Genomic DNA, 57,671 nt, shown 5'->3' on the forward strand with positions numbered 1-57,671 from the left:
TTTCCCACTCGCCGCTGGTGGGTTACGTCGACCCGGCGCAGGCCGTGCTCGACGAGGTTAACGGTGTGATCGCCAGCGCCCGGGCACGTATTGCGGCGTTCGACCCTGAACTGGTGGTGCTGTTTGCCCCCGATCACTACAACGGATTTTTCTACGACGTGATGCCGCCGTTCTGTTTAGGCGTAGGCGCTACGGCGATCGGCGATTTCGGTAGCGCGGCGGGGGAACTGCCGGTGCCGACAGATCTCGCTGAAGCCTGCGCCCACGCGGTAATGAAAAGCGGCATCGATCTCGCCGTGTCCTACAACATGCAGGTCGATCACGGCTTCGCGCAGCCGCTGGAGTTTTTGCTCGGCGGTCTGGATAACGTGCCGGTGCTGCCGGTGTTTATTAACGGCGTCGCCACGCCGCTGCCGGGCTTTCAGCGTACCCGCATGCTCGGTGAAGCGATTGGCCGATTCGCCAGCTCGCTGAATCAGCGTGTGCTGTTTTTAGGCTCCGGCGGCCTGTCGCATCAGCCGCCGGTCCCGGAGCTGGCGAAGGCTGATGCCCATATGCGCGACCGCCTGCTCGGCAGCGGCAAACAACTACCTGAAAACGAGCGCGAGCTGCGCCAGCAGCGGGTGATCAGCGCCGCCGAGAAGTTTGTGGCCGATCAACACACGCTGCATCCGCTTAACCCTGTCTGGGATAACCGCTTTATGACGCTGCTTGAACAGGGGCGTTTGCAGGAGCTGGACGCGGTCAGTAACGAAGAACTGTCCGCGATGGCGGGCAAATCAACGCACGAAGTTAAAACCTGGGTTGCTGCCTTCGCCGCTATTTCTGCCTTTGGCAACTGGCGCAGCGAAGGCCGTTATTACCGCCCGATCCCAGAGTGGATCGCTGGATTCGGCTCCCTGAGCGCCACCACACAGAACTGAAACAGAACTGAATATGCAGGAGAACATCATGACTTACCAACCGCAAACCGAAGCCGCAACCAGTCGTTTTCTGCAGGTGCAGGAAGCAGGCGAAACGCTGCGCGTGCATTTCAATGACTGTGGGCAGGGCGAAGAGACCGTCGTGCTGTTGCATGGATCTGGTCCGGGTGCGACGGGCTGGGCGAACTTCAGCCGCAATATCGATCCGCTGGTGGAGGCTGGATACCGGGTGATCCTGCTGGATTGTCCTGGCTGGGGCAAAAGCGATGGCATCGTTAACCGCGGTTCGCGATCCGATCTTAATGCTCGCATCCTGAAAAGCGTGGTCGATCAGTTGGATATTCAGAAAATCCATCTGTTGGGCAACTCGATGGGGGGCCACAGTGCCGTGGCGTTCACCCTGAGCTGGCCGGAGCGTGTGGGCAAGCTGGTGCTGATGGGCGGCGGGACGGGGGGTATGAGCCTGTTTACCCCGATGCCGACCGAAGGCATCAAGCGCCTGAATCAGCTGTACCGCGAACCGACCATCGAGAACCTGAAACTGATGATGGAGATCTTTGTCTTCGACACCAGCGACCTGACCGAGGCGCTGTTTGAGGCGCGTCTGAATAACATGCTGTCGCGTCGCGATCACCTGGAAAACTTTGTCCACAGCCTTGAAGCCAACCCGAAACAGTTTCCGGATTTCAGCCCGCGCCTGGGGGAAATCAAAGCCCAGACCCTGATTGTCTGGGGACGCAACGACCGCTTCGTGCCGATGGACGCCGGCCTGCGCCTGCTCTCCGGGATTGCCGGGTCTGAGCTGCACATCTACCGCGACTGCGGGCACTGGGCACAGTGGGAACATGCGGATGCTTTTAACCAGTTGGTGCTGAACTTCCTCGCACGCCCTTAAGGAACGGACATGACGAATCTTAATCTTGAGCAGTTAGCCGCCGATTTACGTCAGGCTGAGGAAAAAGGGGACGCTATCGCCCCGCTGCGTGAACTGATCGGCGTGGATAACGCCGAAGCGGCCTACGCCATTCAGCGTATCAATGTGCAGTATGACGTGGCGCGAGGGCGTCGCGTCGTCGGGCGCAAAGTGGGGCTGACGCACCCGAAAGTGCAACAGCAGCTGGGCGTCGATCAGCCTGACTTCGGCACGCTGTTCGCCGACATGTGCTACGGCGACAACGACACCATTGCGTTTGCCCGCGTGCTACAACCGCGTATTGAAGCGGAGATTGCGCTGGTGCTGAACCGCGATCTGCCCAATGTCGATACCACCTTTGACGAGCTGTACAACGCCATCGAGTGGGTGCTACCTGCGCTGGAAGTGGTCGGCAGCCGTATTCGCGACTGGTCGATCAAGTTTGTTGATACCGTGGCGGATAACGCCTCCTGTGGCGTGTATGTGGTCGGCGGCCCGGCACAACATCCGGCAGGATTAGATCTGAAAAACTGCGCGATGAAAATGACGCGCAATAACGAAGAGGTTTCCAGCGGGCGCGGTAGCGAATGTCTGGGACATCCGATCAACGCCGCCGTGTGGCTGGCGCGCAAAATGGCCAGCCTCGGCGAGCCGCTGCGTGCCGGGGACATTATTCTCACCGGGGCGTTAGGCCCGATGGTGGCGGTGAATGCGGGCGATCGTTTCGAAGCCCATATCGACGGTATTGGTTCAGTTGCCGCCACCTTTTCAGCGGCGGTTACAAAAGGAAGTCAGTCATGAGTAAGCGTAAAGTCGCCATTATCGGCTCTGGCAACATCGGCACCGATTTGATGATTAAAATTCTGCGTCACGGCGTACGTCTGGAGATGGCGGTGATGGTGGGGATTGATCCGCAATCCGACGGTCTGGCACGCGCCCGGCGTATGGGCGTTGCCACCACCCATGAAGGGGTGACGGGGCTTCTTGCGATGCCAGAATTCGCTGACATTGACATCGTGTTTGATGCCACCAGCGCGGGCGCGCACGTGAAAAATGACGCCGCGCTGCGCGCCGTAAAACCGGGGATCCGTCTGATCGACCTGACGCCCGCAGCGATCGGCCCGTACTGCGTCCCGGTGGTGAACCTGGAGGCTAACGTTGACCAACAGAACGTCAATATGGTGACCTGCGGCGGGCAGGCGACCATCCCGATGGTGGCGGCGGTTTCTCGCGTGGCAAAAGTCCATTACGCCGAAATTATCGCCTCGATCGCCAGTAAATCTGCGGGACCGGGCACCCGCGCCAATATCGACGAGTTTACCGAAACCACCTCGAAGGCGATTGAAGTGGTGGGGGGCGCGGCTAAAGGCAAAGCCATTATCGTACTTAACCCGGCTGAGCCGCCGCTGATGATGCGCGACACGGTGTATGTGTTGAGCGAAGCGGCCTCCCAGCTTGAAGTTGAAGCGTCGATTAATGACATGGCGGCGGCGGTGCAGGCGTATGTGCCAGGCTATCGCCTGAAACAGCGCGTCCAGTTTGAAGTCATCCCGCAGGATAAACCGGTGAATCTGCCGGGTATTGGTCAGTTTTCCGGGCTGAAAACCGCGGTGTATCTGGAAGTGGAAGGTGCGGCGCACTATTTACCCGCCTATGCGGGCAACCTCGACATTATGACTTCCAGCGCGCTGGCGACCGCTGAGCAGATGGCGCAGTCACTCACCCGTCAGGCAGGAGAAGCAGCATGAACGGTAAAAAACTCTATATCTCTGACGTGACTCTGCGCGACGGCATGCATGCGATTCGTCACCAGTATTCGCTGGAAAACGTGCGCCAGATTGCCAAAGCGCTGGACGACGCGCGGGTTGATTCCATTGAGGTGGCCCACGGCGACGGTTTACAAGGTTCCAGCTTTAACTACGGCTTTGGCGCGCACAGCGATCTCGAGTGGATTGAAGCGGCAGCAGACGTGGTCAAACACGCAAAGATCGCCACGCTGTTGCTGCCGGGCATCGGCACTCTTCATGACCTGAAAAACGCGTATCAGGCCGGCGCGCGAGTGGTGCGCGTGGCGACCCACTGCACCGAAGCGGACGTGTCGGCCCAGCATATTCAGTACGCGCGTGAGCTCGGCATGGATACCGTCGGCTTTCTGATGATGAGCCATATGACCACGCCGGAGAATCTGGCGCAGCAGGCGAAGCTGATGGAAAACTACGGTGCGACTTGTATCTACGTGGTCGATTCCGGCGGGGCGATGAATATGAGCGATATTCGCGCCCGCTTCCGCGCCCTGAAAGCGGTGCTGAAGCCAGAGACAGAAACCGGAATGCATGCGCATCACAACCTGAGCCTCGGCGTGGCGAACTCGATTGCCGCGGTGGAAGAGGGCTGCGACCGTATCGACGCCAGCCTGGCGGGTATGGGCGCTGGCGCGGGCAACGCGCCGCTGGAAGTGTTTATCGCCGCTGCGGATAAGCTCGGCTGGCAGCACGGCACCGATCTGTATGCGCTGATGGACGCCGCCGACGATCTGGTGCGTCCACTGCAGGACCGTCCGGTGCGGGTGGATCGCGAAACGCTGGCACTGGGCTATGCCGGGGTGTACTCCAGCTTCCTGCGTCACTGCGAAGTGGCGGCGGCGCGTTATGGCCTGAGCGCGGTCGATATTCTGGTTGAACTGGGCAAACGCCGAATGGTGGGCGGCCAGGAAGATATGATCGTCGACGTGGCGCTGGATCTGCGCAATAGCAAATAAAAATGATTACGCGGCTGGCAACGTATCAGCCGCGACTCACCTGCATCGTGACCTCAGAGGTACATCTTATGACTACCCGTACCCCCACATCTTACCGCCTGACGTTGACCGTCGGGCTTTGCTTTTTAGTTGCCCTGATGGAAGGGCTGGATCTACAGGCCGCCGGGATCGCTGCCGTCGGTATCGCCCAGGCATTTTCGCTGGATAAAATGCAGATGGGCTGGATCTTCAGTGCGGGCATTCTCGGGCTGCTGCCCGGCGCGCTGGTGGGCGGCATGCTGGCCGATCGCTATGGGCGCAAGCGCATTCTTATTGCCTCGGTGGCGCTGTTCGGCCTGTTCTCGCTGGCGACGGCGATTTCCTGGGATTTCTCGTCGCTGGTGTTTGCCCGTCTGATGACCGGCGTCGGGTTGGGCGCGGCGTTGCCGAATCTGATCGCGCTGACCTCCGAAGCGGCGGGCCCGCGTTTTCGCGGTACGGCGGTGAGCCTGATGTACTGTGGCGTGCCGATTGGCGCGGCGTTAGCGGCGGCGCTCGGGTTTAGCGGTCTGGCCGCCGCCTGGCAAACGGTGTTCTGGGTTGGCGGAGTGATCCCGCTGCTGCTGGTGCCGTTGTTGATGCGCTGGCTGCCGGAATCACAGGTTTATGCCCAGCAAACGCAGGTGGCCGCCGCGCCGTTGCGCGCCCTGTTCGCACCTGCTACAGCCACAGCCACGCTGCTGCTGTGGCTGTGCTATTTCTTCACCCTGCTGGTGGTGTATATGCTGATCAACTGGCTGCCGATGCTGCTGGTGGAGCAGGGCTTTCAGCCCTCGCAGGCGGCTGGCGTGATGTTTGCTCTGCAAATCGGTGCGGCCAGCGGCACGTTAATTCTCGGGGCGTTAATGGACAAACTGCGCCCGGTGGTCATGTCGCTTCTGATCTACACCGGGATGTTGGCTTCGTTGCTGGCGCTGGGGACGGTGTCGTCATTGAGCGGTATGCTGATGGCCGGATTTGTGGCGGGGATGTTTGCCACTGGAGGACAAAGCGTGCTGTATGCGCTGGCTCCGCTGTTTTACAGTACGCAGATCCGCGCGACAGGCGTGGGTACCGCCGTCGCCGTTGGGCGTCTGGGGGCGATGAGCGGCCCGCTGCTGGCAGGAAAAATGTTAGCGCTCGGCACTGGAACGGTAGGCGTGATGGCAGCTTCTGCGCCGGGCATTTTACTGGCAGGGCTGGCGGTATTTTTCCTGATGAGCCGTAAATCGCAGATGCCGATCCCGACCAGTGGCTCATAAACAATCGTTCGGTTGTATGAGAGGGGAGATACGGTTCCCACTTCCGGGTGAACGCCAGCCGGCGATGACGTTGCCAGAGTTTATGTAAAGCCTGGCAACGGAGGCGTTATGAGCTGGCGGCCCTTTTTATATTTGATAATTAACCCCCACCCGATATTAAGCGCCCGGCGCGGTCATCTGCGTCTGGTGCAGGGTTGATTTTGCATTGTGTTAACAAACGCGGTATAACACACCTTCTTTGGATGTTTAGATGTCCATACGTTTGGAAGGTTATATGCAAACAACACAACAAAATGCGCCACTGAAGCGCACGATGAAAACGCGTCACCTGATTATGCTCTCCTTAGGCGGCGTGATTGGCACAGGGTTATTCTTCAATACCGGCTACATCATCTCCACTACCGGGGCCGCGGGAACGCTGCTGGCCTATCTGATTGGCGCGCTGGTGGTCTGGCTGGTTATGCAGTGTCTGGGCGAGCTGTCGGTCGCGATGCCGGAGACCGGGGCGTTTCACGTCTATGCCGCGCGCTATCTCGGCCCGGCGACGGGGTATACCGTGGCCTGGCTCTACTGGCTGACCTGGACCGTGGCGCTTGGTTCGAGTTTTACCGCTGCCGGATTCTGTATGCAGTACTGGTTTCCGCTGGTGCCGGTATGGGTCTGGTGCGTGGTGTTCTGTGTGATTATTTTTGGCCTTAACGTTATCTCCACGCGCTTTTTTGCCGAAGGGGAGTTCTGGTTCTCGCTGGTGAAAGTTGTCACTATCATCGCCTTTATTATCCTCGGCGGGGCGGCGATTTTTGGCTTTATCCCGATGCAGGATGGCTCGCCCGCGCCGGGGCTGAGTAATATCACGGCGGAAGGTTGGTTCCCGCATGGCGGCTTACCGATCCTGATGACTATGGTGGCGGTGAACTTTGCTTTTTCGGGAACTGAGCTTATCGGTATTGCCGCCGGTGAAACGGAAAATCCGCGCAAGGTGATCCCGGTGGCGATTCGTACCACCATCGCGCGACTGATTATTTTCTTTATCGGCACCGTGTTTGTGCTGGCGGCGCTGATCCCGATGCAGCAGGCGGGCGTGGAGAAAAGCCCGTTTGTGCTGGTGTTTGAGAAGGTAGGTATTCCGTACGCCGCCGATATTTTTAACTTCGTGATCCTGACAGCCATTCTTTCTGCGGCGAACTCCGGGCTGTATGCCTCCGGGCGCATGCTCTGGTCGCTGTCGAATGAACGTACGCTGCCAGCCTGTTTTGCGCGAGTAACGAAAAACGGCGTGCCGCTGACGGCGCTGTCGATCAGTATGCTCGGCGGCGTACTGGCGCTGTTTTCCAGCGTGGTGGCCCCGGATACGGTATTTGTCGCGCTGTCGGCAATCTCCGGGTTTGCGGTGGTGGCGGTGTGGCTGAGCATCTGCGCCTCGCACTTTGTTTTTCGCCGCCGTCATTTGCAACAGGGTAAGGCATTGAGTGCATTACATTATCGTGCGCCGTGGTATCCGCTGGTGCCGGTATTGGGATTTGTGCTGTGCCTGGTGGCTTGTGTGGGGCTGGCATTCGATCCAGCGCAGAGAATTGCGTTGTGGTGCGGGTTACCGTTTGTTGCGTTGTGCTATGGTGCATATTTCCTTACTCAACCCCGTAACGCAAAACAGGAGCCAGAACATGTCGCAGAATAATCCGTTACGCGCTCTCCTTGAGAAACAGGATGTCCTGTTACTGGATGGCGCGATGGCGACGGAGCTGGAAGCGCGAGGGTGTAACTTAGCCGACAGCCTGTGGTCAGCCAAAGTGCTGGTAGAAAACCCGGAACTTATCCGCGAAGTGCATCTTGATTATTACCGGGCGGGGGCGCAATGCGCGATCACCGCCAGCTATCAGGCGACACCGGCGGGCTTTGTCGCGCGTTGCCTGGATGAAGCGCAGTCGAAAGCGCTGATTGGCAAAAGCGTGGAGCTGGCGCGTAAAGCGCGTGAAGCGTATCTGGCAGAGAACCCGCAAGCGGGCACGCTGTTGGTGGCGGGATCTGTCGGACCTTACGGCGCGTATCTGGCGGACGGCTCTGAATACCGTGGCGATTACCAGCGCAGCGCCGAGGCGTTCCAGGCGTTTCATCGCCCGCGCGTGGAAGCATTGCTGGATGCCGGGGCCGATCTGCTGGCCTGCGAAACTCTGCCGAATTTTGTCGAGATTGGCGCACTGGCTGAGCTGTTGACCGCGTACCCGCGTGCGCGTGCCTGGTTCTCATTTACTCTGCGTGACAGCGAGCACCTGAGCGACGGTACGCCGCTGCGTGACGTGGTCGCGTTGCTGGCGGATTATCCGCAGGTGGTGGCGTTAGGCATTAACTGCATTGCGCTGGAAAACACCACCGCTGCGTTGCAGCATTTACACGGCTTAACGGCGCTGCCGCTGGTGGTGTATCCGAATTCGGGCGAGCAGTACGATGCCGCGAGCAAAACCTGGCATCATCACGGTGAGTCTTGTGCGCAACTGGCGGATTATCTGCCACAGTGGCAGGCCGCTGGCGCACGATTGATTGGCGGGTGCTGTCGCACCACGCCTGCGGATATTGCCGCGTTAAAAGTTCAAGTTCAGGCCCGATAAGACGTAAGCCGCCATCGGGCATTTTTTGCCGGATGGCGATACGGTATGAACCGGAAACATGGGTAACACTTTATGCCGCATCCGCCAGCACAAACATGCCGTACGGATGGATTTCGAGATAATACTGCTCGCCGACGTCCGGCTGCAGACGCGTAGCGTTGACCTGCAATAAAATCTCCTGTCCGTGCCACTCCACCGTGACCTCATATTGGGGTCCCATATACGCGACATGGCTGATTACGCAGCGTTGGCTCTCTTCGCCGCGGTCGCTGAGCGTGATCGCTTCCGGGCGCACGCCTACCATGCCCTCGCCTTGATCGCTAAAGTGCAGTGGGCGCGGCAGATGATAGCCGTAGATATCAACGTATCTGTCGCTGAAGGTGGCCGGGAACAGGTTGGCATCGCCCATAAAGCTCGCCATAAAGCGGGAGGCGGGCTGGCGATAGAGATCCTGCGGCGAGCCGATCTGCATGATGTGTCCCTTGTTCATCACCAGTACGGTATCGGAAACCGCAAAGGCTTCGCTTTGATCGTGGGTGACGTACAGCGAGGTGATATCAAACTGCTTTTGCAGCTCGCGGATCTTGTCGCGCATGCTGCGACGCAGGTTGGCGTCCAGGTTACTTAACGGTTCATCAAACAGAAGCACTTTCGGTTTGAGGATCAACGCACGGGCCAGCGCCACGCGCTGCTGCTGACCGCCGGAGATCTGATCGACAAAGCGGTCTTCAAATCCTTCCAGATCCACCATCGCCAGCGCCTCTTTGACGCGGGTTTTCACCTCCGCGCGCGACACGCCGAGCATCTTCAGGCCATAACCGACGTTCTCCCCTAACGACATATGCGGGAACAGGGCATATGACTGAAACACCATACAGATATCGCGCTGCTGAATAGAACGATGAGTAACGTCTTCGCCATCAATGAAAATTTGTCCTTCGCTCGGTTTTTCCAGCCCGGCAACCAGACGCAAGATGGTAGTTTTACCGCAGCCGGACGGGCCGAGCAGCGTTACCATTTGCCCCTGCGGAATGGTGAGATTGATATTGTCGATAACCGTGTTGCTGCCAAATCGTTTAGTGACGTTGCGCAGTTCAACGAAATTTTTCTGAGTCATAGTGCGCTCCATTACGCCTGGTTTTTGGCTTTTGAACGGGAGGTACGTGATTCACCGATCAGCCAGTCAAAGATGAAAATAATCGCCAGCATCACCACGATTAAAATGGAACCGTAGGCAATCGCCACGCCGTATTCGCCGTCTTCTACGCGGTTCAGGATGTAGGCCGTGGCCACGCGGGTATCCGGCGTGACGAGGAACACAATGGCGCTGACGGTGGTAATGGCGCGCACAAAGCTGTAGATCAGCGCTGAGAGGATCGCCGGGCGCAGCAGCGGCAACAGGATGTGCGTAATGGTGCGCAGGGAACCGGCGCGCAGACTGAGCGAGGCTTCATCCAGCGATTTATCGATTTGGCCTAAGCCCGCAATGCCCGCCCGGATACCGACCGGGACGTTACGCATTACCATTGAGATAATCACGATGGCGGCGGTGCCGGTGAGGTATACCGGGGCGCTGTTAAAGGCCAGAATGTACGACACGCCCGCTACGGTGCCCGGAACGGCAAAGCACAGCATTGTGGTGAACTCGATGGTCTTTTTGCCTTTAAACTGCTGACGCACCACAACCCATGCGATCAGCAGGCCGAAGATAGCGGTGATCGGCGCGGCAATCCCGGCGTAGAGCAGGGTGTCGAGCAGTGAAGGCCACGCGCCGTCGCTCATTCCCTGACCGAACAGTTTGGTAAAGTTCGCCAGCGTCAGGGTGTAGTCCACGCCCCAGTTTACGGTGAAACTTCCGTAGAAAATGCTGCCGTAGAGCAGGGCGTTAAAGGCAATCCACACCGCCAGGAGCGCGACCACGCTCCATACCAGCGTTACCGGCAGCGGCTGCACGTCGCCCCGATAGGATTTACCAGAAACGGTGACGTACGAGCGTTTACCAATCCACATGTACTGCACGCAGAACACCAGCAGCGAGAACAGCAACAGGAAGGCACCCAGCGTACTGGCGGCCTGGTAGTCGAGCTGGGAACCGGTGATGTAGAAGTAGATTTGCGTTGCCAGCACATCGAAGTTACCGCCAAGCACCAGCGGGTTACTGAAGTCGGCCAGCGACTGCACCACCACAATTAAAAAGGCGTTTGCCAGTGCCGGTTTTAGCAGCGGGACAAACACGCCGTTAAAGGTTTGCCAGCGGCTGGCGCGCAGGGTGTATGACGCCTCCTCCAGCGACGGATGAATGGTTTTGATCGCCCCGTCGAGGATCATAAACGCCATCGGAGTGAAGGCCAGCACCTGCGCCAGCCAGATGCCGGTAAAACCGTACAGCCAGTTGGTGTTGGTCAAACCAAACCATTCGACCATAAATTCGGTGATGTAACCGGAGCGTCCCATCATCAGTGTTACGCCTAAACCCACAACAAACGGCGGGGTGACGATTGGCAGAATCGAGAAAATTCGTCCGATAATGGCGCTGCGTTTCGCGATACGGGTGGTGTAGATAGCCAGCACCAGGCCAAAGAAGGTACAGCCGACGCCGACGGCAATCGACAGCATAATCGAGTTGAGGATCACCTGAATGATATGCGCCTGCGACAGCACATTCATAAACGCCAGCGGAGCAAATTCCCCGGCGTCGTTGGTGAACATCGGAATGAAAATAGCGATACTTGGCCAGACGATAAAAATACCGATCAGCGCGACAATCGCGGTGAGCGAGCCGATGACGAAACGGTCGCCGCCCAGCCATTCCAGACGGGTGAGCGCCAGGGTCATGATCGCGCCTAGTGCCACAAACAGCACGATGGTGGCATAGCCTAAGCCGCGTCCCTCAATAGTCGCGCAGGCGACGATAAACGCCATACAGAAAAACGCCCAGCCCGCGTCAAAATAATGGCGGCTGCGCTGTTCGCGTCTGGCTTCATGGAACGGGCGCACCAGCAGCAGGCTTGGCAGCAGATACCAGAGCCAACTGATATTGAACTGTGACCAGCCGTAGGCGGCGAGAATTTCTTCGCGCGTCGATTCCAGCAGACCGTAGTCCAGGCTCCAGCTCGGCAGCAGGGCAAACGCCAGCCAGCCGAGTAAAATCCAAAGAAATATCGCATCCCGTTTTTTCACGGGATGGAGTGCAAGTGTGTGTGACATAGCGGTTCCGGTATTTCAGGCCGGATATGGCGTTGAGGCCGTATCCGGCAAATGAACGCAAATCTGGGGTTATTTACCCATCTTCACTTCGCTGACCCACTTATTGATCAGGGCTTTACGCACGTCGGTCGAGCCGTACTTATCCATGTCGTAATTGATAAGCTTCAGGTCGTCGAGCTTCAGCGAGTTAGGGGACGTCTCGGCGGTGGTGTTGGTCAGGATCTGATAGGATTTACCTTTCTTCCACGCCAGCTCCTGCGCGTCTTTCGACAGTACCCAGTCAACGAACAGTTTGGCGTTATCGAGGTTGCGCGCGCCTTTCAGGATGCTGACACCGCCGATTTCATAACCGGTACCTTCGCACGGTGAGACAAGTTCCAGCGGTGCGCCCTGTTCTTTTTCCAGTGAGTAGTCGTGCAAGAAACCGATGCCGATAGCCGTTTCGCCACGGGCGGCGTTACGCGCCGGGGCAATGCCGGATTTGGTGTACTGGGAGACGTTGGCGTTGAGCTGTTTCAGGTAGTCAAAGGCCTGATCTTCCCCCCACAGTTGGGCAAAGGTCGCCAGTGCGGTATAGGCGGTACCGGAGCTTTGCGGATCAGCAATCTGGATTTCGCCTTTGTATTCCGGTTTGGTCAGATCCTTCCAGCATTTTGGCACTGGTAGGTTTTTCTCTTTCAGGCGCTGGGTATTGACGCCAAAGCCCAGAATACCGACATAAACCGCCGAGGAGAGGTTGCCCTTCACTTTTGCCGGATCGCGAAACTTCTCCATGATTTGTTCGAGGTTTGGTGATTTATACGGCTGCAGCAAGCCCATTTCACCGGCCTGAGACTGTGGATCCAGCGTACCGCCATACCAGACATCCGCTTGCGGGTTTTTCTTCTCGGCATCCACTTTCGCCAGCGTACTGCCTGAGCCGTTGCGAATGAATGAAGTCTTCACATCATATTTTTCACCGAAGGCTTTGGTTTCGGTTTCGCACATTTCGTTGGTGGCGCTGCAATACACCACCAGACGACCCTGCGCCTGAGCTACACTGCTGAAGGCTGCCAGCGTCAGAGCGGAGGCAATTAGGGTAGAGGTAAGCGTCAGTTTCATTGTTTTATCCTTTGACTGAGAGAAGGGGGAATGCCCGCAATGAGCAATGGCATCAGCAATAAACCCATAAAGACAGCGGCAACCGAGAGCAAACTGAACATTCCCGACCAGCCGTAGTGTTCTATGACCAGCGACAGCGGCCAACCCGCCAGCGCGGCCCCCAGATAGGCGAACAGCCCGAGAAAACCAGTAATTGAACCTGCCGCCGCCTTATGTCCGCATTCCACGGCCGCGAGGCCAATTAGCATCTGTGGGCCAAACACAAAAAAGCCCACGGTAAAGAAACACACTGCCAGTAGCGCGTAGTGGTGCACCGGCGCCAGCCACAGCGCGGCGACGGAGACCATCAGCCCCAGTGTGAACAGCAAAATCATTGGCGCACGCTGACCGCTGAACAGCAGATCCGATCCCCATCCGGCAAACAGTGCCCCCAGCAAGCCGCCGACTTCAAACAGCATTACCGTGGCATTGGCGCTGAGCAGGTTCACACCGTGGCTTTCCGTCAGCCAGATGTTGCCCCAGTCGTTCAGCGCTATGCGGATCAAATAGACCAACACATATGACACGCCGAGTAGCCAGATCATCGTGTTCTTCAGCATGGTGGTGCGTAACATTTGCCACAGCCCCATCGGCGGACTTTGCTGCTCCTGACGCAACTCCAGCGGGTCTTGCCGCCATTCCCCAACCGTGGGTAAGCCTTCTTCCCGGGGCGTGCCTTTCAGTTGCAGGGTGAGCCAGATGCCTAACGCCATGCTGATTATTCCTGGAGCCAGCATGGCTGCCTGCCAACCCCACCAGTGGGCGGCAAAGGCGCTAATCAGCGGGATGATGGCCCCACCGATGTTGATCGACATATTCCAGCAGCCCCACCAGAAGCCGCGTTCGTTGCGCGAGTACCAGTGGGTCAATAGTCGGGCGCAGGGCGGCCAGCCCCAGCCCTGAAAAAATCCGTTCAGCGTCCAGACCACCAGGAGCAGCGTCAGCGATTCACCAAAGGCGAACAGCACGTTTAAAACGCCGGTGGCAAACAGGCCAATGCCCATAAACGCGCGCTGTCCGTGGCTGTCGTGCCATAGCCCGGCGGTGAATTTCGACAGGCCATAGGTCAGATAAAACAGCGATCCCAGCAGGCCGATATCGCCTTTATCCAGACCCAGATCCGTTTGCAGCGCCGGGAGGACGTAGTTAACGCTTTTGCGCGTCAGATAAAACGCGGCGTACCCAATCACCATACACATCAGCAGCCGGGGGCGTAGCACCCGGTATTGTTGGTCTGTTTCGCGTGATGCACGTGCATGCATGGCAGCCTCCGTTTGTGCTGACTATAGGAAAGTGAAAGCAAAATGGGATGAGATAAAGTCCGCAGTGACTAAGACTTTTTCCTGGTTAACGGCTGATTTGTTGCAAATTTGTGGGCAGGTTAACAATTACCCGCGTGCCGTTGTTCGATTCGAGCGTCAGTTCGCCGCCAAGGGCGCTGACCCGCTCACGCATCCCCTAGATACCGAACCCGGGGATTTTCTCTGCGAGAATACCTACACCGTTGTCAGCGACGTGCAGAAACACGCGGTGTTCCTGCTGGCGCAGCGTAATCGATACTTCGCTGGCATCGGCATGTTTACAGACGTTATTGAGCAACTCCTGCAGCAGGCGATACAGTGTGAAACGCACCGTTTCATTTTCTGGCGTATTTTCAAGCTGATAGTCAAACCAACAGCGAATGCCGCGTTCGGCAAAGGCAAATTCATTCACCAGATGATGCAGTGCATCTTTAAAGGCCAATTCATCGAGCGCGGGCGGTCGCAGCTGGCGCAGCAGTTGGCGGGTGGAGTGGTGAATGCGCCGGGCAAGGTCGTTGATCTGATTTGCCGCTTCAAGCGTTTGCTCGCGACCCGGCGCGCGCTTGACCAGTTGCGACTGAATTTGAATGGCGGTGATGTTCTGACCAATTTCGTCGTGTAGTTCCCGCGCCAGGCTTTTGCGCGTATTTTCCTCGGTGCGGATCAGTTGTTCGGTCAGCGCGCGTCGCGCTGCCAGTTCGGCTTCCAGACGCTGGCGATAATGGTGCAGGTTTTGCGCCAGATGCTGCTGGCGGCTGATAGCGATCCCGAGCCCTATGCCCAGCAGCGCCTGGGTGGCGAGGAAAATCTCCAGCTCCAGTAAATTGCTGAACCCGACGCCGATTTGCCGGGCGATGGTGATCATCATACTGCCGAGCAGTCCGGACAACACGCCGCCCTGCCAGCCAAATTTCCACGCCATCACCACGTTTGGTAAGAACACCACGATTAGCAGCAGGCGCTCGATCTCCGGTGACAGCACCATCTGGGTACCTATGCCGATAATGAAAAACAGACTACACCAGATGATAAGCGAGGTACGCAGGGGGGGATTGGTGGTATCCAGTCCGAGCAAATGATAGCGGTGCTGCTGGCGCAGAAATTCATAGATCAGATAGACAAACGGCGTCAGCAGCACGCCGCCAGTAAACGATGCCAGGCCAATTAACGTTGCCGGGCTTTGGATAAACGGTGAAAGCAGGAGGGTATTGAGCAATGACGTGATCGTCACCGCGGCCAGCAGCAGCGTTAAGCGCTGCCAGTAAAGGGGGAAGCGGTGCCAGTATGACTGGCCGATACTCGCCGGGATCAGGCTAATCAACGGCGCAACCAGCAGGATATAGCCATTCACTAATTGCTCGCTGTGTAGCCAGAACAGCATCAGCACCGGCGGCAGTACCAGCGCGGGCCAGTAACGGCGAGAAAGCAGGATTAGCAGGGCGAGATAGACGCCGTGCGGCAGGAATAGCGCTGCCTGCTGGCCGTTGTGGGTCAGGTAAAACCCCAGCGTCCACAGCATCAACCAGCCCGATCCCCAGGCCAGCAGAATAAACAGAGAAATAACCCAATGACGAAGGCTGCGTGACATTAATGCCCCGTCAGCAACTGGTGGTCGAGTGCAAAATGCACCAGATCGATGGTGCTGTGGCATTGCAGTTTGCCCAGCACGTTCGCACGATGAACGTGCACCGTTTTATGGCTGAGGTCGAGCTTGAAAGCGATCTCTTTTACGCTGTCGCCTTTGACCAGCAGATCAAACACTTCGCGCTCGCGCGGGGTCAATACCTCCAGTACCTGCGCGGGCTGTTCGCCGCCGCGTAGCGCCCGCAGCGCGTCGGCGCACAGGTAATGCCCGCCCATACCAACCGATCGTACCGCCTGCACCAGTTCCTCCGGTCCGCAACGTTTGGTCAGATAACCGCTGGCACCGGCATCCAGTGCGCTTTGCACAAACGTGGGTGAGTCATAGATGCTGAGAATAATGGCGCGAAAACCGGGCTTCTGCGTCCGCAGTCGTTTTAACAGGCTCAGGCCATTTTCATCTGGCATGGCGATATCCATCACCGCAACGTTGACGTCATCATGCAGTAATGCAGGCCACGCCTGGGCCGCGCTGCTGTACTGGCCAGCAACGTTGAGATCGTCTTCGAGACTGAGTAATTGCGCAAAGCCGGAACGCACCACCACATGGTCATCCACCAGCACAACATGAATCATGATCTTGCTCTCTTGCCTGACAATGGCATCTATGATGCCTGCCAGCGCCGCGCTGGCAATCCCCGTGGCGCGGATATGTAACGAATGTAACAAAATCGCAATAATTTGCCGGCCTGCAATCAAATGCATTTCCGGGCTAAGCATTGCCGCTTTTTTTCTAAAAACAGATCGCTATTAGCCAGAATTTTTAATTCCTTTATCAAATTGTGCCGCAACGAAATACTGCCCTCATAACAAGACAGGGGAGCAGACAATCATGGCTATTTCATCGCGTAACGCACTACTTGCCGCACTGGCATTCATCGCATTTCAGGCACAGGCGGTGAACGTCACCGTTGCTTATCAGACCTCCGCTGAACCCGCCAAAGTGGCGCAGGCGGATAACACCTTTGCTAAAGAGAGCGGGGCTACCGTTGACTGGCGCAAATTCGACAGCGGTGCGAGCATCGTCCGTGCGCTGGCATCCGGTGATGTGCAGATCGGTAATCTTGGCTCCAGCCCGCTGGCGGTCGCTGCCAGCCAGCAGGTGCCTATTGAGGTTTTCCTGCTGGCGTCAAAACTCGGCAATTCTGAAGCGCTGGTGGTGAAGAAAAACATCAGTAAACCGCAAGATTTGATTGGTAAGCGCATTGCCGTGCCGTTTATTTCCACTACCCATTACAGCCTGCTGGCGGCGTTGAAACACTGGGGTATCAAAGCAGGGCAGGTGGAGATTGTGAACCTGCAGCCACCCGCGATTATTGCCGCCTGGCAGCGCGGAGATATTGATGGTGCTTATGTCTGGGCGCCTGCGGTAAACGCGCTGGAAAAAGATGGCAAGGTATTAACCGACTCATCGCAGGTTGGCGAGTGGGGCGCACCGACGCTGGACGTGTGGGTGGTGCGCAAAGATTTTGCCGAGAAGCATCCTGAGGTGGTGAAAGCCTTTGCCAAAAGCGCCATCGACGCCCAGCAGCCTTATATCGCTAATCCCGATGAATGGCTGAAACAGCCGGAGAATATCAGCAAACTGTCGCGTTTGAGTGGCGTACCGGAGGCGGATGTGCCGGGCCTGGTGAAAGGTAACACCTATTTGACGGCACAACAGCAAACCGCTGAGCTAACCGGCCCGGTGAATAAAGCAATTATCGACACCGCGCAGTTCCTCAAAGAGCAGGGTAAAGTCCCCGCCGTCGCGACGGATTACAGCCAGTATGTGACCGATCGCTTCGTGCAATAAATAAGGAGGCGCTGATGCTGCAAATCTCTCATCTTGCCGCCAGCTACGGTGGAAAACCGGTGCTGGAAGATATCAACCTGACGCTCGATAGTGGCGAACTGCTGGTGGTACTCGGACCTTCTGGTTGCGGAAAAACCACGCTGTTAAATCTGATTGCCGGGTTTGTGCCGTATCAGCATGGCAGCATTATGCTGGCGGGCAACAAGGTTGAAGGTCCAGGCGCAGAGCGCGGGGTTGTGTTCCAGAACGAAGGCCTGCTGCCCTGGCGCAACGTGCAGGACAACGTGGCCTTCGGGCTGCAACTGGCGGGGATGGAGAAGCCCCAACGTCAACGAATCGCGCGGGAGATGTTGCAGAAAGTTGGGCTGGAGGATGCGGGAAAACGTTTTATCTGGCAGCTCTCTGGTGGTCAGCGTCAGCGCGTCGGTATTGCGCGGGCGTTGGCTGCCAACCCGCAGCTGTTGTTGCTGGATGAACCCTTTGGCGCGCTCGACGCCTTTACCCGCGAGCAGATGCAAACCCTGCTGCTGAAGTTGTGGCATGAGACTGGCAAACAGGTGCTGTTGATTACCCACGATATTGAAGAAGCCGTTTTTATGGCAACGGAGCTGGTATTGCTGTCGCCAGGCCCTGGCCGGGTACTGGAGCGTCTGCCGCTGAATTTCGCTCGTCGCTTTGTGGCCGGAGAGCCGAGCCGCAGCATTAAGTCCGACCCGCAGTTTATCGCCATGCGCGAGTATGTGTTAGGTCGTGTCTTTGAACAACGGGAGGCATTCTCATGAGCGTGGTGATTAATGATAAACCCCGTCGCCAGCGCGCGCTGAACTGGCGCTGGCCGTTCTCGCGGCAGATTACCTTAAGCTTCGGTACGCTGGTCGTCATTCTGGCGGTGTGGTGGACGGTGGCGGCGCTGCAGTTAATCAGTCCGCTGTTTTTACCCCCGCCGGGCCAGGTTTTGCAAAAACTGATGGTTATTGCCGGGCCGCAGGGGTTTATGGATGCCACGCTGTGGCAGCATCTGGCGGCGAGCCTGACGCGTATTGTTATCGCGCTGCTGGCGGCGGTACTGCTCGGCGTTCCGGTTGGGATCGCTATGGGGCTGAGTCCGACGATGCGCGGCATTCTCGATCCGATCATTGAACTGTATCGTCCGGTTCCGCCATTGGCCTATTTGCCGCTGATGGTGATCTGGTTTGGCATTGGTGAGACCTCCAAGATCCTGCTGATCTATCTGGCGATTTTCGCCCCTGTAGCGATGTCGGCGCTGGCGGGGGTTAAAAGCGCGCAGCAGGTGAGAGTGCGTGCCGCACAGTCGCTGGGAGCCAGTCGTACGCAGGTGCTGTGGTTTGTTATTTTGCCGGGGGCATTGCCGGAGATACTCACAGGGTTGCGTATCGGGCTTGGCGTGGGCTGGTCGACGTTGGTGGCAGCAGAGCTGATTGCCGCCACGCGAGGTTTAGGATTTATGGTGCAGTCAGCCGGTGAGTTTCTGGCAACGGATGTGGTGCTGGCGGGGATCGCGGTGATTGCCGTTATCGCGTTTATTTTAGAACTGGGTCTGCGCGCGCTTCAGCGCCGCCTGACGCCCTGGCATGGAGAAGTACAATGAGTGAACGTCTGAGCATTACCCCGCTGGGGCCGAACATTGGCGCACAAATCACCGGTGCGGATTTGACGCGCCCGCTGAGCGATAATCAGTTTGAACAGCTTTATCACGCCGTACTGCGCCATCAGGTGGTGTTTCTGCGTGAGCAGGTGATTACGCCGCAACAACAGCGGGCGCTGGCGCTGCGTTTTGGCGATCTGCATATTCACCCTGTCTATCCGCATGCCGAAGGGGTTGAAGAGATTATCGTGCTGGATACTCATAACGATAATCCGCCGGATAACGACAACTGGCACACCGATGTGACCTTTATCGACACGCCGCCAGCGGGCGCGATTCTGGCGGCAAAAGAGCTGCCATCGACAGGGGGAGACACCCTGTGGACCAGCGGGATTGCCGCTTATGACGCATTATCTGAGCCGTTTCGCCAGTTGCTGAGCGGCCTGCGGGCAGAGCATGATTTTCGTAAATCCTTCCAGGAATATAAATACCGCCAGACGCCAGAGGAGCATCAGCGCTGGCTGGAGGCGGTGGCAAAGCATCCGCCCCTGCTGCATCCGGTGGTGCGCACGCATCCAGTGAGCGGGAAGCAGGCGCTGTTCGTGAATGAAGGATTTACCACGCGAATTGTCGATGTGACGGAAAAAGAGAGCGAGGCGTTACTGCGCTTTTTGTTCGCGCATATCACTAAACCGGAGTTCCAGGTGCGCTGGCGTTGGCAGCCCAACGATGTGGCGATTTGGGATAATCGCGTGACGCAGCATTATGCGAATGCGGATTATCTGCCCCTGCGGCGCATTATGCACCGGGCGACAATTTTGGGAGACAAGCCGTTTTTTCGGGCGGGGTGATTATCGGAGACGCTTCATTTACCGGGCCTACGACCTGTAGGTCCGGTAAAGCGAAGCCGTCATTAGGCAACAAAGTGATTAGCGCAGGATTTTTTTCTCAGCCAGATCCAGTGCGAAGTAGCTGAAGATCAGATCCGCGCCAGCGCGTTTGATCGAGCCTAAGCTTTCCAGCACCACTTTCTCTTCATCTATTGCACCCGCAAGGGCTGCAAACTTGATCATCGCGTATTCACCGCTGACCTGATAAGCGCCAATCGGCAGCTCGGTGCGCTCGCGGATATCGCGCAGAATATCGAGGTATGCGCCAGCCGGTTTGACCATCAAGCAGTCTGCGCCCTGGGCTTCATCCAGCAGCGATTCGCGGATCGCTTCCCGACGGTTCATCGGGTTCATCTGATAGGTTTTACGATCGCCCTTCAGCGCGGTACCTGCGGCTTCACGGAATGGGCCATAGAAAGAAGAGGCAAATTTGGTGGAGTAGGACATGATCGCGGTATCGGTAAAGCCCGCGGCATCCAGCGCCTGGCGAATCGCCTGTACCTGGCCGTCCATTGCGGCGGAAGGGGCGATGAAATCTGCGCCCGCAGCGGCGGCAACGACCGCCTGTTTGCCGAGATTGGCAAGGGTTAAATCGTTATCAACGCCGTGCTCGCATAATACGCCGCAGTGACCGTGCGAGGTGTATTCACAGAAGCAGGTGTCGGACATGACGATCATCTCCGGTACGGTCTGCTTACAGATACGCGACATGCGCGCCACCAGACCGTCTTCTTTCCAGGCGTCGCTGCCGGTGTCATCGGTGTGATGAGAAATGCCGAATGTCATTACCGAGCGGATGCCTGCATTAGCAATGCGTTCAATTTCGCGCGCCAGATGCTTCTCTGGAATGCGCATCACGCCGGGCATGGCCTCGATAGCTTTGTAATCGTCGAGTTCTTCTTCAACAAAGATCGGCAACACCAGGTCATTTAAGCTGAGTGTTGTCTCTTCAAACATAGCGCGCAGCGCAGGTGATTTGCGCAGGCGGCGAGGGCGTTGGATTAGGTCTGTCATGGTATGCCTGATGTTTGTGGAATCGAAGGCCGTAGTATACCCGAACCTGAGGGTGGGTGGTTTACGAAAGTTGGCGTTATATCTGGATTTTCCATCGTGGAAGGCTGAATCATTAGAGCAATTTATTCACATTTATGGCAAGTTATTTATATTCATTATTTTGCTTGTTTCTGTTTTTATTATTTTAAATATCGATGCGTTTATTTCTGTAGGGCTGGTGATAATTTCTCTTTATTTATTGTTTATTTGTTTGGGTGTGTGGTGAGTTATTTATTAATTATATGTTTCAGAGGTGTGTTGTGCAGTATTTCATTGAAAGGATAAGTGTTTTTGTTTTTTGTGTCAGAGGCGGGAGTATTCGTAGTGTTGTCCGGTTTCGGACGACTAGCAAAGAATAATTGAACCTTTCCTTTGTGAAACCGCATAATCGTCCCCGCGAAACATAAAATGTTTTCTTTGCATTGATAATTGATGGATCAACTATATTACGTCCCTGAGGAGGGATGACAAATGCACACTTGGAAAAAGAAACTTGTAGTCTCACAATTAGCATTAGCCTGTACTTTGGCAATCACTTCTCAGGCGAATGCTTCTACTGATATTTCTGGAACTACGTACACAACGTTCACCCATTATAATGACGCATCACATGTTGATGACGTTTACTTCGATGGCTATGTCGGTTGGAACAATTACGGCACTGATAGCATTTATAACGGTGATATTTATCCGGTAATCAATAACGCTACTGTAAACGGCGTTATTTCTACTTATTATCTGGATGATGGACTGTCAACTAACGGCAATTATAACAGCCTGACGATTAAAAACAGTACCATTCACGGTATGGTGACATCCGAGTGTATGACCACGGATTGTACTAACCGTACGGGTACCGACTATTACTACGACCGTCTGGCAATGAACGTCATCAACTCCACTATCGATGACAACTACGAACATTATACCTACAACGGTACCTATAATGACGTGGCTGATACGCACGTTGTCGACGTTTATAACCTGGGTACGGCTATCACTCTGGATCAAGAAGTTGATCTGTCTATCTCCAACAACTCTCACGTCGCGGGTATTACCCTGACTCAGGGTTATGAGTGGGAAGATATTGACGATAATACCGTCATCACCGGCGTAAACAGCGGCGAAGTGTTTAACAACACTATCGCTGTTACCGACTCTACCCTGACCTCAGGTTCCTGGTCTGATGAAGGAAGATCCGGCTGGTTTGGTAACACCAGCAATGCGAGCGACTACAACGGTAACGGTTGGAACGCGAATGATATCGCATTGGCGGTTATTGCTAATCCCAATGCAGATAACGCGATGCAGACCACCGCCACGTTTGATAACGCTACGCTGATGGGCGATGTGCTGTTCTCCAGCAACTTTGATGAGAACTTCTTCCCGAACGGTGCTGATACTTACCGCGATACTGATGCCGATCTGGATACCAACGGCTGGGATGGTACTGACCGTCTGGATCTGACCCTGAACCACGGCAGCAAGTGGGTTGGTGCGGCAATGTCCGTCCATCAGGTTGACGTTGATGGTGATGGTGTTTACGAAAGCTATGCTGAGGGCACTGAAGCCACCGCTACGCTGATTGATATCGCTGCCAACAGCCTGTGGCCTTCTTCAACCTACGGTATCGATAGCGACACATCCTCCTATGACGAAAATGGTCATGTGGTTGGCAATACCGTTTATCAGAGCGGTCTGTTCAACGTGACGCTGAACGGCGCTTCCCAGTGGGATACCACCAAAACTTCTCTGATTGACACTTTGAGCATCAACAGCGGTTCCGTTGTCAACGTGGGTGATTCTGCGCTGGTTTCTGACTCCATCACTCTGACCGGTGCTTCCGCACTGAACATCAATGAAGATGGTCGTGTTGCGACTAATACGCTGTCTATTGACAACAGTACCGTAACGATTGCTGATGATGTCTCTGCCGGCTGGAATGTGCTTAATGCCGCGCTGTATGCCAATACCATTAACGTCACCAACAACGGCGTTCTGGATGTGGGCAACAGCACCGGGAACGCACTGCAAGTTGATACCCTGAATCTGACCAGCTACACCGACGCTTACAACCATGTTAATGCGGGTGTTTTCGACATCAACAGCGCTAACTATGTATTGAATGCTGACCTGACCAACGATCGTACCAACGATACGCGCCAGGCTAACTACGGTTATGGTGTGATCGCGATGAACTCTGATGGTCATCTGACTATCAACGGTAACGGCGATTCTGACACCTCAGGCGATCAGTCTGAAGTTGATAACTACGGTGATCACGTAGCAGCGGCAACCGGTAACTATAAAGTTCGCATCGATAACGCCACTGGCGCAGGTTCTGTTGCTGATTACAACGGTAACGAGCTGATCTACGTTAACGACACGAACAGCACCGCAACTTTCTCTGCAGCCAACAAAGCAGACCTGGGTGCTTACACCTATCAGGCTCAGCAGCAGGGTAACACCGTTGTTCTGCAGCAGATGGAGCTGACCGACTACGCGAACATGGCGCTGAGCATTCCGTCTGCCAATACGAATATCTGGAACCTGGAACAAGACACCGTTGGTACTCGTCTGACTAACGCGCGTCATGGTCTGGTAGATAACGGTGGTGCATGGGTGAGCTACTTCGGCGGCAGCTTCGATGCGGATAACGGCAACATTAACTATGATCAGGATGTTAACGGCATCATGGTCGGTGTTGATTCCAAAATCGATGGTAACAACGCTAAGTGGATTGTCGGTGCTGCGGCAGGCTTTGCGAAAGGTGACATGAGTGATCGTACCGGCCAGGTAGATCAGGATAGCCAGACTGCCTATATCTACTCTTCTGCTCGTTTTGCGAACAACATCTTTGTTGACAGTAACTTAAGCTACTCCCACTTCAACAACGATCTGTCTGCCAGCATGAGCAACGGTCAGTATGTTGATGGCAGCACCTCTTCTGATGCCTGGGGCTTTGGCTTGAAACTGGGTTATGACCTGAAGCTGGGTGACGCAGGTTACGTAACCCCTTACGGTAGCGTATCCGGTCTGTTCCAGTCTGGTGATGACTATAAGCTGAGCAACGACATGAAAGTTGACGGTCAGTCTTATGACAGCATGCGTTATGAACTTGGTGTAGATGCAGGTTATACCTTCGCCTACAGCGATGACCAGGCGTTGACCCCGTACTTCAAACTGGCCTATGTTTACGACGACTCTAACAACGATTCTGATGTAAACGGTGATTCTATCGACAACGGCGTAGAAGGTTCTGCGGTACGCGTTGGACTGGGTACTCAGTTTAGCTTCACCAAGAACTTCAGCGCGTACACCGATGCTAATTACCTCGGTGGTGGTGATGTCGATCAAGACTGGTCTGCAAACGTTGGTGTTAAATATACCTGGTAACAACTTTCTCGCAGAGAAATAAAAGGTAATTTAATTTAGAATAATGCCCGTCACGGATTTGACGGGCATTTCTTGCAAGGAATGCGCACATGCTATCTTCAAATAAACCTCTTCTTGAGTTTGGTAAGCTTGATAAATGTTTAGCGAAATATGGTAAACACTTTGAGTGTGGGAACGAAAAAGAAATAATTTATTCCGGTGATATTAATAGTGATGATACTTTCATTATTTTAAGTGGTGTTGTTTCCTTACGTAGAGGGGAATGCGTACTGGTCGGGATTGCACAGGCGCCTTTTATTATGGGCCTTTCTGATGGCGTGATGAAAACAGATGTACAATACAAATTAATAACCGAAAGTAATTGTACGGGATACCACCTGCCTGCTTCGCAAACGATAAATATAATTGAACAATGCCAGCTTTGGCGTGAAGCCTTTTGCTGGTTGGCATGGCAAAACTCCATGTTTGAGTTGCGCGATCTGCAGCTGATCGGCAATAACTCCTACGATCAGATCCGCGCGACGCTGATATCCATGATGAAATGGGACGACGTACTGCGTTCGCGTATCGGCGTCATGAACTATATTCACCAACGCACGCGAATTTCACGCTCAGTTGTCGCTGAGGTTCTCGCGGCATTGCGTAAAGGTGGTTACATTGAAATGAATAAAGGCAAACTGGTGAGCATTAACCGTTTGCCTTTTGAGTATTAAGTCAGGATGCAGGAATAACCTGCGGTTTGTTCCCGCTCAGCTCTGCAACCAGATCGTTGATACCGTCGCTCATATTGGTAAAGCGGGTTAGCGGAGAGCGGGTCACCACGATAAATGCCCCGACGTTTTGCTGCGGGATCATCGCCATATAGGTAATGAAGCCGCCGCCGCCACCAGTTTTTTGAATAATTCCCGGTCGCCCATTCTTCGGCGCCATATAGACCCAGCCCAAACCCAGCGCATCGGCTCTACCCGGAACATCCATCCCTATCACTTTGGTTAACTGCGTACGCTGATAAATCAGCGTCTGCATACGGTCGGCCTGCTGGCTACGATGGTAAAAATCAGATGAGAGATACTGCTGCATCCAGCGCATCATATCGCCGGGTGTTGAATAAACACCGCCGCTGCCCATCGCCGCCAGGGTATTGTTGCAAGGACTGGCGCCTTTTTCCGCGACCATCAGGCGTCTGCATTGATCGGGGGATGGGGTAAAGGTGGTGTCTTTCATCCCCAGCGGACGGGTAATTTTTTCTTCAAACAGCTGCGGATAAGGCTTTCCGGATGCGGTTCCCAGCGCATCGGCCAGCAGGTCAAACGCCAGGTTGGAATAAGAAGCCTGCGAACCCGGTGCGGCTTTAAGCGTGGCGGTTGATAGATAGCTCCAGCGCTGTTCACGGGTTGGCCAGACAAACACTGGGCGCTTCGCCGCACCGCCAGGCTGTTCGCGCGGCAGCGCGCTGGTATGCGTCGCCAGATTCACCAGCGTAATCGGCGTGCCCTGATAAGTCGGCACGCGCGCGCCAGGCGGCGCATATTTGCTCAATGGATCGTTGAGTTTAACCGTACCCTGATCGAGTAATTTCACCAGCATTTCGCTGGTCATTAATTTAGTAATAGAGGCAATTCGAATAACGGAATCCAGCTGCGGATGAACGTTATTGCCAGGGCGTGTTTCGCCGAAGCTGCGAAATACGCGCTGGTTGCCATCAATCACCACGAGCGCCATCCCCGTAGCACCGCTGCCGTAAAATATATGGTCGGCATAACGATCGACGATATCAGAGGCGAAGACCGGATCGGTTATAGGCTGTGCCGCCTGGACAGATGTCAATGACGCCGCACACAGCGCGGCAGAAAAAAGCAGACTACGTTTCAACGGTGGTGTCCATGAGTTAGAGAAAGTGAAAAAGGATGTCGTGCGTATGCGTATTTATACTACTCATCGGCGTATTGCAAAGCGCTTATCAGCCAATGATAGTGTGAAAAACGTAACGATGAGTAAACGCGAGCGTTTCCCGGATTACGGATGTTCGCTTTTGTGATCTCACGCTGTGATAATCTGCACTTGCTGGAACGTTGTCGAGTGTGAAAATCACAGAAACAATTCTTCATACCCGGGTGCGAACTAAGTGCCGCGGTTTTGGTCACACTTGTCGGTTTCAGCTTGTGTTTTTGGGCGTAAGCCGTCTGGCCGCCGCACTCCACGGTGGCAAATACACAGCAGTCGTCATAACGATAAGAAGTTAGCAGGAGAGCACTATGTTTAAGTCTTTTTTCCCAAAGCCGGGGCCGTTCTTTATTTCGGCATTTATTTGGGCACTGGTCGCCGTTGTATTCTGGCAAGGAGGTGGGGGAGCCTGGGTTGCACATATTACCGGCGCGTCGGGAGACGTACCGATTAGCGCGGCCCGATTCTGGTCACTGGATTACCTGATTTTTTATGCGTATTACATCCTTTGTGTTGGAGTGTTCGCGCTGTTCTGGTTTATCTACAGCCCGCACCGCTGGCAGTACTGGTCCATACTGGGCACGTCGCTGATTATTTTCGTGACCTGGTTTCTGGTTGAAGTTGGCGTCGCCGTCAACGCCTGGTATGCGCCATTCTATGATCTGATTCAATCCGCGTTGAGTGCGCCGCATAAGGTGAAGATTGAGCAGTTCTATCATGAAGTAGGCATCTTTCTTGGCATTGCGCTGATTGCCGTGGTCATTGGGGTGATGAACAACTTCTTCGTCAGCCACTATGTATTCCGCTGGCGTACCGCAATGAACGAACACTATATGGCGCACTGGCAGCATCTGCGTCATATCGAAGGCGCGGCGCAGCGTGTGCAGGAAGATACCATGCGTTTTGCCTCCACGCTTGAAGATATGGGGGTCAGCTTTATCAATGCGATTATGACGCTGATTGCCTTCTTACCTGTCCTGGTCACTCTCTCAGCCCATGTGCCGGACCTGCCCATTGTTGGACATGTTCCTTATGGCCTGGTGATTGCCGCGATTGTCTGGTCGCTGATGGGAACCGGCTTGCTGGCGGTAGTCGGCATCAAACTTCCGGGGCTGGAGTTTAAAAACCAGCGCGTGGAAGCGGCCTACCGTAAAGAACTGGTTTACGGTGAAGATGACGCTAATCGTGCGACCCCGCCGACGGTGCGTGAACTGTTCCATGCGGTGCGCCAGAACTACTTCCGCCTCTATTTTCACTATATGTACTTCAATATCGCCCGTATTCTATACCTGCAGGTTGATAACGTTTTCGGCTTGTTCCTGCTGTTCCCGTCGATTGTTGCCGGTACGATTACGCTCGGCCTGATGACGCAAATCACCAACGTGTTTGGCCAGGTGCGAGGCTCGTTCCAGTATTTGATTAACTCCTGGACAACGTTAGTCGAACTGATGTCTATTTATAAGCGTCTGCGCAGCTTTGAACGTGAGCTTGATGGCCAGGATATTCAGGAAGTTACCCATACGCTTAGTTAATAAAAAAGGAGATGTTATGTCGACGGTTTCCCGTCTTTACCCCTTGTCCGGTCTGGCCGCTCTGGTGCTGGTGGGATGTAGTAGCCAACCCGCGCAGCCGCTAAAAAAAGGGGAGAAAGCCGTCGATGTGGCGAGCGTGGTGCGCCAGAAAATGCCCGCCAGCGTGAAAGACCGGGACGCATGGGCGCAGGATTTAGCGAAGACGTTTGAAAGCCAGAAGCTGGCGCCGACGGTTGAAAATATCTGTTCGGTGCTGGCGGTTGCGCAACAGGAGTCAAACTATCAGGCGGATCCGGCCGTTCCAAACTTAAGTAAAATCGCCTGGAAAGAGATCGACCGGCGCGCCGAGCGTATGCATATCCCGCAGTTTGTGGTGCATACCGCACTGAAGATTAACTCGCCAACGGGGAAAAGCTACAGCGAGCGTCTGGATACGGTGAAAACGGAAAAACAGCTTAGCGCCATTTTTGATGATTTTATCAATATGGTACCGATGGGGCAGACGCTGTTTGGTTCGCTTAATCCGGTACATACCGGTGGGCCAATGCAGGTCAGTATCGCGTTTGCCGAGCAGCACGCCGACGGGTATCCGTGGAAAATGGCGGGAACAGTACGTCAGGAAGTGTTCAGCCGCCGCGGTGGGCTGTGGTTCGGTACGTATCATCTGCTTAACTACCCGGCGAATTACAGCGCGCCAATCTTCCGTTTCGCTGATTTCAATGCGGGATGGTATGCCAGCCGCAATGCGGCTTTCCAGAATGCGGTCAGTAAAGCCAGCGGAGTGAAACTGGCGATGGATGGTGACTTGATTCTCTACGGCAGCAGCGAGCCGGGCAAAACCGAGCTGGCGGTACGTAAACTGGCCGGGAAGCTGGGGATGAGCGAGAGTGAGATCCACCGTCAACTGCAAAAAGGTGACAGCCTGGCATTTGAGGATACCGCGCTGTACGAGAAGGTCTATAAGCTGGCGAAAGCGAAGACTGGGAAAGCGCTACCCCGTGAAATGCTGCCAGGCATTCAGCTGGAAAGCCCGAAGATTACACGTAATTTGACCACCGCGTGGTTTGCGAAACGCGTGGACGAGCGTCGGGCGAAATGTATAGGTCAGCCATCATTATGATGACGGCGGCGCCAGCGCACGAATGCCGCGATGGCGCCAAGAATCAGACTTCCGGCAAGGAAAGGGACCAGCCCAAAAAGGGTACCGACGCCTAAGCCAATTTCAACTCGTGGGCGTCCTGTCTCTTGCATTTGCAACTGCATCAGTTGTTCATAGATGCCGGGAGCGTGGGCCAACAGATTTAAAACCTGCGCGCCTGCCCAAAAGCAAAACAGCACAAATACGGCATACGCAATGTTGCCGGGCAGGGAGGAGGTATCCCGATGCTTGCCCTTAAACAGGGATTTTGAGAGCGTAAAATCAGCCATAAAGACCTCCGGAAATAACCTGCTTTTTTGACGTGATACCTGGAACTGACAGTGAGTCTGACAGGTGATCGGCAATGTCAATATCAGAATGATGGTAATTTCAGGTAGAGATTATTCCTGGATCTCGGTTTTTTGCTGATTGTCACAATTACGTAACCTTAAGTGAAATCAAGTTACATTTCAGAAATTCCGCACAGGCCACAGACGTCTATGAGGAAATGTGCGAGGATGCGCTTTCACGTTGTATTTCCACCGGAGCCGTTATGAACCTGCCTGTTAAAATTCGCCGAGACTGGCACTACTATGCCTTCGCTATTGGGCTTATCTTTATTCTGAACGGTGTGGTCGGCTTACTGGGTTTTGAAGCGCAGGGATGGCAGACCTATGCGGTGGGGTTGGTGACGTGGGTGATTAGCTTTTGGCTGGCCGGATTAATTATCCGTCGCCGCGTGGAAGATGAAGAAGAAGCAAAGGATGCCCAATAGCTATCGATCAGGCATCCAGGCGGGTTTACATACTGGTTTTCAACGCGCTATCCGCCGCATGACGTTCCAGCGCCAGTTCGATCAGGCGAGTGATCAAATCGGTATAGCCTAAGCCGCTCGCCTGCCACAGTTTTGGATACATGCTGATGTTGGTAAAGCCCGGCAGCGTGTTGATCTCATTGATCACAACATCGTTCTCTGCGGTTAAGAAAACGTCCACGCGCGCCATACCGGCGCAGCCCAGCGCCTGATAAGCCTGAATAGCAATGTCGCGGATCTTATCGTTAACTTCCGGTGCGATCGCTGCCGGAACAACCACTTTGGCACCGTTATCGTCAATGTATTTGGTGTCGTAAGCGTAAAAATCACTGTTCAGCACGATCTCGCCACAGGTACTGGCCTGCGGTTGATCGTTGCCCAGCACGGCGCATTCGATCTCGCGGCCCTTAATCCCTTGTTCCACCACGACTTTATGGTCGAATTCAAATGCCAGCGTGACGGCCTGATCGTATTGCGCTTCGCTGGTCACTTTACTGACGCCAACGGACGAGCCCTGGTTGGCTGGTTTCACAAACAGCGGCAGGCCAAGGCGGGATTCCACCTCGGCAAAGCTGATGCGGTTGCGATTGGCGCGAGTGAGCGTAATAAATGGCGCGATGTTTAATCCGGCATCGCGCAGTAGACGTTTGGTTACGTCTTTATCCATACAGGCCGCAGAACCCAGGACATCAGAACCGACGAACGGCAGATTCGCCACGCGCAGCATACCCTGCAGAGAGCCATCTTCACCCAACGTGCCGTGTACGATCGGGAAAATAACATCGACCGTTGGCAGTGGCTGACCGTTTTGCGCATCGATCAACTGGTGCTCTTGTTTACCCGGGACTTGAGCCAGGCTGGTCGCGGAAGGACGCAGCGCAATATGCGCTGGATCATCTGAATTGAGCAGATAGTTACTGGCATCGCTAATGTGCCATTGCCCTTGCTTATCAATACCTAACAGCACAACGTCAAAGCGAGTCTTGTCGATGGCATCGACAATATTTTTTGCCGATTGCAATGACACTTCATGTTCCGCTGATTTACCACCAAATACGATTCCTACCCGCAACTTTGCCATCTTAAAAACCCATTCCATGAATGCAAAGCACATACATTACCACGACAAAACGCAGGTTTCCTCGGCTTCTGGCAGATTGTTTTGATGGGCAACAGAGGAACAGATAAGCGCAAACGCGCAGAACGGACGCGGAGCATAAACCCCTGCTGATATTGTGGGGTTGATGTGAGGTATATCACAAATATGATGAGCGGGAAGATAAAATCCTAAACTGTGATATATCGCACCTGTGGACCCTTATTTGGCTAAGTAATTTGTTAAGCTACTCACAGTTTTCAGCTACTTATCGTTATGAGTCCCTATGGAATCCTGGAGAGTAAACCTCATTTCCGTATGGTTCGGTTGCTTTTTCACCGGCCTGGCGATCAGCCAAATCCTGCCTTTTTTACCGCTCTATATCTCCCAACTGGGGGTGAGCTCCCATGAAGCACTCTCAATGTGGTCCGGCTTAACGTTTAGCGTCACCTTCCTGATTTCAGCCATCGTCTCTCCGATGTGGGGGAGTTTAGCCGACCGTAAAGGACGCAAGCTAATGTTGCTGCGGGCCTCTTTGGGTATGGCGATTGCGATTTTACTGCAGGCCTTTGCCACTAACGTCTGGCAGCTTTTTCTGCTGCGTGGGGTCATGGGGTTAACGTCTGGCTATATTCCCAATGCGATGGCGCTGGTAGCCTCACAGGTTCCGCGCGAACGCAGCGGGTGGGCGCTGAGTACGCTCTCGACGGCGCAAATTAGCGGCGTAATTGGCGGACCGCTGATGGGGGGCTTTATTGCCGACCACGTTGGCTTACGGGCGGTATTCTGTATTACCGCGGCCTTGCTGGTAGTGAGTTTTCTGGTCACGCTGTTCTTAATCAAAGAAGGTGTGCGCCCGACAATCAAAAAAAGCGAACGCCTGAGCGGGAAGGCCGTCTTTGCCTCGCTGCCTTATCCGGCGCTGGTGATCAGCCTGTTTTTTACTACGATGGTGATCCAGTTGTGTAACGGCTCAATTGGGCCGATTCTGGCGCTGTTTATTAAATCAATGGTCCCAGACAGTTCTAATATTGCCTTTCTCAGCGGGCTGATTGCTTCGGTTCCGGGCATCTCGGCGCTGATTTCTGCGCCCCGGCTAGGTAAATTAGGCGATCGTATTGGGACCGAGCGGATTTTAATGGCAACGTTAATCTTCGCCGTCGTGTTGTTTTTCGCCATGTCATGGGTCACTACGCCGTTGCAGTTGGGGATCTTACGTTTTCTGCTCGGCTTTGCCGACGGCGCGATGTTGCCCGCGGTGCAGACGTTGCTGGTGAAATACTCCAGCGACCAGATAACCGGGCGCATTTTTGGTTATAACCAGTCATTTATGTACCTCGGCAACGTAGCCGGGCCATTAATGGGAGCAACGGTTTCGGCAATGGCGGGCTTTCGCTGGGTGTTTATTGCCACGGCGTGCATTGTGCTAATCAACATCTGGCAACTGGCTATCGCGTTGCGACGTCGGCGCTGCGCACGCTGAGTACTGAGAGATCCCCTCATAATTTCCCCAAAGCGTAACCATGTGTGAATAAATTTTGAGCTAGTAGGGTTGCAGCCACGAGTAAGTCTTCCCTTGTTATTGTGTAGCCAGAATGCCGCAAAACTTCCATGCCTAAGCGAACTGTTGAGAGTACGTTTCGATTTCTGACTGTGTTAGCCTGGAAGTGCTTGTCCCAACCTTGTTTCTGAGCATGAACGCCCGCAAGCCAACATGTTAGTTGAAGCATCAGGGCGATTAGCAGCATGATATCAAAACGCTCTGAGCTGCTCGTTCGGCTATGGCGTAGGCCTAGTCCGTAGGCAGGACTTTTCAAGTCTCGGAAGGTTTCTTCAATCTGCATTCGCTTCGAATAGATATTAACAAGTTGTTTGGGTGTTCGAATTTCAACAGGTAAGTTAGTTGCTAGAACCCATGGCTCCTTTGCCGACGCTGAGTAGATTTTAGGTGACGGGTGGTGACAATGAGTCCGTGTCGAGCGCTGATTTTTTCGGCCTTTAGAGCGAGATTTATACAATAGAATTTGGCATGAGATTGGATTGCTTTTAGTCAGCCTCTTATAGCCTAAAGTCTTTGAGTGACTAGATGACATATCATGTAAGTTGCTGATAGGTTTCCAGTTTTCCGCTCCTAGGTCTGCATATTGTACTTTTCCTCTTACTCGACTTAACCAGTACCAACCCAGCTTCTCAACGGATTTATACCATGGCACTTTAAAGCCAGCATCACTGACAATGAGCGGTGTGGTGTTACTCGGTAGAATGCTCGCAAGGTCGGCTAGAAATTGGTCATGAGCTTTCTTTGAACATTGCTCTGAAAGCGGGAACGCTTTCTCATAAAGAGTAACAGAACGACCGTGTAGTGCGACTGAAGCTCGCAATACCATAAGTCGTTTTTGCTCACGAATATCAGACCAGTCAACAAGTACAATGGGCATCGTATTGCCCGAACAGATAAAGCTAGCATGCCAACGGTATACAGCGAGTCGCTCTTTGTGGAGGTGACGATTACCTAACAATCGGTCGATTCGTTTGATGTTATGTTTTGTTCTCGCTTTGGTTGGCAGGTTACGGCCAAGTTCGGTAAGAGTGAGAGTTTTACAGTCAAGTAATGCGTGGCAAGCCAACGTTAAGCTGTTGAGTCGTTTTAAGTGTAATTCGGGGCAGAATTGGTAAAGAGAGTCGTGTAAAATATCGAGTTCGCACATCTTGTTGTCTGATTATTGATTTTTCGCGAAACCATTTGATCATATGACAAGATGTGTATCCACCTTAACTTAATGATTTTTACCAAAATCATTAGGGGATTCATCAGCGCTGAGTACCTGATTAACAACGCTGCCCGCAAGCGTTGTTAATCCATCATTATGCATTTATATATCCAGGTGATTATTAATCCCCTTACCCTTTTATATGGAATAATTCTGCGCTAAGACTCCTTCTCCCTTATTTTGTGTTGTGATTGTTTTCGCAAAACGTTTTATTTCTTATGAAAATACAACTTTCATCCTCTAGGCAGTTGTGAGTCTTAATGATAACGTGGCCTATATTTGGTTAAGGGAATACGTAAATGAAAAATCTCGTTACTGAGTTGTTACTTAAGCTCGCCCAAAAAGAAGAAGAGTCGCAAGAACTGACGGCGCAGGTTGAAACGCTGGAGCAGGTAATCATCGAAATGCTGCGCAATATGACGTGTAACGATCGGCAAATATTTATTCGCCAAATTGAGGGGGCTTTGGCTGGAGAAGGCCGTATGCCTGCGTTTCTGACCAACGTTCATAACGCTGGCGAGAGTGTGCCAAAAGCGTTTTGAGTAATCCGTGGTGCGTCATCCACAAATTATCATAAAAGTGTCACATCAAATACTTATAGTCGCTTTGTTTTAATTTTACCGTATTTATACATGGAGAAAATAAAGTGAAACAAAGCGCACTCGCTATTGCCCTGTTACCTTTGCTGTTTACCCCGGTTATTAATGCAGAAACCTCTGCCATAACGGTTATGGATAATCGTGCCGCTCAGGGTGATATCACCACGCCGGGCGGCGCCCGCCGATTGTCTGCCGATCAAACGGCGGCTCTGCGCGAATCTCTGAGCGATAAACCTGCCAAAAATATTATTTTATTGATTGGCGATGGGATGGGTGACTCAGAAATAACGGCCGCGCGAAATTATGCCGAAGGCGCAGGCGGCTTTTTTAAAGGGATTGATGCTTTACCGTTGACCGGACAATACACGCACTATGCGTTGGATAAGAAAACGGGTAAACCCGATTATGTGACGGATTCTGCGGCATCCGCGACGGCGTGGACCACCGGTGTGAAAACCTATAATGGCGCGCTGGGCGTTGATATTCATGAAAAAGATCACGCCACAATTCTTGAAATGGCAAAAGCGGCGGGGCTGGCAACAGGCAACGTTTCTACCGCTGAATTGCAGGATGCTACCCCGGCGGCGCTGGTTGCCCATGTGACTTCGCGTAAGTGCTATGGCCCTGGCGTGACACGTGAAAAATGCCCAACCAATGCGCTGGAAAAAGGCGGTAAAGGGTCAATCACCGAACAATTACTCAATGCCCGGGCTGACGTTACGCTGGGCGGCGGGGCAAAAACGTTTGCGGAAACCGCTGCGGCAGGCGAGTGGCAGGGTAAAACGTTGCGTGAACAAGCCCTGGCCCGCGGTTATCAGATGGTGAGTGATACCGCGACGCTGGCGGCGATTACCGAAGCTAATCAGGATAAACCTCTGCTGGGCCTGTTCTCTGACGGCAATATGCCCGTGCGCTGGGAAGGTCCGAAAGCGTCTTATCATGGCAATCTGGATAAGCCGGTTGTGACCTGTACGCCAAATCCAAAGCGTGACGACAGCGTGCCAACGCTGGCGCAGATGACGGATAAAGCGATTGAGCTGTTAAGCAAAAATGAGAAAGGTTTCTTCCTGCAAGTGGAAGGGGCGTCAATCGATAAACAGGACCACGCCGCCAACCCGTGCGGACAGATTGGCGAAACGGTCGATCTGGACGAAGCGGTACAGCGCGCGCTTGCCTTTGCGAAGAAAGATGGCAACACCCTGGTGGTGGTAACCGCTGACCACGCACATGCCAGCCAGATTGTCGCGCCGGATACCAAAGCACCAGGCCTGACCCAGGCGCTGAACACCAAAGATGGCGCGGTTATGGTCATCAGCTACGGCAACTCTGAAGAGGAATCTCAGGAGCACACCGGCAGCCAACTGCGAATTGCAGCCTATGGCCCGCATGCGGCGAATGTGGTCGGCCTGACCGATCAAACCGACCTGTTTTACACCATGAAAGCGGCGTTAGGACTGAAATAACCCGACGCCCGGCGGCAATACTTTTGCCGCCGGGTGGTATTTTTATCGTTAGCAGCCAAACTTACCTGTGTGTTGTCGTTCAGAAAAGAAGGATGCTATGAAAATTACATTATTAATGACGCTGCTTTTTGGTCTGATTTTTTTAACTACCGTCGGTGCTGCCGAGAAGACTTTAACCCCGCAACAACAGCGTATGACCACCTGCAATCAGCAGGCAACGGCGCAGACCTTAAAAGGGGATGCGCGTAAGACATATATGAGTGATTGCCTGAAAAACAGTAAATCTGCTCCGGAGGAAAAGAGCCTGACGCCGCAGCAGCAAAAAATGCGTGAATGTAACGTTAAGGCGACGGAGCAGTCTCTGAAAGGTGATGATCGTAATAAATTTATGAGCGCTTGCCTGAAGAAATCTGCGTAGCACTTACGGGTGAGCAGGTAAAATCGCTCACCCGAAATATCATACTTCCGCCACCAGACCCCTTCCTATAATTTGGGAAATTTGTTTCAGAATATTCCCAAATACAATGAATGATGAAAACTTTTATCAAAAGAAGGTCGTCCCGAATGAAGCATTTTTATCGCTTCATCAAAATGACCACCAACGTTCCGGTCTGCGATTCGCCCGACGAATCAGGCTGCCGCGAGCGGTGGGATTGGGGGGAATGTTTTTCCCTATCGCGTCGGTATTAGTTGCTCAGCCTATTACCGGTGGCTGGTGGCTATTACTGGTGGGATGGGCGTTTGTCTGGCCGCATTTGGCCTGGCAGTTGGCCAGCAAAGCCGACGATCCTCTGCATAGAGAATTTACCAACTTAAAAGCCGATGCCATTCTTGCCGGTATGTGGATAGGGATTATGGGCGTAAACCTGTTGCCATCCACGGCGCTGCTGATGATTATCTGCATCAACCTGATGGGCGCAGGCGGGATGCGAATATTCATCGCAGGCGCCGTTTTGATGATGGTTTCATGCCTGGTGACGTTACAGTTAACCGATATCTCCGTCGCTTTTAGCAGTACTCAACTTAGCGTGCTATTGACGCTGCCGGTGTTGGTGATTTATCCGCTGCTGTTTGCCTGGGTCAGCTACCAGACGGTCATCAAGCTGGCGGAACATAAACGCCGTTTACAGGTGATGAGTACGCGAGATGGCATGACTGGGGTGTACAACCGCCGCCATTGGGAACTGTTACTGCGTAATGAATTTGATAATTGCCGCCGCTACCAGCGTGACGCCACGTTACTGATTATCGATATCGACCATTTTAAGAGCATCAATGATACCTGGGGTCATGACGTTGGGGACCAGGCGATTGTCGCGCTGACCCGCCAGTTGCAGATGACCTTACGCGGTAGCGACGTGATCGGGCGCTTTGGCGGTGATGAGTTTGCGGTGATTATGTGCGGCACGCCGGCAACCAGCGCGATTGCGGCGATGTCTCGTGTTCACGAACGACTTGACCAACTGCGTTTATCCTGCGCGCCGCAGGTTGCTCTGCGGATCAGCGTGGGCGTTGCGCCGCTGACCGCAGAAACCGAGCATTATCGAGAATGGTTAAAGTCGGCGGATATGGCGCTCTACAAAGCAAAGAATTCCGGACGTAACCGCACTGAGGCGGCGGCCTGACGTCCGGCGGTGTTAACTCAGGAGCGGCTGAGTTTTTCCGACTGCTCCATGCACTTAATCATCGCTTCAATCACTGATGAACGAAAACCTCGTTCTTCCAGGACGCGTACCGCTTCAATGGTGGTTCCGCCAGGCGAGCACACCATATCCTTCAGTTCTCCGGGATGTTTACCCGTATCCAGCACCATCTTTGCCGACCCCATTACTGCCTGCGCCGCGAATTTATAAGCTTGCGCGCGAGGCATGCCACCCTGCACGGCGGCGTCCGCCATCGCTTCAATAAACATAAACACATAAGCCGGGGCTGAACCACTGACGCCAACGACCGGATGAATCATTGCCTCCGCAATGACTTCCGCTTCTCCAAAGCAGCGGAAGATATTCAGCACGTCGGCGGTGTCTTCTGGCGTGACTAAGGCGTTCGGTGTGACGGAAGTCATTCCGGCATTCACCAGTGACGGCGTGTTTGGCATCGCGCGAATGATTTTACGGTCATGACCTAGCGCGCGGGCGAGCTGATCGAGGGTGACGCCAGCGGCAATCGAGACGACCAGGGAGTCTTTGTTCAGGCTGGAGGTAATTTCGCTCAGCACTTTAATCATGATGCCTGGTTTTACGGCCCCAAAAACGATGTCAGCGATTTGCGCGACCTCTTGCGCAGACTGCGCCGCATTAATACCGTACTGGTCGTGCAATGCAGCGACTTTATCGGGGGAAGGGGTGTAAACCCAGATTTGTCCGGGGAGAACCTGGCCGCTGGCGATCATGCCGCCAAGTATCGCTTTGCCCATATTACCGCAGCCGATAAAACCGATTTTCTTGTCCATTTTGTCACTCCCTATGCGTGATATTCATTGTTTTACCTGGGAAAGCTAAGCTTAGCGCGGATTGAATATGTGCAGAAGGATAAACAGCACTTTGCCTGCAAGTAAAAGCACGCGACAATGTGCAACTGCACATCAGTGGGGAGAAATTATGACAATATGGGTGGATGCCGATGCGTGTCCGAATGTGATTAAAGATATTTTGTACCGCGCTTCTGAGCGCATGCAGATGCCGCTTATTTTGGTAGCCAACCAAAGTTTGCGCGTCCCGTCTTCGCGGTTTATCCGCACATTACGTGTTCCCGCCGGGTTTGACGTGGCGGATAACGAGATTGTACGTCAGTGTAGTGCCGGTGATTTAGTGATAACAGCGGATATCCCGCTGGCGGCAGAAGTCATTGAAAAAGGTGCGGCGGCGCTTAATCCGCGCGGTGAACGTTATACCGAAGCCACGATCCGTGAGCGTCTGATGATGCGTGATTTTATGGATACGCTACGCGCCAGCGGTATTCAGACCGGCGGGCCGGACAGTCTTTCACCACGAGACAGGCAGCATTTTGCTGCTGAGCTTGATAAGTGGTGGCTGGAAGTACAGCGCAGAAAATAAAGAATGTAATTTATTATTTACACTTTATTCATGGTGAATTCTTGTTATAGTAGGGATTAATAGGTACTGCTACCCTATATGTAATTTTTTCTTTACGTTTTGGCGATGTACTAGTTTGGTGATATGATTATATCTTTAACCGCATCAGATCCCGCTCGCTCGCGGCTCCCTGGGGAATTTCTGTAATGACGCAACCTCTTTATCTTGTCGGCCCCCGGGGGTGTGGTAAGACAACTACCGGTATGGCGCTGGCGAAGGCTATCGATTTCCAGTTTGTCGATACCGATCGCTGGTTGCAATCGCACGTGCAGATGACCGTGGCGGAGATCGTCGAAAGGGAAGGATGGGAAGGGTTTCGTGCCCAGGAGACGAGCGCTCTGCAGGCCGTCACAGCCCCGGCAACGGTTGTTGCGACCGGCGGCGGCATCATTCTTACCGAATTTAATCGTCATTACATGCGCAGCCACGGCGTGGTTATCTATTTAAGCGCACCGGTATCAGTACTGGTTGATCGTCTGGAGGCCACGCCTGAAGAGGCATTGCGCCCAACCTTAACCGGTAAGCCGTTGACTGAAGAGGTGCAGGAAGTGCTCGCCCAGCGCGATGTTCTGTACCGTGAAGCTGCGCACTACATCGTTGATGCCACCCATAAACCTGCGCAGGTGGTGGAAGACATTCTTGAGATACTGGCGCAGGCAGCGCCACGGTTACAGGGCGGTGTCTATACTTAATGTTCATCCAGTGAAAAGGAAGAACTATGCCGACAAAACCACCTTACCCGCGTCAAGCGACCATTGTTACGGTTGAAAAGGGGACGCCAGGCCAGACGGTAACCTGGTATCAACTTCGAGCCGATCACCCTAAACCGAATACGCTGATCAGTGAGCATCCTTCTGCGCAGGAAGCCATGGATGCCAAAAAACGCTACGAAGACCCCGATAAAACCTGATATTAAGCACCGTCCTGGCACGAGTCTGAAAAGTGCCACGACGGGCGTTCATCACATTTTCTTAAATTTCGCCGTATACCGTTAAAATTGAAAATTAAGCAATAACAATCCAGTACCGGAATGATTTGGAATCTTTACACAATACACCGCCGATCAACTGCTACGCTTTTGAGCATTTGTAGCGCAGGTCAGCGCCCGGCACTTGCCCGGGATTTCACAGCAAAGTAAGAAGATGGTGGAGCAACAAAATGAGTGCGTCGTTGGCTATCCTCACGATTGGCGTGGTGCCGATGTGTGAGGTGTTACCGCTCCTGACGGAATATATCGATGAACAGCACATTACTCACCACAGTCTGCTTGGACAGATGCGGCGAGAAGATGTGATGGCTGAGTACGGCGTTTCGCCCGGTGACGAGCCTTTATTAACGCTGCTCAGCGACCATCAACTTGCGCATGTCTCACGCCAGAAGGTTGAGCGCTCGCTGCAAAGTATCGTGGAGGTGCTGGATAACCAGGGCTTTGACGTGATCCTGCTGATGAGTACCGTCAATCGCTCGCCTGACCGCCCGCAATAGCATTCTATTGGAGCCGTTACGTATTATCCCCCCGCTGGTGGCCTCGATTGTCGATGGGCATCAGGTCGGGGTTATTGTCCCCGTCACCGAATTGCTCAAAGCCCAGACGCAAAAATAGCAGGTGTTACAAACTCCACCAGTGTATGCCGTGGCGAATCCGATCGAAGGTACCGAACAACAATTGATTGATGCCGGGAAAGAACTGCTGGAGCAAGGCGCGGATGTGATCATGCTGGATTGTCTGGGGTTCAATCAACGCCATCGTGATTTACTGCAAAAATCGCTGGATGTCCCGGTTCTTCTGTCTAATGTGTTGATTGCCCGACTGGCTTCGGAGCTGTTGGCGTAATTTTGCGTGACAGGTGGAACGTCAGCCCCCTATATTGGTTCTCAACTTAATCACGAGATAGGGCCAGTTGTATGCTTCAAAGTAATGAATACTTTTCCGGCAAAGTAAAATCGATCGGTTTTACCAGCAGCAGTACTGGCCGCGCCAGTGTTGGCGTGATGGCTGAAGGCGAATATACCTTTAGTACTGCGGCGCCTGAAGAGATGACTGTCGTTAGCGGCGCACTGAACGTGCTGCTGCCGGGGGAAACCGAGTGGAAGGTGTATGCCGCAGGGGACGTGTTCAACGTACCGGGCAACAGCGAGTTTCATCTGCAGGTGGCAGAGCCAACATCCTATCTTTGCCGCTATCTGTAAGCATAGAAATGACGAATGGCGACATTATGCCGCCATTCGGTAAGTACGGCTTAACGTTGCGCTTCGCCGCCTAATCCTTCCACCAGACTTTTAATCAGCGCCGCCAGTTCACCCGTCATCAGGATGAAATCGGCATCAAAACGCTGAGCATAATCTTCGCGGTCAATATCTTCGTTCTGATCGCGCAGCTCGTCGCTAAACTTCAAACGCTTAATCGAGCCGTCGTCACACATCACGAACTGAATGCGCTGCTGCCAGTCGAGGGCCAGTTTGGTGACCAGTTTGCCCGCTTCGATATGCACGGCGATTTCGTCGCAGACCAGATCCTGCTTTTTCGCGCGGATCACGCCGCCGTCTTCAAGGATCGCTTTTAGTTCAGCTTCATCCAGTAACTGGAATCCCTGTGCCGTTGTACCGGAACGAACCCATTCTGTCAGCGTCAGCTCAATGGGGTTTTCCATCGTCAGCGGAACGACCGGCAGCGAACCGAGACTCTTACGCAGCAGCGCCAGCGTATCTTCGGCTTTCTTCGCACTCGCGCAATCAACCATGATCAGATCGTTGACGGTATCGATCCACATCATCGTCTGGCTGAAACGGCTAAAGGCGCGCGGCAGCAATGAGTGCAGAACTTCATCTTTCAGCGAGTCTTTTTCGGTCTTCTTGAGTTTGCGACCTTGCTCAGCTTCCAGTTTGAAAATTTTGGCTTCCAGCGCCTGTTTGATAACCGGCGACGGCAGAATTTTTTCTTCTTTGCGGGCGCAGATAATAATTTGGCCATTGGCGGTATGCGTTAATGCATCGCTGTGCGATCCCATCGGCGGAACCCAGCCCATTTTTGCCATATCCTGGCTACCGCAAGGGGTGAACGTCATTGATGCCAGCTGTTTTTCCATCTCTTCGGCACGCAAAGAAACATCGCGGCTAAGACGGTAAACCATTAAATTTTTGAACCACAGCATGATAATTTCCACGGCCTTGTCGTTAAATCCAGCGGGCATGATAGCGAATTGTCGCTATGCTTGCATTGTTAATCGGGAAGAGGAGCAAACAGTGCGTATAGGTATCGATTTAGGCGGTACGAAAACGGAAGTTATCGCGCTTGGCGATGCAGGCGAACAGCTTTTTCGCCATCGCCTGCCCACGCCGCGTGATGATTATCGGCAAACGATAGAAACCATCGCCGCGCTGGTGGAGATGGCGGAAAAGGCCACCGGGCAGTCGGGAACCGTGGGGATGGGCATTCCCGGTTCAATTTCGCCTTACACCGGAGTGGTGAAGAATGCCAACTCGACCTGGCTTAACGGGCAACCTTTTGACAAAGACCTGAGTACGCGTCTGAATCGCGAAGTGCGGCTGGCAAATGATGCCAACTGCCTGGCGGTTTCTGAAGCCGTTGATGGTGCAGCGGCGGGGGCGCAAACCGTGTTTGCGGTGATTATCGGTACAGGATGTGGCGCTGGAGTGGCGCTGAACGGCCGGGCGCACACGGGCGGGAACGGTACTGCGGGCGAGTGGGGGCATAATCCGCTGCCGTGGATGGACGAAGACGAACTGCGTTATCGGCAGGAAGTGCCCTGCTATTGCGGCAAGCAAGGCTGCATTGAAACCTTCATTTCCGGAACCGGTTTTGCCACCGACTACCAGCGTCTGAGCGGTAAGTCGCTCAAGGGCAGTGAAATTATCAGTCTTGTTAATGCCCGGGATGCCCAGGCCGAACAGGCGTTGAGTCGGTACGAACTGCGTCTGGCGAAATCACTGGCACATGTGGTGAATATTCTCGATCCGGACGTAATCGTGCTGGGCGGCGGAATGAGCAATGTCGACCGACTGTATCAAAACGTGCCAACGTTGATTAAACAGTTTGTCTTTGGCGGCGAGTGCGAAACGCCTCTACGCAAGGCGCTGCACGGTGACTCCAGCGGCGTGCGCGGCGCGGCCTGGTTGTGGCCGCAGGAGTAATGTTCGCGTTGCCGGGTAGCGCAGAGGCTATCCGGCAACGGGAGTCATCCGGGATACGCTGCGCTTCAGGCGACCATAGAGCAGCAGCGACGACATTGCAGAAAACGACAGCAGCGCCGCCGGCAACGTCACGTAGTTGTAGGCAAAGCCCAGCGTCAGCATCATACCACCGCACCAGGCGCCAATCGCGCTGCCGAGATTAAAGGCAATTTGCCCCCCAGCCGCACCCAGCAGCTCACCCCCTTTAGCATTTTGCAGCAGCAAAATTTGCAGCGGCGCCGACAGGGCAAACAGGCCCGCGCAGCAAATAAAGGCGAAGATCAGCGACGCGGCTTTGATCCCGCCAAAGGCAAAGAGCAGCAGCAGAGCCAGCACAATTATAAAGTCGGTTATTACCGCAATACGCAGCGGCGTATAGCGGCCAGAAAGGCGACCGCTCAGCAGATTTCCCAACACCATCCCCAATCCTACCAGCATCATGATGAAGGTCATCAGCGCTTCGGAAAAGCCGGAGATGAACATCATGTACGGTTTGACGTAGCTGAACCAGGCGAAAACCCCGGCGTTACCAAACATGGTGGCGGAAAAGATGAGCCACGGGGCGGGGGTTTTCAAAAAGTGAAATTGTTCGCGCAGTTTCCCTTTGGCTTCATCGCTGATGTTGGGTATCCAAAAAGTTATCGAGACCATCACGGCGATATTAAAGACGGCTATCAGCAGAAACGTGTAGCGCCAGCTAAATTCCTGGCTCAGCCAGGTGCCGATGGGAATGCCAATCAGATTAGCAACGGTCATACCCGAAACCATGCCCGCGACGGCGGCGGTGACTTTTCCCGGACGGGCCAGCTTCGACAGGATAATCGCGCCAACGCCAAAAAAAGCGCCGTGTGGAAAGCCGGAAACCAGCCTGCCCACCGCCAGCATTAAATATGAGGAGGAGAGGGTGAAGATGGCGTTGCCGATCACGCACAGCGTGACCAGAAACAGCAGAATATGCTTGAGAGAAAAGCGGTTGGAAAAGAGCGCAATAATAGGCGCGCCCAGCACCACGCCAAAAGCGTAAAACGAAATCATATGGCCAGCGGCAGGGATGGAAATTCCCACGTCCCGCGCCAGCTCGGTGAGTACACCCATGATGCCAAACTCGGCCATGCCCAGCCCAAATGTCCCCAGAGCTAAAGAGAAAATGACTTTTTTCATACCACCTGCCAACAAGAAAGACGCACGATATGCGCCATAGCGGCGAACGTTCGCCGCCAATAGAGATAGCTTGCGGATAAGCGAAGTGGAATGCCATTTCATATCCGTCTTTGTGTATTCACGATCGTGCTATGTGCCGTGCCGGATAGCGCTGGCGCATATCCGGCCTCCAGGTGCTGAGCTGCTATCAGGCATCAACTGCAAATATTTTATCGAGTTTGCTGTAGCCCAGTCCGTTGATTTTTTTGACCTTGATCTGTACCGGAATGCGTTCTTTCATCGCTTCAACGTGGCTGATGACACCAATAGTTTTGCCAGTGGCGTTGAGCGCATCGAGCGCATCCAGGGCGGTATCCAGCGTTTCGCTGTCCAACGTGCCGAAACCTTCGTCGAGGAACAGGGAGTCAATTCGCGTTTTGTGGCTGACCAGATCGGACAACGCCAGCGCCAGCGCCAGACTCACGAGGAAGCTCTCGCCGCCGGAAAGCGTACGCGTGTCACGCACGGCATCGGCCTGCCAGGTATCAACCACTTCCAGCTCCAGCGCTTCGCTGGCCTTGCGCTGCAACAGATAGCGACCGTGCAGACGGGTCAACTGGTTGTTGGCAAGCCAGACCAGATTATCCAGCGTCAGCCCCTGGGCAAACTTGCGGAATTTATCTCCCTCTTTCGAGCCGATCAGCGCGTTCAGATAGCCCCAGTCTTCGACCTGCTGTGCGACTTTCGCAATCTCCAGCATCAGCGCCTGCTGCTGCTGGCGGTTTTCACCATCCTGCTTGAGCTGCTGGCGAATTTCTCCCTGACGAGTGGTGTTCTCCCGTAGCTGCTGGGTGAGTTGCGCCAGCGCGTCGTGAAGATGTTGCACGGTGAGCGTGAGATCCACCCCGGTTGGTAGCTGTTGTTGATGAGTCGCCAGCGCCTGCTGCGCCTGATTAAGCAGCGTTTGCGCCTGCTGTCGCTGGCCTTCCAGTGATTGCTTCAATTGTTCAAGGCGGTTAAAGGTCTCTTCATCCAGCAGGGCGGCAACAAAGGCGTCGCGGTCGGCAAAGATGCTGGCGTGCAATGCGGTATCAAACTGCGCCTGAATTTCTGCAGCGCGCTGAACCTCCTGCGCCTCCTGCTGCTGTAAGGTTTGCCACTGCCCCTGTAAAGAGAGGCAATCGTCGTGCACCTGCCGCCAGTTTTCCAGCGACAGATTCTCAATGTTTTCACCAAGCGCATCGGTTTCAGGCAGCGTTTCCAGCACCGGCGCAAGCTGGGCGATTCGGGCCTGTAATTCAGTCAGTTCGTTCTGGCGCAGCTGCCACATTTGCGCTTCGTTCGCCCGCTCGCTCAGCCATGAGGCGACTTCACCCTCGGCCGGAAGGGACAGACCATGACGGGCCAGCTCGGCGGTTAACGTTGCCTGACGCTGGTCAATATGCTGCTGGAGCTGAGTAATCTGCTCTGTGTGTGCGGTGATTTGCGCTTGCAGGGTATGACGCAGACTCAGTTGGTGAAGCTGCTGCTCGTGCTCTTCCTGGGCGGCAAGCCACGGGGCGATGTCATCCTGCGGTTGCAGCGTCACGTTGAGGCTGGCGGTGACTGTCTGCCACTCTTGAGTAAGTGCTTGCTCTTCCTGAGAAAGCGTTTGTACTTCGCGTTCATCGTGCTGAAGTTGCTGGGTTATCGCCTCGAGTTGACCGCGTAGCGTTGAACCCTCATCGGCCAGCGTTTTGACCTCTTTTTCCAGCGCTTCACGCCGTGTCTGATTCACACTCAGTTCGAGCGTTTGATAGCGCTCAATCGCCGGGTGCGTGGTGGAGCCGCAAAGTGGGCAAGGCATGCCGGATTGCAATAATGCCCGCTGGCTTTCCAGATCTTTGATGCGGGCTTCCTGCTCGCAAATGATTCTCACATCGGCAAGCTGCTGATTTTTATCTTTATAGCGCTGACGCTTTTCTGTAAGCACCGCATTGCGCTGGGCCAGCTCCTGCTGACGCTGCACAAGCGTGGCGCGTAGCTGCGCCAGTTGCTTTTGCTTCGGGGCGATTTGCCCATGCAGATTACTCAGACGCTGGCGTAACTGACGAAGCTGCACATGTTGCGCCAGCGCTTCCGTTACCTGTTGTGCCGAAAGGGTCAGCGTGGGAAGCGCCAGCGCATCGAGCTTGCGCGTGTCGTTCTCCCGCAACTGCTGCCACTGGCGCAGTTGGGCGCTGGCGTCGGACTGTTGGGCCAGCAGCGCTTTCCATCCTGCCAGTTCGCTACTCCACAAACGGAAGCGGTCATGTTCCTTCAACCAGTCGGTTAACGTTTGCTGTCCGGCGAGCATAGCGGTCGACTGCGTTTGTGCCTGCTGACGAATACGTCCGCGCAGCGCTAAGCTGCTTTGTAAGCGAGCATTCACTTCCTGAATCTTCTGTCGCGTACGGTTAATCGTAGCCGTTTGTTCCTGGATTCGCTCCCAGTGTGGGCGTAACGCTCTGGCCGGGAGTGCCAGACTCAGCGCCGCCAGTTGCGGCTGCGCGTCTTCCTGCGCCTGAAGTGCAGCCTGTAATGCCTGCTGGTGGCGGTTTATCTCCGCCTGTAGCTCATTTTGCCGCATGAGCCAGTTGAGGTGCTGCTGCTGGGCTTGTTGGCTGGTAAGGTATTGTTTTTCTTCATCAGTAAGTACCTGCAAACTTTCTGTCAGAGATTGCAATTGCTGTGGCGCTAACAGCGCAACACCGCTGGCCTGGGCCTGCAGTTTTTCCAGTTCCGTACGCGCTGATTTGTGCTTTTCAAATACCATGGCGGATATTTGGCCGTAGATCTCAGTGCCGGTCAGCTCTTCCAGCAGCTCGGCGCGTTCTTTCGGTTTGGCATTGAGAAATGCGGCAAACTGCCCCTGAGACAGCAGCATCGAACGGGTAAAACGTCCGTAATCCAGCCCGGTAAGCTCGGCGGTCATCTCCAGCTTATCTTTGACCTTATCGGCGAGGATTTTACCGTCGGAGCAGCGGGCCAGCTCTACGCGAGGGACCTGCAGATTGCCCTCCGGCTGATTGCGTGCCCGGTTCTGGCTCCAGAATGCGCGGTAGGCTTCGCCCCGCACCTCAAACTCGACCTCGGCCAGACACTCCGCGGTGTCGCGGGTCATCAGGTCGTTTTGCGATTGTGACACGGTATTCAGGCGCGGCGTTTCGTGGTACAGCGCAAGGCAAATTGCGTCCAGCAGGGTCGTTTTCCCCGCACCCGTTGGTCCGGTGATGGCGAACAACCCGTTGCTGGCAAACGGTTCTGCCGTAAAATCGACTTTCCATTCTCCCTTCAGGGAGTTGAGGTTTTTCAGGCGCAGGCTGAGAATTTTCATGCTTCAGCCTCCCCGGCAAGCGTTTGTAAGGTTGCGCTAAACAGCTGGTTAAGCCGCTCACGCTGCGGTTCTTCGAGTTCTTCCAGCGCCAGGCGGCGGTCAAAAACCTCTGCCACGCTCAGCTCGCTTAACGTTTCACGTCGTTCATTGGCCATAATGCGTTCGCGTTGTTCCCGACTGCGGCGCACCAGTAGCACTTCCACCGGTAAATCTTCGGTTAAGGCCTGGATCTTACGTTGCATATCATGCAGGTAGTCGTCGGTGGTGATTTCAATATCCAGCCACACCGGTGGCTCTTGCTGCACGCCGCGCCACTGCTCAAGCTGAGTAGTAATGGCGGCTAAATCGCCTTTCAGTACCGCAAGCTGCTGCGTAACCGGCACGGTGAGATTTTCAACGGCGCTGAGTTTCCCCGCGTCAAAGCTCACCAGATGTACACATTTGCTTTTGCCGCACTCGTCAAAACTGAGGGCAATCGGCGAGCCGCAGTAGCGAATATGTTCCGTGCCGCCGATAACCTGCGCCCGGTGAATATGTCCCAGCGCGATGTAGTCTGCCGGTGGGAAGTTTTGCGCCGGGAAGGCGTCCAGCGTACCGATATAAATGTCACGTACGGCGTCGCTTTTACTGGCTCCGACGGTGGTCAAATGCCCGGTCGCAATGATGGGAAGATTGTGGTCGCCGCGCAGCGTGCAGGCATCCTGATACTGCTGCTGATAATAGTCGGTGATTGCGCCCAGTAAATGCTGCTGTTTTTCTTGTCCTGTCAGCCCGGCCTGGCTGGTGATGATGTCGCGCGGACGTAAAAAAGGCACCGGACACAGGATCGCCCCCGGTGTACCGTCGCGTAGCGGCAGTATCTGCGGCGCATGACCAGCGCTGGCAACCACCGTGGTGTTGAGAAACGCCAGAATATCGCGGGATTCATTGAGCGTGGCGACGGAGTCGTGGTTGCCTGCCAGCACCACCAGATGACAGCCGGTTTGCTGCAGATTGACGACAAAACGGTTATACAGCTCACGGGCATAGCTAGGTGGTGAGCCGGTATCGAAAATATCGCCTGCCACAATAATGGCATCCACCTGCTGGGATTGTGCCGTTTCCAGCAGCCAGTCGAGAAAGGCCTGATGCTCGGCGGCGCGGCTCTTGCTGTAGAAATTTTGGCCCAGATGCCAGTCAGACGTGTGAAGGATGCGCATAAGAGTTCCATGACGGTAAAACAATGGCGGGGATTATAACCCTTCACGAGTGGGAATATCTTGTCTCCGGGCTGTCATAATTCGCCGGGCTGCGTTAAACCTGGACTATCTTTTCATAAATCTGTCATAAAACTGACGCATAATGGCACTGTATTGATGGCAAACGATTTAATTACAAACAGGGCAAATCATGGCGAGACGTATTCTGGTCGTAGAAGATGAAGCTCCAATTCGTGAAATGGTCTGCTTCGTGCTCGAGCAAAACGGATTTCAACCCGTTGAAGCCGAAGACTATGACAGTGCTGTGAACCAACTCAATGAACCCTGGCCGGATCTCGTCCTGCTTGACTGGATGCTTCCAGGCGGCTCGGGTCTACAGTTTATTAAACATCTCAAGCGCGAAGCGATGACGCGGGATATCCCGGTGATGATGCTGACAGCGAGGGGGGAAGAGGAAGATCGCGTCCGGGGGCTGGAAACCGGCGCGGATGATTATATTACCAAGCCCTTTTCTCCCAAGGAGCTGGTGGCGCGTATTAAAGCAGTTCTGCGTCGTATTTCACCGATGGCGGTGGAAGAGGTTATAGAGATGCAGGGGCTAAGCCTTGATCCCACCTCGCATCGCGTGATGACCGGCGAGGATCCGCTGGATATGGGGCCGACCGAATTCAAACTGTTGCACTTCTTTATGACTCATCCCGAGCGTGTCTACAGTCGCGAGCAACTCCTTAATCATGTCTGGGGAACCAATGTGTACGTGGAAGACCGGACAGTGGATGTGCACATCCGCCGCTTACGTAAGGCGCTGGAGCACAGCGGACACGATCGTATGGTGCAGACGGTTCGCGGGACGGGATATCGTTTTTCAACCCGCTTCTGACTGACAAGAATCAAGGCCTGAAGGAATAGGCCGTATAGGGAGTAAGACGTTTGCTAGAACGATTGTCATGGAAAAGGTTGGTACTGGAGCTGATCCTGTGCTGCATACCGGCATTTATCCTTAGCGCTTTTTTCGGTTACCTGCCCTGGTTTTTACTGGCGTCGGTAACGGGCCTGCTTATCTGGCATTTCTGGAATTTATTACGTTTGTCCTGGTGGCTATGGGTCGACAGAAGCATGACGCCGCCGCCGGGGCGAGGCAGTTGGGAGCCGTTGTTGTACGGGCTGCATCAAATGCAACTGCGCAACAAAAAGCGCCGTCGTGAACTGGGTAATCTGATTAAACGTTTTCGCAGCGGGGCGGAATCGCTACCCGACGCGGTGGTGCTGACCACTGAAGAAGGCGGTATCTTCTGGTGTAACGGACTGGCCCAGCAGGTTCTGGGACTGCGCTGGCCGGACGATAGCGGGCAAAATATTCTTAACCTGTTGCGCTACCCGGAATTTACACAATATCTGAAAACGCGCGATTTTAGCCGACCGATCAATCTGGTACTCAATACCGGACGGCATCTGGAAATTCGCGTGATGCCCTATACCGATAAGCAACTGCTGATGGTGGCGCGCGACGTTACCCAGATGCATCAACTGGAAGGTTCACGACGTAACTTTTTCGCCAACGCCAGCCATGAACTGCGTACGCCGCTGACGGTGTTACAAGGGTACCTGGAAATGATGCAGGAGCATCCGCTGGAAGGGACGACGCGTGAAAAAGCGCTACATACCATGCGCGAACAAACGTATCGCATGGAAGGGCTGGTGAAACAGCTGCTGACGCTGTCAAAAATTGAGGCTGCGCCGACGCTGCTGCTGAATGAGAAGGTCGATGTGCCCATGATGCTGCGCGTGCTCGAACACGAAGCGCAAACGCTGAGCCAGCAAAAACATACGTTTACCTTTGATGTTGATAACAGCCTGAATGTGCGGGGTAACGAGGAGCAGTTGCGTAGCGCTATCTCGAATCTCGTCTACAACGCGGTGAACCATACGCCAGCGGGAACGCACATTACCGTACGCTGGCAGCATGTGGCGTCGGGGGCGGAGTTTTGCGTGGAAGACAACGGTCCAGGCATTGCCGCCGAGCATATTCCACGCTTAACCGAACGTTTTTATCGTGTGGATAAGGCGCGATCGCGACAAACGGGCGGCAGCGGACTTGGCCTGGCCATCGTTAAGCATGCGCTGCATCATCACGACAGTCGCTTGAATATCGAAAGCGAACCAGGCGTTGGGACGCGATTTAGTTTCGTGCTCCCGGAACGTTTAATTGCCAAAATTAACGGTTAAGGCGCATTCGTAAGATAATCTTTCCAAAAGCCAGCGCAAGCTGGCTTTTTCTATGCGGTCAATATAACCATCCTGAATTTTACGACGTTTGGTTGTTTTTTGTTCGAACTATTGCCCATACCTTTTTCCATGAAATGGTGTTTTGTGCTAACCCCATTTTTCATATCGCTATATTGTTCTGGTTTTTGGATCCCACCTTGCTTTAAAACGTTATAAGCGTTTAAATTGCGCTCCAGGTGCTGTCATACCGACTGCATTTACGCGGTAAATCGAAAAACTATTCTTCGCCGCGCCAGTCTGGGAGTGTTTCCCGCTGGAATTGAGCAAAAATGCCGCTGTATTGTCCCCCAGGGAAAGGCAAAAATTTATTATTTTCAACACCACATCCACAGGCAGTAAGACTTTATGACCCATCAGTTAAAATCGCGCGATATTATCGCTTTGGGATTTATGACATTTGCACTGTTCGTTGGTGCAGGTAACATCATCTTCCCCCCAATGGTTGGTTTGCAGGCAGGTGAACACGTCTGGACTGCGGCTTTTGGCTTTTTGATTACCGCCGTTGGCCTGCCGGTACTTACCGTTGTCGCGCTGGCGAAAGTCGGTGGTGGTGTGGATCGACTGAGCACGCCTATCGGTAAAGTCGCTGGTTTGCTGCTGGCGACCGTGTGCTATCTGGCTGTTGGACCGTTATTTGCTACGCCGCGTACCGCAACGGTCTCTTTCGAAGTCGGGATTGCACCGCTGACCGGTGACTCCGCTCTGCCACTGCTTATCTACAGCGTGGTCTATTTCGCGATTGTGATTCTGGTTTCGCTGTATCCGGGCAAACTGCTGGATACGGTTGGTAATTTCCTGGCTCCGCTGAAAATCCTGGCGCTGGTGGTCCTGTCTGTCGCCGCAATCGTCTGGCCAGCAGGCCCGATCAGCAATGCGATGGAAGCCTATCAAACTGCGGCGTTTTCTAATGGCTTCGTGAACGGGTATCTGACCATGGATACGCTGGGCGCGATGGTATTTGGTATTGTTATCGTCAACGCCGCTCGCTCGCGTGGCGTTACTGAAGCGCGTCTGCTGACCCGTTATACCGTTTGGGCGGGTTTGATGGCGGGTGTGGGCTTAACGCTGCTGTATCTCGCGCTGTTCCGTCTGGGTTCAGATAGCGCAATTCTGGTCGATCAATCTGCTAACGGCGCGGCAATTCTGCATGCGTATGTTCAGCACACCTTTGGTGGCGCAGGGAGCTTCCTGCTGGCGGCGTTGATTTTCATCGCCTGTCTGGTCACCGCGGTTGGCCTGACCTGCGCGTGCGCAGAGTTCTTTGCCCAGTACGTTCCACTGTCTTATCGTACGCTGGTATTTATCCTCGGCGGCTTCTCGATGGTGGTCTCTAACCTGGGTCTGAGCCATCTGATTCAGATCTCTATTCCGGTGCTGACGGCTATCTATCCGCCATGTATCGCACTGGTTGTATTAAGTTTTACCCGCTCATGGTGGCATAATTCTTCCCGCGTCATTGCACCTGCGATGTTTATCAGCCTGATTTTTGGTATCCTTGATGGCATTAAAGCTTCTGCAATTGGCGACGTGTTACCGGCCTGGACCCAGCGTTTACCGCTGGCGGAGCAGGGGCTGGCGTGGTTGATGCCAACAGTCGTGATGGTGGTCCTGGCAGTTATCTGGGATCGTGCAGCGGGTCGACAAGTGACCTCCAGCGCACACTAATATCACTGACAATAAGTTTTAACCACGGGGCTATTAACATGGCCCCGTGGTTTTTTATTGTGTTAACAGGTTAGGAATCGATGGAAAGTAATAACAAGCTAAAGCGTGGGCTGAGCACCCGGCACATTCGCTTTATGGCATTAGGTTCAGCAATTGGTACCGGGCTGTTCTACGGCTCGGCCGATGCCATTAAAATGGCGGGGCCAAGCGTGTTGCTGGCCTATATTATCGGCGGCGTAGCGGCGTATATCATTATGCGCGCGCTGGGCGAAATGTCCGTTCATAACCCTGCTGCCAGCTCCTTCTCGCGCTATGCGCAGGAAAACCTCGGACCGCTGGCAGGCTACATAACCGGCTGGACCTACTGTTTTGAAATCCTGATTGTCGCCATTGCCGATGTGACTGCCTTTGGTATTTACATGGGCGTCTGGTTCCCGGCCGTACCGCACTGGATTTGGGTACTCAGCGTGGTATTGATTATCTGCGCCATCAATCTGATGAGCGTGAAGGTGTTTGGCGAGCTGGAATTTTGGTTCTCGTTCTTTAAAGTCGCCACCATTATCATCATGATTGTCGCCGGTTTTGGCATCATCATTTGGGGGATTGGTAACGGCGGACAGCCTACCGGTATCCATAATCTGTGGAGCAACGGCGGTTTCTTCAGCAACGGCTGGCTCGGCATGGTGATGTCGCTACAAATGGTGATGTTCGCCTACGGCGGGATTGAGATTATTGGGATTACCGCTGGCGAAGCCAAAGACCCGGAAAAATCTATTCCGCGCGCCATCAATTCCGTACCGATGCGTATCCTCGTGTTTTACGTGGGGACGCTGTTCGTCATCATGTCTATTTACCCGTGGAATCAGGTCGGCACCGACGGTAGCCCGTTCGTTCTGACGTTCCAGCATATGGGGATTACCTTTGCCGCCGGGATCCTCAACTTCGTAGTCCTGACCGCGTCGCTGTCGGCCATCAACTCTGACGTCTTTGGCGTGGGGCGTATGCTGCATGGTATGGCGGAGCAGGGCAGCGCGCCGAAAATGTTCGCCAAGACGTCACGTCGTGGCGTGCCATGGGTGACGGTGATGGTGATGACCATCGCGCTGCTGTTTGCGGTGTATCTTAACTACATCATGCCGGAAAACGTCTTCCTGGTGATCGCCTCTCTGGCGACCTTCGCAACGGTATGGGTGTGGATTATGATCCTGCTGTCACAAATTGCCTTCCGTCGTCGTCTGCCGCCGGAAGAGGTTAAGGCGCTGAAATTTAAAGTGCCGGGTGGGGTTGTGACGACCGTCATTGGCCTGATTTTCCTGGTCTTTATCATCGCGCTTATCGGCTATCATCAGGATACCCGCATTTCGCTATACGTCGGTTTTGCGTGGATTATCCTGCTGCTTGCCGGCTGGGTTTTCAAGCGCCGTCGCGAGCGCCAACTGGCTGAAGCGCAGTAATATTTTTGCCGGGTAGCTTAATGTTACCCGGCAATTTTCTCCTCCCCCGCACTCCTCCCCCAATAATCGTTAAGATGATGAGTGATCCTGCACTTCGCTATGGCAAGGTGACGTCATTATCATCAAAGGGGATACGTGATGTTGAACGCCTGGCACCTTCCGGTTGCCCCATTTGTTAAGCAAAACAAAGATCAACTGACGATTACATTATGGCTGGCGGGGGAAAATCCACCCCAGCGGGTGACGCTACGCGCAGAAAACGATAACGAAGAGATTTCGCTGGGTATGCACAAGCAACGCAGCCAGCCGCAACCGGGCGTGACCGCGTGGAGAGCGGTGATCGATCTCTCCAGCGGACAGCCTCGTCGACGCTATAGCTTTAAATTACTTTGGCTCGATCGTCAGCTGTGGTTTACCCCGCAGGGATTCAGCCGTTTTCCGCCTGCGCGTCTGGAGCAGTTTGCTGTTGATGTGCCGGATAACGGTCCGCAGTGGGTCGCCGATCAGATTTTTTACCAAATTTTCCCGGACCGTTTTGCCCGCAGCCAGTCGCGTGAAGCGACTCAGGATAACGTCTATTACCACCACGCTGCCGGACACGATATTGTGCGGCGCGAGTGGGATGAACCGCTTACGGCCCAGGCCGGTGGCTCCACGTTTTATGGCGGCGATTTGGACGGCATCAGCGAAAAGCTGCCGTATCTGAAAACGTTAGGCGTCACGGCGCTGTACCTGAATCCGGTATTTACCGCGCCGAGCGTGCATAAATACGATACCGAAGATTACCGTCATGTTGATCCGCAGTTTGGCGGCGACAGGGCGCTGCTGCGCCTGCGTCACACCACCCAACAGCAGGGGATGCGCCTGATTCTCGACGGTGTTTTTAACCATAGCGGCGATTCACACGCCTGGTTTGACCGACATAATCGGGGAACGGATGGCGCGTGCCATAATCCGCAATCCCCCTGGCGCGACTGGTATCATTTCTCAGCCGACGGCGTCGCGCTCGACTGGCTGGGGTATTCCAGCCTGCCCAAGCTGGACTTTTCCTCTGAAAGCCTGGTGAATGAAATTTATCGCGGCGAAGACAGCATCGTTCGCCACTGGCTGAAAGCGCCGTGGAGTATGGACGGCTGGCGTCTTGACGTGGTGCATATGCTGGGAGAGGCCGGTGGTGCGCACAACAACCTGCAGCACGTGGCCGGAATTACGCAGGCGGCGAAAGAGACCCAGTCAGAGGCGTATGTGGTGGGCGAGCATTTTGGCGACGCGCGCCAATGGTTGCAGGCCGACGCGGAAGATGCCGCCATGAACTATCGCGGTTTTACCTTTCCGATATGGGGATTTCTCGCCAATACCGATATTTCATACGATCCGCAATTCATTGACGCCCGGACCTGTATGGCGTGGATGGATAACTATCGCGCGGGTTTGTCGCATCAGCAGCAGTTGCGGATGTTCAACCAGCTCGACAGCCACGATACCGCCCGTTTTAAATCTCTGCTCGGTAAAGACGTCGCACGTTTACCGTTGGCGGTGGTGTGGCTGTTTACCTGGCCTGGTGTGCCCTGTATTTACTACGGTGACGAAGTGGGACTGGATGGGAACAACGATCCGTTTTGTCGCAAACCATTCCCGTGGCAGCCTGAAAAACAGGACGCTAACCTGCTGGCGTTGTATCAGCGGCTGGCAACATTACGCCACCAGAGCCAGGCGCTGCGCCATGGTGGTTGTCAGGTGATTTACGCCGAGGATAACGTGGTGGTGTTTGTACGCGTGCTAAACCGCCAGCGCGTATTGGTGGCGATTAACCGTGGCCACGCTTGTGAAGTGGTCCTGCCAGCCTCGCCATTACTGAGCGTCAGTCAATGGCAGCACCAGGAGGGCAAAGGCGTGCTTGCCGAGGATATCCTGACGCTGCCGGCGATTTCCGCCTCGGTGTGGATGGGTCATTGATATAAGCGCGTAACATCCGGGCTTGCCAGCAGCGTTTCCCGCCACCAGCGCTGCGCTAATCCATCGCGGTTATTGCGCCAGGCCATATAGGCCACGTCTTTTTGGCGAAATGAGATGACCGTTTTTTCCACCAGCTCGCCCGTGGCAAGCCACGGGTTAGCAATATGGCGGGGGAGAAATCCGCAGCCCAAGCCGGCCCGCAGTAGCATCACCTTACTGTGGAAATCATCAACGCGAATCTGCGCCTGCTCCTCCATCAGATTGGTTTGTAACGGATGACAAAAGCGGGCGCTGTCGCTAATGACAATCGCCCGGTGCAGGCACAGCTGTTCGTTAGTCAGGCCATCCGGTGCTGCGGCCAGCGGATGCTCAGGCGCAACGACAAACACATTGTCCAGCGTGCCAAGCATTTTGTAGGACCAGGCCGCTGACGTAGGCGGTTCATTAATCGCCCCCAAAATAATATCTGCTCCATTATGCGTCAGCTCCTCCCAGGAGCCCGCCAGCGTATGGTGGGTGAAGTTAAGGCGGGTTTGCTTATTCAGCGCGTGAAATTCATCGATAATGGGCAACAGCGAGGCGAAAGGGAAGGAGTCGTCCAGCGCAATCGCCAGCTCTTTTTCCCAGCCTGAACTCAGCTGCACCGCCTGCTTTTCGAGATCTTTTGCCGCACTCAGCAGCAAACGTCCCTTTTCCAGCATCATCTGACCGGTGTCGGTAAATTTTGCTCGGTGACCGGAACGGTCAAGCAACTCGATATTCAAATCACTTTCCAGCTTTTGAATCATATAGCTGAGTGCTGCAGGGGTTTTAAACAGCGATTCGGCCGCCGCAGCAAATGAACCCTGTTTATCAAGTGCGTCGAGAATTAGCAAAACATCCAGATTGATGCGCATAAGCAGAAAATATCCTGAAAATTAAACCCCTCTGTTGTACCGAATGGAGAAAAACAATGCCAGTGAATAAATTAGATGAGCCATGCGCATTTTTTTGATGTTGTTTAGGATATATCGCAACACAAAATTAATAGTTTCACTGGATGGTAAGTTTTCTTTAATAACTCGTTAGAAATTTCCCGCTATACTCAACAAGCTTTCTGATTCAGGATCCTGCTGCTGACGGCAGATACAGACCGTTGCCTTTTAACTTATTGATTAAGAAGGTGTGCTATGTCTATTCGGGAACTGATTGACCCTCAAAACTCAACGCTTATTTTTATTGATCATCAGCCGCAAATGTCATTTGGTGTGGCGAATATTGACCGCCAGACTTTGAAAAATAATACCGTGGCATTAGCGAAGGCCGGGAAAATATTCAATGTTCCGGTGATTTATACTTCTGTGGAAACGAAAAGTTTTAGCGGTTATATCTGGCCGGAATTGTTAGCGGTTCATCCTGATGTTAAACCAATTGAACGCACCTCGATGAACTCCTGGGAAGATGCGGCGTTTGTGAAAGCCGTGG

The 57,671-nt window shown here is 54.1% G+C and carries 49 protein-coding genes and 2 pseudogenes (2 of these 51 cut by a window edge); 34 read left to right on the forward strand and 17 right to left on the reverse strand.

What is annotated here, in order from left to right:
* The 8 genes from mhpB to mmuM form a co-directional block, all read left to right on the forward strand.
* On the forward strand, positions 1-923 hold the 3' portion of the coding sequence (mhpB, locus tag GPJ68_RS05450; protein ID WP_046275617.1) for a 2,3-dihydroxyphenylpropionate/2,3-dihydroxicinnamic acid 1,2-dioxygenase. Its footprint begins 22 nt before the window's first position; only the last 923 of its 945 coding nucleotides appear in the window; the start codon falls outside the window, past its left edge; the stop codon is at positions 921-923.
* 28 nt (positions 924-951) lie between these two features.
* Positions 952-1,818: a 2-hydroxy-6-oxonona-2,4-dienedioate hydrolase gene (gene mhpC / locus GPJ68_RS05455; RefSeq protein ID WP_016151973.1), complete on the forward strand. Its 867-nt coding sequence runs from the start codon at positions 952-954 to the stop codon at positions 1,816-1,818.
* A gap of 9 nt (positions 1,819-1,827) precedes the next feature.
* Positions 1,828-2,637, forward strand: a complete 810-nt coding sequence (gene mhpD / locus GPJ68_RS05460; RefSeq protein WP_104651290.1) for a 2-keto-4-pentenoate hydratase — start codon at positions 1,828-1,830, stop codon at positions 2,635-2,637.
* Positions 2,634-3,584: an acetaldehyde dehydrogenase gene (gene mhpF, locus GPJ68_RS05465; protein ID WP_047416963.1), complete on the forward strand. Its 951-nt coding sequence runs from the start codon at positions 2,634-2,636 to the stop codon at positions 3,582-3,584. Before mhpD ends, mhpF begins: the two co-directional genes overlap by 4 nt.
* Complete coding sequence (mhpE, locus tag GPJ68_RS05470; RefSeq protein WP_016151976.1) at positions 3,581-4,594, forward strand: 4-hydroxy-2-oxovalerate aldolase; 1,014 nt, start codon at positions 3,581-3,583, stop codon at positions 4,592-4,594. Before mhpF ends, mhpE begins: the two co-directional genes overlap by 4 nt.
* A gap of 68 nt (positions 4,595-4,662) precedes the next feature.
* On the forward strand, positions 4,663-5,874 hold the full coding sequence (gene mhpT / locus GPJ68_RS05475; RefSeq protein ID WP_047357704.1) for a 3-(3-hydroxy-phenyl)propionate transporter MhpT: 1,212 nt from the start codon (positions 4,663-4,665) through the stop codon (positions 5,872-5,874).
* 274 nt (positions 5,875-6,148) lie between these two features.
* Positions 6,149-7,552 (forward strand): S-methylmethionine permease, encoded by a 1,404-nt coding sequence (mmuP, locus tag GPJ68_RS05480; protein WP_104651331.1) that lies wholly within the window; start codon positions 6,149-6,151, stop codon positions 7,550-7,552.
* On the forward strand, positions 7,539-8,480 hold the full coding sequence (gene mmuM, locus GPJ68_RS05485) for a homocysteine S-methyltransferase (RefSeq protein ID WP_180837166.1): 942 nt from the start codon (positions 7,539-7,541) through the stop codon (positions 8,478-8,480). Before mmuP ends, mmuM begins: the two co-directional genes overlap by 14 nt.
* Positions 8,481-8,550: 70 nt before the next feature.
* On the opposite strand, the gene fbpC is transcribed toward mmuM, so the two are convergent.
* The 6 genes and pseudogenes from fbpC to GPJ68_RS05515 form a co-directional block, all read right to left on the reverse strand.
* Positions 8,551-9,597 carry a ferric ABC transporter ATP-binding protein gene (fbpC, locus tag GPJ68_RS05490; RefSeq protein ID WP_049270222.1) on the reverse strand — a complete coding sequence of 349 codons (1,047 nt, stop codon included), beginning with the start codon at positions 9,595-9,597 and terminating at the stop codon, positions 8,551-8,553.
* 11 nt (positions 9,598-9,608) lie between these two features.
* The gene (locus GPJ68_RS05495; RefSeq protein ID WP_180837168.1) at positions 9,609-11,687 is read right to left on the reverse strand and encodes an iron ABC transporter permease; all 2,079 of its coding nucleotides are present in this window, start codon (positions 11,685-11,687) and stop codon (positions 9,609-9,611) included.
* Positions 11,688-11,756: 69 nt separating this feature from the next.
* Positions 11,757-12,788 (reverse strand): ABC transporter substrate-binding protein, encoded by a 1,032-nt coding sequence (locus GPJ68_RS05500; RefSeq protein WP_049042253.1) that lies wholly within the window; start codon positions 12,786-12,788, stop codon positions 11,757-11,759.
* Complete coding sequence (gene uhpC / locus GPJ68_RS05505) at positions 12,785-14,089, reverse strand: MFS transporter family glucose-6-phosphate receptor UhpC (RefSeq protein WP_104651292.1); 1,305 nt, start codon at positions 14,087-14,089, stop codon at positions 12,785-12,787. The genes GPJ68_RS05500 and uhpC overlap by 4 nt, the downstream gene beginning before the upstream one ends.
* 85 nt (positions 14,090-14,174) lie before the next feature.
* Positions 14,175-15,716, reverse strand: a pseudogene (locus GPJ68_RS05510) (MASE1 domain-containing protein).
* Positions 15,716-16,345, reverse strand: coding sequence for a response regulator transcription factor (locus GPJ68_RS05515; RefSeq protein WP_104651332.1), 630 nt, complete (start codon positions 16,343-16,345; stop codon positions 15,716-15,718). Before GPJ68_RS05515 ends, GPJ68_RS05510 begins: the two are co-directional and overlap by 1 nt.
* Positions 16,346-16,601: 256 nt before the next feature.
* Here GPJ68_RS05515 and tauA point away from each other — a divergent pair, with 256 nt between their 5' ends.
* The 4 genes from tauA to tauD are packed head-to-tail and all read left to right on the forward strand — an operon-like array spanning position 16,602 to position 20,021.
* Positions 16,602-17,564, forward strand: coding sequence for a taurine ABC transporter substrate-binding protein (gene tauA, locus GPJ68_RS05520; RefSeq protein ID WP_049042255.1), 963 nt, complete (start codon positions 16,602-16,604; stop codon positions 17,562-17,564).
* Between the two features lie 14 nt (positions 17,565-17,578).
* A complete protein-coding gene (gene tauB, locus GPJ68_RS05525; RefSeq protein WP_103928963.1) occupies positions 17,579-18,346 on the forward strand; it encodes a taurine ABC transporter ATP-binding subunit in 768 nt (255 codons plus the stop codon).
* Entirely contained in the window at positions 18,343-19,173 is an 831-nt protein-coding gene (gene tauC, locus GPJ68_RS05530) for a taurine ABC transporter permease TauC (RefSeq protein WP_016155826.1), read from the forward strand. Before tauB ends, tauC begins: the two co-directional genes overlap by 4 nt.
* On the forward strand, positions 19,170-20,021 hold the full coding sequence (tauD, locus tag GPJ68_RS05535; RefSeq protein WP_049042258.1) for a taurine dioxygenase: 852 nt from the start codon (positions 19,170-19,172) through the stop codon (positions 20,019-20,021). The genes tauC and tauD overlap by 4 nt, the downstream gene beginning before the upstream one ends.
* Positions 20,022-20,099: 78 nt before the next feature.
* Here tauD and hemB read toward each other — a convergent pair whose 3' ends face one another.
* A complete protein-coding gene (hemB, locus tag GPJ68_RS05540) occupies positions 20,100-21,074 on the reverse strand; it encodes a porphobilinogen synthase (RefSeq protein WP_016151991.1) in 975 nt (324 codons plus the stop codon).
* A gap of 510 nt (positions 21,075-21,584) precedes the next feature.
* On the opposite strand from hemB, the gene ehaB reads away from it, so the two are divergent.
* Both ehaB and iprA read left to right on the forward strand, forming a co-directional pair.
* Entirely contained in the window at positions 21,585-24,509 is a 2,925-nt protein-coding gene (ehaB, locus tag GPJ68_RS05545; protein ID WP_047416945.1) for an autotransporter adhesin EhaB, read from the forward strand.
* Between the two features lie 89 nt (positions 24,510-24,598).
* Positions 24,599-25,222 carry a hydrogen peroxide resistance inhibitor IprA gene (gene iprA / locus GPJ68_RS05550; protein ID WP_104651293.1) on the forward strand — a complete coding sequence of 208 codons (624 nt, stop codon included), beginning with the start codon at positions 24,599-24,601 and terminating at the stop codon, positions 25,220-25,222.
* A gap of 1 nt (position 25,223) precedes the next feature.
* Here the strand turns inward: iprA and ampH are convergent, their stop codons facing one another.
* Positions 25,224-26,381: a D-alanyl-D-alanine-carboxypeptidase/endopeptidase AmpH gene (ampH, locus tag GPJ68_RS05555; protein ID WP_016151995.1), complete on the reverse strand. Its 1,158-nt coding sequence runs from the start codon at positions 26,379-26,381 to the stop codon at positions 25,224-25,226.
* Positions 26,382-26,764: 383 nt separating this feature from the next.
* On the opposite strand from ampH, the gene sbmA reads away from it, so the two are divergent.
* Both sbmA and GPJ68_RS05565 read left to right on the forward strand, forming a co-directional pair.
* A complete protein-coding gene (sbmA, locus tag GPJ68_RS05560; RefSeq protein WP_016155831.1) occupies positions 26,765-27,985 on the forward strand; it encodes a peptide antibiotic transporter SbmA in 1,221 nt (406 codons plus the stop codon).
* 16 nt (positions 27,986-28,001) lie between these two features.
* Positions 28,002-29,105 (forward strand): DUF1615 domain-containing protein, encoded by a 1,104-nt coding sequence (locus GPJ68_RS05565; RefSeq protein WP_047357673.1) that lies wholly within the window; start codon positions 28,002-28,004, stop codon positions 29,103-29,105.
* Here GPJ68_RS05565 and GPJ68_RS05570 read toward each other — a convergent pair.
* Positions 29,090-29,413, reverse strand: coding sequence for a DUF2755 family protein (locus GPJ68_RS05570; RefSeq protein WP_047357674.1), 324 nt, complete (start codon positions 29,411-29,413; stop codon positions 29,090-29,092). The genes GPJ68_RS05565 and GPJ68_RS05570 overlap by 16 nt on opposite strands.
* 263 nt (positions 29,414-29,676) lie before the next feature.
* Between GPJ68_RS05570 and GPJ68_RS05575 the strand changes: the two genes are divergently transcribed.
* Positions 29,677-29,898 carry a DUF2754 domain-containing protein gene (locus tag GPJ68_RS05575; RefSeq protein WP_019076140.1) on the forward strand — a complete coding sequence of 74 codons (222 nt, stop codon included), beginning with the start codon at positions 29,677-29,679 and terminating at the stop codon, positions 29,896-29,898.
* Between the two features lie 25 nt (positions 29,899-29,923).
* On the opposite strand, the gene ddlA is transcribed toward GPJ68_RS05575, so the two are convergent.
* Positions 29,924-31,018 carry a D-alanine--D-alanine ligase gene (gene ddlA, locus GPJ68_RS05580; protein ID WP_047357706.1) on the reverse strand — a complete coding sequence of 365 codons (1,095 nt, stop codon included), beginning with the start codon at positions 31,016-31,018 and terminating at the stop codon, positions 29,924-29,926.
* 301 nt (positions 31,019-31,319) lie between these two features.
* On the opposite strand from ddlA, the gene GPJ68_RS05585 reads away from it, so the two are divergent.
* A complete protein-coding gene (locus GPJ68_RS05585) occupies positions 31,320-32,516 on the forward strand; it encodes a multidrug efflux MFS transporter (RefSeq protein WP_046275379.1) in 1,197 nt (398 codons plus the stop codon).
* A gap of 16 nt (positions 32,517-32,532) precedes the next feature.
* Here GPJ68_RS05585 and GPJ68_RS05590 read toward each other — a convergent pair whose 3' ends face one another.
* On the reverse strand, positions 32,533-33,741 hold the full coding sequence (locus GPJ68_RS05590; RefSeq protein ID WP_001339197.1) for an IS4-like element ISVsa5 family transposase: 1,209 nt from the start codon (positions 33,739-33,741) through the stop codon (positions 32,533-32,535).
* A 362-nt stretch (positions 33,742-34,103) separates the two neighbouring features.
* Between GPJ68_RS05590 and GPJ68_RS05595 the strand changes: the two genes are divergently transcribed.
* The 4 genes from GPJ68_RS05595 to adrA all read left to right on the forward strand — a co-directional run bounded on the left by GPJ68_RS05595 (position 34,104) and on the right by adrA (position 37,491).
* Entirely contained in the window at positions 34,104-34,346 is a 243-nt protein-coding gene (locus tag GPJ68_RS05595) for a sigma-S stabilization anti-adapter protein IraP (RefSeq protein ID WP_016152002.1), read from the forward strand.
* Between the two features lie 104 nt (positions 34,347-34,450).
* Positions 34,451-35,866 (forward strand): alkaline phosphatase, encoded by a 1,416-nt coding sequence (gene phoA, locus GPJ68_RS05600; protein WP_047357675.1) that lies wholly within the window; start codon positions 34,451-34,453, stop codon positions 35,864-35,866.
* Between the two features lie 97 nt (positions 35,867-35,963).
* Complete coding sequence (psiF, locus tag GPJ68_RS05605; protein WP_003830956.1) at positions 35,964-36,284, forward strand: phosphate starvation-inducible protein PsiF; 321 nt, start codon at positions 35,964-35,966, stop codon at positions 36,282-36,284.
* 91 nt (positions 36,285-36,375) lie between these two features.
* A complete protein-coding gene (gene adrA / locus GPJ68_RS05610) occupies positions 36,376-37,491 on the forward strand; it encodes a diguanylate cyclase AdrA (protein ID WP_115190904.1) in 1,116 nt (371 codons plus the stop codon).
* 17 nt (positions 37,492-37,508) lie between these two features.
* Here adrA and proC read toward each other — a convergent pair whose 3' ends face one another.
* A complete protein-coding gene (gene proC / locus GPJ68_RS05615) occupies positions 37,509-38,318 on the reverse strand; it encodes a pyrroline-5-carboxylate reductase (protein ID WP_016152005.1) in 810 nt (269 codons plus the stop codon).
* 148 nt (positions 38,319-38,466) lie between these two features.
* Between proC and GPJ68_RS05620 the strand changes: the two genes are divergently transcribed.
* From GPJ68_RS05620 to ppnP, 5 genes and pseudogenes are all read left to right on the forward strand, one after another.
* Positions 38,467-38,922 carry a YaiI/YqxD family protein gene (locus GPJ68_RS05620; protein WP_016155837.1) on the forward strand — a complete coding sequence of 152 codons (456 nt, stop codon included), beginning with the start codon at positions 38,467-38,469 and terminating at the stop codon, positions 38,920-38,922.
* Positions 38,923-39,107: 185 nt separating this feature from the next.
* Entirely contained in the window at positions 39,108-39,653 is a 546-nt protein-coding gene (aroL, locus tag GPJ68_RS05625) for a shikimate kinase AroL (protein WP_049270204.1), read from the forward strand.
* A gap of 26 nt (positions 39,654-39,679) precedes the next feature.
* Positions 39,680-39,871, forward strand: a complete 192-nt coding sequence (gene yaiA / locus GPJ68_RS05630) for a protein YaiA (RefSeq protein ID WP_016152008.1) — start codon at positions 39,680-39,682, stop codon at positions 39,869-39,871.
* A gap of 248 nt (positions 39,872-40,119) precedes the next feature.
* Positions 40,120-40,795, forward strand: a pseudogene (locus GPJ68_RS05635) (AroM family protein).
* A 71-nt stretch (positions 40,796-40,866) separates the two neighbouring features.
* A complete protein-coding gene (gene ppnP, locus GPJ68_RS05640; protein WP_016152010.1) occupies positions 40,867-41,151 on the forward strand; it encodes a pyrimidine/purine nucleoside phosphorylase in 285 nt (94 codons plus the stop codon).
* Positions 41,152-41,201: 50 nt separating this feature from the next.
* Here ppnP and rdgC read toward each other — a convergent pair whose 3' ends face one another.
* Positions 41,202-42,113 carry a recombination-associated protein RdgC gene (gene rdgC, locus GPJ68_RS05645; protein ID WP_003021479.1) on the reverse strand — a complete coding sequence of 304 codons (912 nt, stop codon included), beginning with the start codon at positions 42,111-42,113 and terminating at the stop codon, positions 41,202-41,204.
* Between the two features lie 91 nt (positions 42,114-42,204).
* On the opposite strand from rdgC, the gene mak reads away from it, so the two are divergent.
* Positions 42,205-43,113, forward strand: coding sequence for a fructokinase (gene mak / locus GPJ68_RS05650; protein ID WP_016155842.1), 909 nt, complete (start codon positions 42,205-42,207; stop codon positions 43,111-43,113).
* A 27-nt stretch (positions 43,114-43,140) separates the two neighbouring features.
* On the opposite strand, the gene araJ is transcribed toward mak, so the two are convergent.
* The 3 genes from araJ to sbcD all read right to left on the reverse strand — a co-directional run bounded on the left by araJ (position 43,141) and on the right by sbcD (position 48,846).
* Positions 43,141-44,313 (reverse strand): MFS transporter AraJ, encoded by a 1,173-nt coding sequence (gene araJ, locus GPJ68_RS05655; RefSeq protein WP_053388997.1) that lies wholly within the window; start codon positions 44,311-44,313, stop codon positions 43,141-43,143.
* Positions 44,314-44,500: 187 nt separating this feature from the next.
* Positions 44,501-47,647 (reverse strand): exonuclease subunit SbcC, encoded by a 3,147-nt coding sequence (sbcC, locus tag GPJ68_RS05660; protein ID WP_104651295.1) that lies wholly within the window; start codon positions 47,645-47,647, stop codon positions 44,501-44,503.
* Positions 47,644-48,846 (reverse strand): exonuclease subunit SbcD, encoded by a 1,203-nt coding sequence (sbcD, locus tag GPJ68_RS05665; RefSeq protein ID WP_075846795.1) that lies wholly within the window; start codon positions 48,844-48,846, stop codon positions 47,644-47,646. The genes sbcC and sbcD overlap by 4 nt, the downstream gene beginning before the upstream one ends.
* 190 nt (positions 48,847-49,036) lie before the next feature.
* Here sbcD and phoB point away from each other — a divergent pair, with 190 nt between their 5' ends.
* From phoB to malZ, 5 genes are all read left to right on the forward strand, one after another.
* The gene (phoB, locus tag GPJ68_RS05670; RefSeq protein WP_003021496.1) at positions 49,037-49,726 is read left to right on the forward strand and encodes a phosphate response regulator transcription factor PhoB; all 690 of its coding nucleotides are present in this window, start codon (positions 49,037-49,039) and stop codon (positions 49,724-49,726) included.
* Positions 49,727-49,776: 50 nt separating this feature from the next.
* On the forward strand, positions 49,777-51,072 hold the full coding sequence (gene phoR / locus GPJ68_RS05675; RefSeq protein ID WP_016152016.1) for a phosphate regulon sensor histidine kinase PhoR: 1,296 nt from the start codon (positions 49,777-49,779) through the stop codon (positions 51,070-51,072).
* Positions 51,073-51,477: 405 nt separating this feature from the next.
* The gene (gene brnQ / locus GPJ68_RS05680) at positions 51,478-52,797 is read left to right on the forward strand and encodes a branched-chain amino acid transporter carrier protein BrnQ (protein WP_016152017.1); all 1,320 of its coding nucleotides are present in this window, start codon (positions 51,478-51,480) and stop codon (positions 52,795-52,797) included.
* An 80-nt stretch (positions 52,798-52,877) separates the two neighbouring features.
* Entirely contained in the window at positions 52,878-54,251 is a 1,374-nt protein-coding gene (proY, locus tag GPJ68_RS05685) for a proline-specific permease ProY (RefSeq protein WP_180837170.1), read from the forward strand.
* Between the two features lie 138 nt (positions 54,252-54,389).
* Positions 54,390-56,207 carry a maltodextrin glucosidase gene (gene malZ / locus GPJ68_RS05690; protein WP_104651296.1) on the forward strand — a complete coding sequence of 606 codons (1,818 nt, stop codon included), beginning with the start codon at positions 54,390-54,392 and terminating at the stop codon, positions 56,205-56,207.
* Here malZ and GPJ68_RS05695 read toward each other — a convergent pair.
* Complete coding sequence (locus tag GPJ68_RS05695) at positions 56,201-57,103, reverse strand: LysR family transcriptional regulator (RefSeq protein WP_016152020.1); 903 nt, start codon at positions 57,101-57,103, stop codon at positions 56,201-56,203. The two genes, malZ and GPJ68_RS05695, sit on opposite strands and share 7 nt — an antisense overlap.
* A 273-nt stretch (positions 57,104-57,376) precedes the next feature.
* On the opposite strand from GPJ68_RS05695, the gene GPJ68_RS05700 reads away from it, so the two are divergent.
* Positions 57,377-57,671, forward strand: the 5' end (the start) of a protein-coding gene (locus GPJ68_RS05700; protein ID WP_047416914.1) for a hydrolase. Its footprint extends 347 nt past the window's final position; only the first 295 of its 642 coding nucleotides appear in the window; it begins with the start codon at positions 57,377-57,379; its stop codon lies off the right edge, out of view.

Origin of the sequence: Citrobacter sp. 172116965 (assembly GCF_013458095.1) — a bacterium.
Taxonomy (GTDB): Bacteria; Pseudomonadota; Gammaproteobacteria; order Enterobacterales; family Enterobacteriaceae; genus Citrobacter; species Citrobacter braakii.

What these genes read in the sequence shown, in the direction of transcription:
- mhpC (WP_016151973.1), top strand. Translation starts at nt 952, where the DNA reads ATGACTTACCAACCGCAAACCGAAGCCGCAACCAGTCGTTTTCTGCAG.
- mhpD (WP_104651290.1), top strand. Translation starts at nt 1,828, where the DNA reads ATGACGAATCTTAATCTTGAGCAGTTAGCCGCCGATTTACGTCAGGCT.
- mhpF (WP_047416963.1), top strand. Translation starts at nt 2,634, where the DNA reads ATGAGTAAGCGTAAAGTCGCCATTATCGGCTCTGGCAACATCGGCACC.
- mhpE (WP_016151976.1), top strand. Translation starts at nt 3,581, where the DNA reads ATGAACGGTAAAAAACTCTATATCTCTGACGTGACTCTGCGCGACGGC.
- mhpT (WP_047357704.1), top strand. Translation starts at nt 4,663, where the DNA reads ATGACTACCCGTACCCCCACATCTTACCGCCTGACGTTGACCGTCGGG.
- mmuP (WP_104651331.1), top strand. Translation starts at nt 6,149, where the DNA reads ATGCAAACAACACAACAAAATGCGCCACTGAAGCGCACGATGAAAACG.
- mmuM (WP_180837166.1), top strand. Translation starts at nt 7,539, where the DNA reads ATGTCGCAGAATAATCCGTTACGCGCTCTCCTTGAGAAACAGGATGTC.
- fbpC (WP_049270222.1), bottom strand. Translation starts at nt 9,597, where the DNA reads ATGACTCAGAAAAATTTCGTTGAACTGCGCAACGTCACTAAACGATTT.
- GPJ68_RS05495 (WP_180837168.1), bottom strand. Translation starts at nt 11,687, where the DNA reads ATGTCACACACACTTGCACTCCATCCCGTGAAAAAACGGGATGCGATA.
- GPJ68_RS05500 (WP_049042253.1), bottom strand. Translation starts at nt 12,788, where the DNA reads ATGAAACTGACGCTTACCTCTACCCTAATTGCCTCCGCTCTGACGCTG.
- uhpC (WP_104651292.1), bottom strand. Translation starts at nt 14,089, where the DNA reads ATGCATGCACGTGCATCACGCGAAACAGACCAACAATACCGGGTGCTA.
- GPJ68_RS05515 (WP_104651332.1), bottom strand. Translation starts at nt 16,345, where the DNA reads ATGATTCATGTTGTGCTGGTGGATGACCATGTGGTGGTGCGTTCCGGC.
- tauA (WP_049042255.1), top strand. Translation starts at nt 16,602, where the DNA reads ATGGCTATTTCATCGCGTAACGCACTACTTGCCGCACTGGCATTCATC.
- tauB (WP_103928963.1), top strand. Translation starts at nt 17,579, where the DNA reads ATGCTGCAAATCTCTCATCTTGCCGCCAGCTACGGTGGAAAACCGGTG.
- tauC (WP_016155826.1), top strand. Translation starts at nt 18,343, where the DNA reads ATGAGCGTGGTGATTAATGATAAACCCCGTCGCCAGCGCGCGCTGAAC.
- tauD (WP_049042258.1), top strand. Translation starts at nt 19,170, where the DNA reads ATGAGTGAACGTCTGAGCATTACCCCGCTGGGGCCGAACATTGGCGCA.
- hemB (WP_016151991.1), bottom strand. Translation starts at nt 21,074, where the DNA reads ATGACAGACCTAATCCAACGCCCTCGCCGCCTGCGCAAATCACCTGCG.
- ehaB (WP_047416945.1), top strand. Translation starts at nt 21,585, where the DNA reads ATGCACACTTGGAAAAAGAAACTTGTAGTCTCACAATTAGCATTAGCC.
- iprA (WP_104651293.1), top strand. Translation starts at nt 24,599, where the DNA reads ATGCTATCTTCAAATAAACCTCTTCTTGAGTTTGGTAAGCTTGATAAA.
- sbmA (WP_016155831.1), top strand. Translation starts at nt 26,765, where the DNA reads ATGTTTAAGTCTTTTTTCCCAAAGCCGGGGCCGTTCTTTATTTCGGCA.
- GPJ68_RS05565 (WP_047357673.1), top strand. Translation starts at nt 28,002, where the DNA reads ATGTCGACGGTTTCCCGTCTTTACCCCTTGTCCGGTCTGGCCGCTCTG.
- GPJ68_RS05570 (WP_047357674.1), bottom strand. Translation starts at nt 29,413, where the DNA reads ATGGCTGATTTTACGCTCTCAAAATCCCTGTTTAAGGGCAAGCATCGG.
- GPJ68_RS05575 (WP_019076140.1), top strand. Translation starts at nt 29,677, where the DNA reads ATGAACCTGCCTGTTAAAATTCGCCGAGACTGGCACTACTATGCCTTC.
- ddlA (WP_047357706.1), bottom strand. Translation starts at nt 31,018, where the DNA reads ATGGCAAAGTTGCGGGTAGGAATCGTATTTGGTGGTAAATCAGCGGAA.
- GPJ68_RS05585 (WP_046275379.1), top strand. Translation starts at nt 31,320, where the DNA reads ATGGAATCCTGGAGAGTAAACCTCATTTCCGTATGGTTCGGTTGCTTT.
- GPJ68_RS05590 (WP_001339197.1), bottom strand. Translation starts at nt 33,741, where the DNA reads ATGTGCGAACTCGATATTTTACACGACTCTCTTTACCAATTCTGCCCC.
- GPJ68_RS05595 (WP_016152002.1), top strand. Translation starts at nt 34,104, where the DNA reads ATGAAAAATCTCGTTACTGAGTTGTTACTTAAGCTCGCCCAAAAAGAA.
- psiF (WP_003830956.1), top strand. Translation starts at nt 35,964, where the DNA reads ATGAAAATTACATTATTAATGACGCTGCTTTTTGGTCTGATTTTTTTA.
- proC (WP_016152005.1), bottom strand. Translation starts at nt 38,318, where the DNA reads ATGGACAAGAAAATCGGTTTTATCGGCTGCGGTAATATGGGCAAAGCG.
- GPJ68_RS05620 (WP_016155837.1), top strand. Translation starts at nt 38,467, where the DNA reads ATGACAATATGGGTGGATGCCGATGCGTGTCCGAATGTGATTAAAGAT.
- aroL (WP_049270204.1), top strand. Translation starts at nt 39,108, where the DNA reads ATGACGCAACCTCTTTATCTTGTCGGCCCCCGGGGGTGTGGTAAGACA.
- yaiA (WP_016152008.1), top strand. Translation starts at nt 39,680, where the DNA reads ATGCCGACAAAACCACCTTACCCGCGTCAAGCGACCATTGTTACGGTT.
- ppnP (WP_016152010.1), top strand. Translation starts at nt 40,867, where the DNA reads ATGCTTCAAAGTAATGAATACTTTTCCGGCAAAGTAAAATCGATCGGT.
- rdgC (WP_003021479.1), bottom strand. Translation starts at nt 42,113, where the DNA reads ATGCTGTGGTTCAAAAATTTAATGGTTTACCGTCTTAGCCGCGATGTT.
- araJ (WP_053388997.1), bottom strand. Translation starts at nt 44,313, where the DNA reads ATGAAAAAAGTCATTTTCTCTTTAGCTCTGGGGACATTTGGGCTGGGC.
- sbcC (WP_104651295.1), bottom strand. Translation starts at nt 47,647, where the DNA reads ATGAAAATTCTCAGCCTGCGCCTGAAAAACCTCAACTCCCTGAAGGGA.
- sbcD (WP_075846795.1), bottom strand. Translation starts at nt 48,846, where the DNA reads ATGCGCATCCTTCACACGTCTGACTGGCATCTGGGCCAAAATTTCTAC.
- phoB (WP_003021496.1), top strand. Translation starts at nt 49,037, where the DNA reads ATGGCGAGACGTATTCTGGTCGTAGAAGATGAAGCTCCAATTCGTGAA.
- brnQ (WP_016152017.1), top strand. Translation starts at nt 51,478, where the DNA reads ATGACCCATCAGTTAAAATCGCGCGATATTATCGCTTTGGGATTTATG.
- proY (WP_180837170.1), top strand. Translation starts at nt 52,878, where the DNA reads ATGGAAAGTAATAACAAGCTAAAGCGTGGGCTGAGCACCCGGCACATT.
- malZ (WP_104651296.1), top strand. Translation starts at nt 54,390, where the DNA reads ATGTTGAACGCCTGGCACCTTCCGGTTGCCCCATTTGTTAAGCAAAAC.
- GPJ68_RS05695 (WP_016152020.1), bottom strand. Translation starts at nt 57,103, where the DNA reads ATGCGCATCAATCTGGATGTTTTGCTAATTCTCGACGCACTTGATAAA.